This window comes from Bradyrhizobium sp. cir1 (assembly GCF_014198245.1).
In the GTDB taxonomy this organism is placed as follows: Bacteria; Pseudomonadota; Alphaproteobacteria; order Rhizobiales; family Xanthobacteraceae; genus Bradyrhizobium.
Genome location: NZ_JACIHE010000005.1, coordinates 113,140 through 168,173 on the forward strand (window position 1 = coordinate 113,140; position 55,034 = coordinate 168,173).

The 55,034-nt window shown below is 63.4% G+C and carries 54 protein-coding genes and 1 tRNA gene (2 of these 55 only partly in view); 20 read left to right on the plus strand and 35 right to left on the minus strand.

Going from position 1 to position 55,034, the window contains the following annotated elements:
- Window positions 1-3,761, minus strand: the 5' portion of a protein-coding gene (gltB, locus tag GGD63_RS13250) for a glutamate synthase large subunit (protein ID WP_183242565.1). The gene continues 976 nt to the left of window position 1, outside the view; only the first 3,761 of its 4,737 coding nucleotides appear in the window; it begins with the start codon at window positions 3,759-3,761; its stop codon lies off the left edge, out of view.
- 491 nt (window positions 3,762-4,252) lie between these two features.
- Here gltB and GGD63_RS13255 point away from each other — a divergent pair, with 491 nt between their 5' ends.
- Window positions 4,253-5,029 (plus strand): hypothetical protein, encoded by a 777-nt coding sequence (locus GGD63_RS13255; protein ID WP_183242567.1) that lies wholly within the window; start codon window positions 4,253-4,255, stop codon window positions 5,027-5,029.
- 171 nt (window positions 5,030-5,200) lie between these two features.
- Here the strand turns inward: GGD63_RS13255 and GGD63_RS13260 are convergent, their stop codons facing one another.
- Both GGD63_RS13260 and GGD63_RS13265 read right to left on the minus strand, forming a co-directional pair.
- Complete coding sequence (locus GGD63_RS13260) at window positions 5,201-5,971, minus strand: alpha/beta fold hydrolase (RefSeq protein ID WP_183242569.1); 771 nt, start codon at window positions 5,969-5,971, stop codon at window positions 5,201-5,203.
- Between the two features lie 220 nt (window positions 5,972-6,191).
- Window positions 6,192-6,659, minus strand: coding sequence for an Hsp20 family protein (locus tag GGD63_RS13265; protein WP_183242571.1), 468 nt, complete (start codon window positions 6,657-6,659; stop codon window positions 6,192-6,194).
- Window positions 6,660-6,877: 218 nt separating this feature from the next.
- Here GGD63_RS13265 and GGD63_RS13270 point away from each other — a divergent pair, with 218 nt between their 5' ends.
- Window positions 6,878-7,825: an alpha/beta fold hydrolase gene (locus GGD63_RS13270; protein WP_183242573.1), complete on the plus strand. Its 948-nt coding sequence runs from the start codon at window positions 6,878-6,880 to the stop codon at window positions 7,823-7,825.
- Window positions 7,826-7,993: 168 nt separating this feature from the next.
- Here GGD63_RS13270 and GGD63_RS13275 read toward each other — a convergent pair whose 3' ends face one another.
- On the minus strand, window positions 7,994-10,801 hold the full coding sequence (locus tag GGD63_RS13275) for a di-heme-cytochrome C peroxidase (protein ID WP_183242575.1): 2,808 nt from the start codon (window positions 10,799-10,801) through the stop codon (window positions 7,994-7,996).
- 172 nt (window positions 10,802-10,973) lie between these two features.
- Window positions 10,974-12,770, minus strand: coding sequence for an adenylate/guanylate cyclase domain-containing protein (locus tag GGD63_RS13280; protein ID WP_183242577.1), 1,797 nt, complete (start codon window positions 12,768-12,770; stop codon window positions 10,974-10,976).
- Between the two features lie 222 nt (window positions 12,771-12,992).
- On the opposite strand from GGD63_RS13280, the gene GGD63_RS13285 reads away from it, so the two are divergent.
- Complete coding sequence (locus GGD63_RS13285) at window positions 12,993-13,625, plus strand: LysE family translocator (RefSeq protein WP_183242579.1); 633 nt, start codon at window positions 12,993-12,995, stop codon at window positions 13,623-13,625.
- A 153-nt stretch (window positions 13,626-13,778) separates the two neighbouring features.
- Here GGD63_RS13285 and GGD63_RS13290 read toward each other — a convergent pair whose 3' ends face one another.
- On the minus strand, window positions 13,779-14,531 hold the full coding sequence (locus GGD63_RS13290; protein WP_183242581.1) for a sulfite exporter TauE/SafE family protein: 753 nt from the start codon (window positions 14,529-14,531) through the stop codon (window positions 13,779-13,781).
- A gap of 152 nt (window positions 14,532-14,683) precedes the next feature.
- Here GGD63_RS13290 and GGD63_RS13295 point away from each other — a divergent pair, with 152 nt between their 5' ends.
- Window positions 14,684-15,574, plus strand: a complete 891-nt coding sequence (locus GGD63_RS13295) for a LysR substrate-binding domain-containing protein (protein ID WP_183242583.1) — start codon at window positions 14,684-14,686, stop codon at window positions 15,572-15,574.
- 565 nt (window positions 15,575-16,139) lie between these two features.
- On the opposite strand, the gene GGD63_RS13300 is transcribed toward GGD63_RS13295, so the two are convergent.
- From GGD63_RS13300 to GGD63_RS13315, 4 genes are all read right to left on the minus strand, one after another.
- Entirely contained in the window at window positions 16,140-16,376 is a 237-nt protein-coding gene (locus tag GGD63_RS13300; RefSeq protein ID WP_183242585.1) for a DUF3551 domain-containing protein, read from the minus strand.
- 136 nt (window positions 16,377-16,512) lie between these two features.
- A complete protein-coding gene (locus GGD63_RS13305) occupies window positions 16,513-17,502 on the minus strand; it encodes a tripartite tricarboxylate transporter substrate binding protein (protein WP_183242587.1) in 990 nt (329 codons plus the stop codon).
- Between the two features lie 21 nt (window positions 17,503-17,523).
- Window positions 17,524-18,306: a histidinol-phosphatase gene (gene hisN, locus GGD63_RS13310; protein ID WP_183242589.1), complete on the minus strand. Its 783-nt coding sequence runs from the start codon at window positions 18,304-18,306 to the stop codon at window positions 17,524-17,526.
- Between the two features lie 528 nt (window positions 18,307-18,834).
- Window positions 18,835-19,725, minus strand: coding sequence for an N-formylglutamate amidohydrolase (locus GGD63_RS13315; RefSeq protein ID WP_183242591.1), 891 nt, complete (start codon window positions 19,723-19,725; stop codon window positions 18,835-18,837).
- A gap of 352 nt (window positions 19,726-20,077) precedes the next feature.
- Between GGD63_RS13315 and cpdR the strand changes: the two genes are divergently transcribed.
- From cpdR to GGD63_RS13330, 3 genes are all read left to right on the plus strand, one after another.
- Complete coding sequence (cpdR, locus tag GGD63_RS13320; protein WP_007597092.1) at window positions 20,078-20,437, plus strand: cell cycle two-component system response regulator CpdR; 360 nt, start codon at window positions 20,078-20,080, stop codon at window positions 20,435-20,437.
- Window positions 20,438-20,509: 72 nt separating this feature from the next.
- A tRNA-Val gene (locus tag GGD63_RS13325) sits at window positions 20,510-20,584 on the plus strand.
- A 441-nt stretch (window positions 20,585-21,025) separates the two neighbouring features.
- Entirely contained in the window at window positions 21,026-21,448 is a 423-nt protein-coding gene (locus GGD63_RS13330) for a c-type cytochrome (protein ID WP_246785465.1), read from the plus strand.
- A 43-nt stretch (window positions 21,449-21,491) separates the two neighbouring features.
- On the opposite strand, the gene GGD63_RS13335 is transcribed toward GGD63_RS13330, so the two are convergent.
- The 3 genes from GGD63_RS13335 to GGD63_RS13345 all read right to left on the minus strand — a co-directional run bounded on the left by GGD63_RS13335 (window position 21,492) and on the right by GGD63_RS13345 (window position 25,010).
- Window positions 21,492-22,562 carry an SbmA/BacA-like family transporter gene (locus GGD63_RS13335; protein WP_246785466.1) on the minus strand — a complete coding sequence of 357 codons (1,071 nt, stop codon included), beginning with the start codon at window positions 22,560-22,562 and terminating at the stop codon, window positions 21,492-21,494.
- Window positions 22,563-22,596: 34 nt separating this feature from the next.
- The gene (locus GGD63_RS13340) at window positions 22,597-23,562 is read right to left on the minus strand and encodes a 1-phosphofructokinase family hexose kinase (RefSeq protein ID WP_183242597.1); all 966 of its coding nucleotides are present in this window, start codon (window positions 23,560-23,562) and stop codon (window positions 22,597-22,599) included.
- Between the two features lie 113 nt (window positions 23,563-23,675).
- A complete protein-coding gene (locus GGD63_RS13345) occupies window positions 23,676-25,010 on the minus strand; it encodes a GH1 family beta-glucosidase (protein WP_183242599.1) in 1,335 nt (444 codons plus the stop codon).
- Window positions 25,011-25,211: 201 nt separating this feature from the next.
- Here GGD63_RS13345 and GGD63_RS13350 point away from each other — a divergent pair, with 201 nt between their 5' ends.
- The gene (locus tag GGD63_RS13350; protein ID WP_312013202.1) at window positions 25,212-26,528 is read left to right on the plus strand and encodes an agarase; all 1,317 of its coding nucleotides are present in this window, start codon (window positions 25,212-25,214) and stop codon (window positions 26,526-26,528) included.
- 21 nt (window positions 26,529-26,549) lie between these two features.
- Here GGD63_RS13350 and ppsA read toward each other — a convergent pair whose 3' ends face one another.
- The 3 genes from ppsA to GGD63_RS13365 all read right to left on the minus strand — a co-directional run bounded on the left by ppsA (window position 26,550) and on the right by GGD63_RS13365 (window position 30,223).
- Window positions 26,550-28,961 carry a phosphoenolpyruvate synthase gene (gene ppsA, locus GGD63_RS13355; protein ID WP_183242604.1) on the minus strand — a complete coding sequence of 804 codons (2,412 nt, stop codon included), beginning with the start codon at window positions 28,959-28,961 and terminating at the stop codon, window positions 26,550-26,552.
- A 222-nt stretch (window positions 28,962-29,183) separates the two neighbouring features.
- The gene (locus GGD63_RS13360; RefSeq protein WP_183242606.1) at window positions 29,184-29,471 is read right to left on the minus strand and encodes a hypothetical protein; all 288 of its coding nucleotides are present in this window, start codon (window positions 29,469-29,471) and stop codon (window positions 29,184-29,186) included.
- A gap of 65 nt (window positions 29,472-29,536) precedes the next feature.
- Window positions 29,537-30,223, minus strand: a complete 687-nt coding sequence (locus GGD63_RS13365; RefSeq protein WP_183242608.1) for a CBS domain-containing protein — start codon at window positions 30,221-30,223, stop codon at window positions 29,537-29,539.
- A 111-nt stretch (window positions 30,224-30,334) separates the two neighbouring features.
- Here GGD63_RS13365 and GGD63_RS13370 point away from each other — a divergent pair, with 111 nt between their 5' ends.
- Together GGD63_RS13370 and GGD63_RS13375 are read left to right on the plus strand one after the other, a co-directional pair.
- Complete coding sequence (locus GGD63_RS13370) at window positions 30,335-31,267, plus strand: universal stress protein (protein WP_246785467.1); 933 nt, start codon at window positions 30,335-30,337, stop codon at window positions 31,265-31,267.
- A 25-nt stretch (window positions 31,268-31,292) separates the two neighbouring features.
- Entirely contained in the window at window positions 31,293-31,475 is a 183-nt protein-coding gene (locus tag GGD63_RS13375) for a hypothetical protein (protein WP_183242611.1), read from the plus strand.
- A 259-nt stretch (window positions 31,476-31,734) separates the two neighbouring features.
- Here the strand turns inward: GGD63_RS13375 and GGD63_RS13380 are convergent, their stop codons facing one another.
- From GGD63_RS13380 to GGD63_RS13415, 8 genes are all read right to left on the minus strand, one after another.
- Window positions 31,735-32,454: a c-type cytochrome gene (locus GGD63_RS13380; RefSeq protein ID WP_183242613.1), complete on the minus strand. Its 720-nt coding sequence runs from the start codon at window positions 32,452-32,454 to the stop codon at window positions 31,735-31,737.
- A 39-nt stretch (window positions 32,455-32,493) separates the two neighbouring features.
- Complete coding sequence (locus tag GGD63_RS13385) at window positions 32,494-32,658, minus strand: hypothetical protein (protein WP_183242615.1); 165 nt, start codon at window positions 32,656-32,658, stop codon at window positions 32,494-32,496.
- 27 nt (window positions 32,659-32,685) lie between these two features.
- On the minus strand, window positions 32,686-32,886 hold the full coding sequence (locus GGD63_RS13390) for a hypothetical protein (RefSeq protein ID WP_183242617.1): 201 nt from the start codon (window positions 32,884-32,886) through the stop codon (window positions 32,686-32,688).
- A 175-nt stretch (window positions 32,887-33,061) separates the two neighbouring features.
- Window positions 33,062-33,241 carry a hypothetical protein gene (locus GGD63_RS13395; RefSeq protein ID WP_183242619.1) on the minus strand — a complete coding sequence of 60 codons (180 nt, stop codon included), beginning with the start codon at window positions 33,239-33,241 and terminating at the stop codon, window positions 33,062-33,064.
- 78 nt (window positions 33,242-33,319) lie between these two features.
- Window positions 33,320-33,835, minus strand: coding sequence for an Hsp20/alpha crystallin family protein (locus tag GGD63_RS13400; protein ID WP_183242621.1), 516 nt, complete (start codon window positions 33,833-33,835; stop codon window positions 33,320-33,322).
- A gap of 211 nt (window positions 33,836-34,046) precedes the next feature.
- Complete coding sequence (locus GGD63_RS13405) at window positions 34,047-34,265, minus strand: ChaB family protein (RefSeq protein WP_183242623.1); 219 nt, start codon at window positions 34,263-34,265, stop codon at window positions 34,047-34,049.
- 73 nt (window positions 34,266-34,338) lie between these two features.
- On the minus strand, window positions 34,339-35,961 hold the full coding sequence (groL, locus tag GGD63_RS13410; RefSeq protein WP_183243070.1) for a chaperonin GroEL: 1,623 nt from the start codon (window positions 35,959-35,961) through the stop codon (window positions 34,339-34,341).
- Between the two features lie 343 nt (window positions 35,962-36,304).
- Window positions 36,305-36,643: a hypothetical protein gene (locus tag GGD63_RS13415; RefSeq protein ID WP_183242625.1), complete on the minus strand. Its 339-nt coding sequence runs from the start codon at window positions 36,641-36,643 to the stop codon at window positions 36,305-36,307.
- Window positions 36,644-36,947: 304 nt separating this feature from the next.
- Between GGD63_RS13415 and GGD63_RS13420 the strand changes: the two genes are divergently transcribed.
- A complete protein-coding gene (locus GGD63_RS13420) occupies window positions 36,948-37,166 on the plus strand; it encodes a DUF6894 family protein (RefSeq protein ID WP_183242627.1) in 219 nt (72 codons plus the stop codon).
- A 211-nt stretch (window positions 37,167-37,377) separates the two neighbouring features.
- A complete protein-coding gene (locus tag GGD63_RS13425) occupies window positions 37,378-37,575 on the plus strand; it encodes a hypothetical protein (protein ID WP_183242629.1) in 198 nt (65 codons plus the stop codon).
- A gap of 165 nt (window positions 37,576-37,740) precedes the next feature.
- Here the strand turns inward: GGD63_RS13425 and GGD63_RS13430 are convergent, their stop codons facing one another.
- Together GGD63_RS13430 and GGD63_RS13435 are read right to left on the minus strand one after the other, a co-directional pair.
- On the minus strand, window positions 37,741-38,205 hold the full coding sequence (locus GGD63_RS13430) for a hypothetical protein (RefSeq protein WP_246785468.1): 465 nt from the start codon (window positions 38,203-38,205) through the stop codon (window positions 37,741-37,743).
- Window positions 38,206-38,376: 171 nt separating this feature from the next.
- Entirely contained in the window at window positions 38,377-39,261 is an 885-nt protein-coding gene (locus tag GGD63_RS13435; protein WP_183242633.1) for an MBL fold metallo-hydrolase, read from the minus strand.
- A 94-nt stretch (window positions 39,262-39,355) separates the two neighbouring features.
- Between GGD63_RS13435 and GGD63_RS13440 the strand changes: the two genes are divergently transcribed.
- The 5 genes from GGD63_RS13440 (at window position 39,356) to GGD63_RS13460 (ending at window position 41,972) form a co-directional block, all read left to right on the plus strand.
- Entirely contained in the window at window positions 39,356-39,688 is a 333-nt protein-coding gene (locus GGD63_RS13440) for a helix-turn-helix transcriptional regulator (protein ID WP_183242635.1), read from the plus strand.
- A gap of 19 nt (window positions 39,689-39,707) precedes the next feature.
- Window positions 39,708-40,256, plus strand: coding sequence for a rhodanese family protein (locus tag GGD63_RS13445; protein WP_183242637.1), 549 nt, complete (start codon window positions 39,708-39,710; stop codon window positions 40,254-40,256).
- A gap of 23 nt (window positions 40,257-40,279) precedes the next feature.
- A complete protein-coding gene (locus tag GGD63_RS13450; RefSeq protein ID WP_183242639.1) occupies window positions 40,280-41,059 on the plus strand; it encodes a sulfite exporter TauE/SafE family protein in 780 nt (259 codons plus the stop codon).
- A gap of 188 nt (window positions 41,060-41,247) precedes the next feature.
- Window positions 41,248-41,721, plus strand: a complete 474-nt coding sequence (locus GGD63_RS13455) for an L-2-amino-thiazoline-4-carboxylic acid hydrolase (RefSeq protein ID WP_183242641.1) — start codon at window positions 41,248-41,250, stop codon at window positions 41,719-41,721.
- An 8-nt stretch (window positions 41,722-41,729) separates the two neighbouring features.
- On the plus strand, window positions 41,730-41,972 hold the full coding sequence (locus tag GGD63_RS13460) for a hypothetical protein (RefSeq protein WP_183242643.1): 243 nt from the start codon (window positions 41,730-41,732) through the stop codon (window positions 41,970-41,972).
- Between the two features lie 227 nt (window positions 41,973-42,199).
- Here the strand turns inward: GGD63_RS13460 and GGD63_RS13465 are convergent, their stop codons facing one another.
- Together GGD63_RS13465 and GGD63_RS13470 are read right to left on the minus strand one after the other, a co-directional pair.
- Complete coding sequence (locus GGD63_RS13465; protein ID WP_183242645.1) at window positions 42,200-42,697, minus strand: NUDIX hydrolase; 498 nt, start codon at window positions 42,695-42,697, stop codon at window positions 42,200-42,202.
- A gap of 331 nt (window positions 42,698-43,028) precedes the next feature.
- Window positions 43,029-44,120 (minus strand): enolase C-terminal domain-like protein, encoded by a 1,092-nt coding sequence (locus tag GGD63_RS13470; protein ID WP_183242647.1) that lies wholly within the window; start codon window positions 44,118-44,120, stop codon window positions 43,029-43,031.
- 191 nt (window positions 44,121-44,311) lie between these two features.
- Between GGD63_RS13470 and GGD63_RS13475 the strand changes: the two genes are divergently transcribed.
- Window positions 44,312-45,874: an adenylate/guanylate cyclase domain-containing protein gene (locus tag GGD63_RS13475; protein WP_183242649.1), complete on the plus strand. Its 1,563-nt coding sequence runs from the start codon at window positions 44,312-44,314 to the stop codon at window positions 45,872-45,874.
- Window positions 45,875-46,144: 270 nt separating this feature from the next.
- On the opposite strand, the gene GGD63_RS13480 is transcribed toward GGD63_RS13475, so the two are convergent.
- From GGD63_RS13480 to GGD63_RS13495, 4 genes are all read right to left on the minus strand, one after another.
- The gene (locus tag GGD63_RS13480) at window positions 46,145-47,371 is read right to left on the minus strand and encodes an ABC transporter substrate-binding protein (RefSeq protein WP_183243072.1); all 1,227 of its coding nucleotides are present in this window, start codon (window positions 47,369-47,371) and stop codon (window positions 46,145-46,147) included.
- Window positions 47,372-47,787: 416 nt separating this feature from the next.
- A complete protein-coding gene (locus GGD63_RS13485; protein ID WP_183243073.1) occupies window positions 47,788-48,717 on the minus strand; it encodes an alpha/beta hydrolase in 930 nt (309 codons plus the stop codon).
- 129 nt (window positions 48,718-48,846) lie between these two features.
- Entirely contained in the window at window positions 48,847-49,341 is a 495-nt protein-coding gene (locus tag GGD63_RS13490) for a hypothetical protein (RefSeq protein WP_183242651.1), read from the minus strand.
- A gap of 18 nt (window positions 49,342-49,359) precedes the next feature.
- The gene (locus GGD63_RS13495; RefSeq protein ID WP_183242653.1) at window positions 49,360-49,770 is read right to left on the minus strand and encodes a DUF3606 domain-containing protein; all 411 of its coding nucleotides are present in this window, start codon (window positions 49,768-49,770) and stop codon (window positions 49,360-49,362) included.
- 268 nt (window positions 49,771-50,038) lie between these two features.
- On the opposite strand from GGD63_RS13495, the gene GGD63_RS13500 reads away from it, so the two are divergent.
- Window positions 50,039-50,179: a hypothetical protein gene (locus tag GGD63_RS13500; RefSeq protein WP_164936531.1), complete on the plus strand. Its 141-nt coding sequence runs from the start codon at window positions 50,039-50,041 to the stop codon at window positions 50,177-50,179.
- Here the strand turns inward: GGD63_RS13500 and GGD63_RS13505 are convergent.
- From GGD63_RS13505 to GGD63_RS13515, 3 genes are read right to left on the minus strand one after another with little or no spacing between them, the layout of a single operon-like run.
- Complete coding sequence (locus tag GGD63_RS13505) at window positions 50,176-51,762, minus strand: ATP-binding protein (protein ID WP_183242655.1); 1,587 nt, start codon at window positions 51,760-51,762, stop codon at window positions 50,176-50,178. The two genes, GGD63_RS13500 and GGD63_RS13505, sit on opposite strands and share 4 nt — an antisense overlap.
- Window positions 51,759-52,463 carry a response regulator transcription factor gene (locus GGD63_RS13510; protein WP_183242658.1) on the minus strand — a complete coding sequence of 235 codons (705 nt, stop codon included), beginning with the start codon at window positions 52,461-52,463 and terminating at the stop codon, window positions 51,759-51,761. The genes GGD63_RS13505 and GGD63_RS13510 overlap by 4 nt, the downstream gene beginning before the upstream one ends.
- 12 nt (window positions 52,464-52,475) lie before the next feature.
- The gene (locus GGD63_RS13515) at window positions 52,476-53,978 is read right to left on the minus strand and encodes a DUF4173 domain-containing protein (protein WP_183242660.1); all 1,503 of its coding nucleotides are present in this window, start codon (window positions 53,976-53,978) and stop codon (window positions 52,476-52,478) included.
- 188 nt (window positions 53,979-54,166) lie between these two features.
- Here GGD63_RS13515 and GGD63_RS13520 point away from each other — a divergent pair, with 188 nt between their 5' ends.
- Window positions 54,167-55,034, plus strand: the 5' portion of a protein-coding gene (locus GGD63_RS13520) for a glycoside hydrolase family 3 protein (protein WP_183242662.1). 476 nt of this gene lie beyond the right edge of the window; only the first 868 of its 1,344 coding nucleotides appear in the window; its start codon is at window positions 54,167-54,169; its stop codon lies beyond the right edge, outside the window.

Consider the following 55,034-nt stretch of genomic DNA (forward strand, 5'->3'; position numbering starts at 1 on the left):
TTGACGAACAGCTTCGAGAAGTCGAGCCCCTTGGCCTTCCAGTGCGCGACCAGACGGGTCTGGTCGAGCAGCTGCACCTGGCCGACCATCTCGTTGAAGGTCCGGAAGCCGAGCGAAGCCATGATCTCGCGGACTTCCTCCGCGACGAAGAAGAAGTAGTTGATGACGTGCTCGGGCTGGCCGGTGAAGCGCTTGCGCAGGACGGGGTCCTGGGTGGCGACGCCGACCGGGCAGGTGTTGAGATGGCACTTGCGCATCATGATGCAGCCGGCCGCAATCAAGGGCGCGGTGGCGAAGCCGAACTCGTCGGCGCCCAAGAGCGCGCCGATCACGACGTCACGTCCGGTGCGGAAGCCGCCGTCGACCTGGACCACGATGCGGCTGCGCAGCCGCTCGCGCACCAGCGTCTGGTGGGTTTCGGCAAGGCCGATCTCCCACGGCGAGCCGGCATGCTTGATCGAGGTCAGGGGCGATGCGCCGGTGCCGCCCTCGAAGCCTGCGATGGTGACATGGTCCGCGCGCGCCTTGGCAACGCCCGCGGCCACCGTGCCGACGCCGATCTCGGAGACGAGCTTGACCGAGACGTCACCCGTCGGGTTGACGTTCTTGAGGTCGTAGATGAGCTGCGCCAGATCCTCGATCGAGTAGATGTCGTGGTGCGGCGGCGGCGAGATCAGGCCGACGCCGGGCGTCGAGTGACGGACCTTGGCGATGGTCGCGTCGACCTTATGGCCGGGCAGCTGGCCGCCTTCGCCGGGCTTGGCACCCTGCGCCATCTTGATCTGCATCATGTCGGAGTTGACGAGATACTCCGTGGTGACGCCGAAGCGGCCGGAGGCGACCTGCTTGATCGCCGAACGCATGGAATCGCCGTTCGGCATCGGCTTGAAGCGATCGGCTTCCTCGCCGCCTTCGCCGGTATTCGACTTGCCGCCGATCCGGTTCATGGCGATCGCGAGCGTGGTGTGCGCCTCGCGCGAGATCGAGCCGAAGCTCATTGCACCCGTGGCGAAGCGCTTGACGATCTCCTTGGCCGGCTCGACCTGGTCGAGCGGGATCGGCTTGCGCTTCTCTTCCTCGGCGTTCTTGATCCTGAACAGGCCGCGCAGCGTCAAAAGACGCTCCGACTGCTCGTTGAGGATCTTGGCGAAGGCTCGGTAGCGCTCCTGCGAATTGCCGCGCGCGGCGTGCTGCAGCAGCGACACAGACTCGGCGGTCCAGGCATGGTCCTCGCCGCGGCTGCGATAGGCATATTCGCCGCCGACATCGAGCGCGCCCTTGTAGACCAGCGCCTCGCCGAACGCGTCGGCATGGCGGCGCACGGCCTCTTCCGCGATCTCGGCAAGACCAACGCCCTCGACGCGGGTATGCGTGCCGGCAAAGAACTTCGACACGAAGTCCGCCTTGAGACCGACGGCGTCGAAGATCTGCGCGCCGCAATAGGACTGGTAGGTCGAGATGCCCATCTTGGACATCACCTTGAGCAGGCCCTTGCCGATCGACTTGATGTAGCGCTTGACGATCTCGTAGTCGTCGAGCGAGCCGGGCAGGCGGTCCTTCATCGCGATGATGGTCTCGAACGCGAGATAAGGATTGATCGCCTCGGCGCCGTAGCCGGCAAGGCACGCGAAGTGATGCACTTCGCGCGGCTCGCCGGATTCGACGACGAGACCGACCGAGGTGCGCAGTCCGACGCGGATCAGATGATGATGCACGGCGGCGCAGGCCAGCAGTGCCGGGATCGGCACCCGGTCGGTGCCGACCATGCGGTCGGACAGGATGATGATGTTGACGCCCTCGCGCACCGCGCTTTCAGCACGCGCGCAGAGCTCGTCGAGCACCTGGTCCATGCCGGCCGCGCCGAGACCGGCGTGGAAGGTGGTGTCCAGCGTGCGCGACTTGAAGTGCGAGTCGGCCACCTCCGAGATCGAGCGGATCTTTTCCAGATCCGCGTCGGTCAGGATCGGCTGGCGCACTTCGAGGCGCTTGGTCGTGGCCATGCCCTGCAGGTCGAACAGGTTCGGTCTCGGTCCGATGATGGAGACGAGACTCATCACCAGCTCTTCGCGGATCGGGTCGATCGGCGGGTTGGTGACCTGCGCGAAGTTCTGCTTGAAGTAGGTGAACAGCGGCTTGGCCTTGTCCGACAGCGCCGAGATCGGCGTGTCGTTGCCCATCGAGCCCGCGGCTTCCTCGCCGGTGGCCGCCATCGGGGTCATCAGGATGCTGATGTCTTCCTGGCTGTAGCCGAACGCCTGCTGGCGATCGAGCAGCGACAGGTTGGAGCGCACGCCGGTGGTCGAAGCCTTCGGCAGCTCTTCCAGCACGATCTGGGTCCGCTCCAGCCACTCCTTGTAGGGATGGCTCCTGGCGAGCTCGGCCTTGATCTCGTCATCCGGGATCAGGCGGCCCTGATCGAGGTCGACCAGCAGCATCTTGCCGGGCTGCAGGCGCCACTTGGTGATGATCTGGTCCTCGGGGATCGTCAGCACGCCCATCTCGGACGCCATGACGATGCGGTCGTCCTTGGTGACGAGATAGCGCGCCGGCCGCAATCCGTTGCGGTCGAGCGTGGCGCCGATCTGGCGGCCGTCGGTGAAGGCGATCGCGGCGGGGCCGTCCCACGGCTCCATCAGCGCGGCATGATATTCGTAGAAGGCGCGGCGCTTCTCATCCATCAAGGGATTGCCGGCCCACGCCTCCGGAATCATCATCATGACGGCGTGCGGCAGCGAGTAGCCGCCCTGCACCAGGAATTCGAGCGCGTTGTCGAAGCAGGCCGTGTCCGACTGGCCTTCGTAAGAGATGGGCCAGAGCCGGTTGATGTCCTTGCCATAGAGCTCGGAGCTCACCGAAGCCTGGCGCGCCGCCATCCAATTGGTGTTGCCACGCAGCGTGTTGATCTCGCCGTTATGCGCGATCATGCGGTAGGGATGCGCCAGCGACCAGGCCGGGAAGGTGTTGGTCGAGAAGCGCTGATGCACCAGCGCCAGCGCGCTCTCGAAATCCTTCTCGTGCAGGTCGGGATAGTACTTGCCGAGCTGGTCGGCGAGGAACATGCCCTTGTAGATCACGGTGCGGCAGGACATCGAGCACGGATAATAGCCGGCGAGGCCGCGGTCGCGGCGCTGGTAGATCGCCTGCGAGATCGACTTGCGCAGGATGTAGAGCCGGCGCTCGAACTCGTCCTCGGTCTTGGCGATACCGTTGCGGCCGATGAACACCTGCATGCAGGCGGGCTCGGTCGGCTTCACGGTGACGCCGAGCGAGGAATTGTCGGTCGGCACGTCGCGCCAGCCGAGCAGGGTCAGGCCTTCTTCCTTGATCTGGTCGGCGATGATGCTCTTGATGACGTTACGCCAGGCCGTGTCGCGCGGCATGAACAGCGCGCCGATGGCGTATTCGCCCGGCGCGGGCAGCGTGAAGCCGAGCTCCTTGGCCTTGCGGCTGAAGAAGGGGTGCGGGATCTGCACCAGAATGCCGGCGCCGTCACCGGCGCGCGGGTCGGCGCCGACGGCGCCGCGATGCTCGAGGTTGCAGAGGATGCTCAGCGCGTCCGCGACGATCTCGTGCGACTTCTTGCCCTTGATGTTGGCGATGAAGCCGACGCCGCAAGAGTCCTTCTCCAGGCTCGGATCGTACAGACCTTCGGCCGGCGGGCGCGAATTGTGCTCCTGAATCGGATCGGTCGTTTTCGAGGCGACCGTCGCCGACAGCTCTTCTGCCACGATGTTTGCGCGCTCGAATTGCGACCCGTTCATTGTTCCAATCCTCTCCATGCGGCAAGCTGTCTCACCGCCATCTTCGGCGCACCTTGGGCGTTCCGCGGCACCCGCCTCTGGGTCACCGCTCGTCCGCTGCGAGCCGCATTTTCTTAAATTCAGGCCTCGGCGTTCTTCGTCCCCGAGAACGGCTTGGCCTGTTGCCTTCTTGGTGCTCGAGAGCACCGACTTTCGTTGCAATCCCTATGCCGGAACCGCAAGCAAAATTGAGACAGCTTTCCTGTCCTAACCATCACCTTGCCAAATTTTTGTCTAGCACACAAGCGCGCGGAAGTCCCGATTCCCGATATGTCAATCAATCGCTTTCCGAAAGTTGCGCAGCCCCGGTTTTGAAGCAAACGCGCCCTGATCCGGCCCTGTGGACGCCGAAATCCCCGATGAAGCTTCGGATCGCCCCTTCGGAAGGTGCGCCGCGCCGCAAGAAGCGAAAGAGCGCGATCCGTTTGGGGCCTGACAGGAGCGTCTCGACCATGAAGTTTTTCACAGGATGTGTGGCCGCCGCCGCGCTGGCGCTGGCCGCAAGCACGGCTCAAGCGCAAGTTCCCGCGAACGGTATTGTGGGAGGGGCTGTGATCGCGGTGTCCGATTTCGAGGGGCCCTATGCGCCGCCGGAAGCCGCGCCGCCCCCGCCGCGCTACGGTTATGGCTATGGCTACGAGGAGCGGGGCCCGGCGCTGCTGCCGTCGACCGAAGTCTATGCGGTGTTGCGCGACAACGGCTTCTCGCCGCTCGGCATCCCGCGGCTGCGCGGCAGTGTCTACACCATCGCGGTGATTGATCGCCGCGGCGACGACGGCCGGCTCGTGATCGACGCCCGCGACGGCCGGATCATCCGCTTCATGCCCGCGGCCGATGCCTACGGCATGGCGCCGCCCTATGAGCAGCCTGCGGTCGCGCCCTACGGCCCGCAAAGCGCGCTGCCGCCGCCGACCATGATCCGCAGCGGCCCGCCACGCCCGCCGGCCTCGATCCCGCATGTCGCCAGGCGAACCGTGCCGCTGCCCAAGGCGACTCCACAGCGCGGCGAGGCGCCGGTTGCGGCGGCAAAACCGGTCGAGACGGCGCCGCAGGCCCAGGCACCGCAGGCTCAACCTGCACAGGCGCAAGCTCCGCAGCAGACCGCCGCCGTGCAGGCAAAGCCCGCCGAGGCCACGCCGCAAGCCACCGCGCCAACCGTCGGCCAGGCCAAGCCCGCCCCGACGATCCAGCCGACGCAGGAAATGCCGGCCGCGCAGGGGCTGGATTAGTACACAGGCTACGCCGTTTGTTTGACGCGACGGCGTTCATCACACCTTCAGTGTCGTCCCGGCCCCCCGTGCGCAATTGCGCACTAGGCCGGGACGACGATGGGGAGAGAGTTGAGCAAAATAGAAAGCGCCCGAAAATTTCGGGCGCTTTTGCGTTGTCTCGGTGATTCCTCAGCTCCGCGGATACCCCGCCGCATCCAGGATCAAGTTCGCCACCTCCTTCGGGTGCGACACCAGCGAGAGGTGGCCGGCATCGAGCTCGACCGTGGTGGCGTTCATGCGCTTGGCGAGGAAGCGTTCGAGATCGGGGTTGATGGTGTAGTCGTTCTTGGACACCGCGTACCAGCTCGGCTTGCCATGCCACGCTGCTTCCGTGGTGCGGCCGGCGAAGATCGAGGCTGCCGTCGGCCACTGCACGGCATAGAGTTCCCTGGCCTGCTCCGGCTTCACGCCGTTGGCGAAATATTTCAGGAAGGAGTCTTCCGACAGCCTGGTGTAGCCGTCGCGCTCGACGATGCCGGCGCGCGCTGGTCCCGTCGGAAACTGTTTTGACAGCGCGACGAAATCCTCGTTCGCGTCGGGCGCGCGTGCGGCGACATAGACGAGGCCGGTGACCTTCGGGTCGGTGCCGACCTGGCTGATCACGGTGCCGCCCCAGGAATGCGCGACCAGCACGGTCGGCCCGTCCTGTTCGGCCAGCGCGCGCTTGGTCGCCTCGACGGAGTCGGCAAGCGACGACAGCGGATTCTGCACGGCGGTGACGTGCAGGCCGGCTGCCTGGAGGATCGGGATCACCTCCGACCAGCTCGATCCGTCGGCCCAGGCGCCGTGCACCAGCACGATGTTCTTCGCCTTCACCGTCTGCGGTGTCTGCGCGTGAGCAAAGCTGAGAGGGGCCGCCAGCAGGCTTGCGGCGACGAAAAGGCTGCGCCAAAGGGTCATGATCGTTCTCCGTCTTGTTTTGGGGTCGATGCCCAAAGGACGGAGCATGAGGGGGCGGCGTTACGCGGCCTCACCGCTCTGTGATGCGGTGCAGCAGGGCTCCAAACAAACGGTGTCGTCCCGGCCTAGTGCGCAATTGCGCACTAGGCCGGGACGACAGCATAACAAAAACGCCCCGGGGGCACCGGGGCGTCTTCGCAACCTGGAAGTCGTGTGCTGCTTAGGCGGCTTGCGCGGCCGAGCCTTCGATCACCTTCGCGGCTTGCGCGCTGGTGTTGATCGCGATCTGGCGCGGCTTCTTGGCTTCGGGAATCTCGCGGACGAGGTCGACGTGAAGCAGGCCGTTCTCGAGCGAGGCGTCCTTTACCTGTACGAAGTCGGCAAGCTGGAAGGCGCGCTCGAAGGCACGCGCGGCGATGCCGCGGTAGAGCACTTCGGATTTCGAGTTCTCGTTGGCGACTTTCTCGCCCTTGATCGTCAGCGTGTTTTCCTTCGCGACGATGGAGAGCTCATCCTTGGCAAAGCCCGAGACCGCGACGGTGATGCGGTAGGCGTTCTCGCCGGTGCGCTCGATGTTGTAGGGGGGATAGCCGGGGCTGCCGTCAGAGCTGGCCTGGTCGAGCAGGTTGAAAAGACGGTCGAAGCCGACGGTGGAACGATAGAAGGGGGTGAGATCGTAGGTACGCATGGTCAAGTCCTCCATTGAGCGACTATTGGGCAACCCGCCCGCCATCGGGCCGGGCTTTAGTCTGTGTGCAGCCTGATGTTCCGGTTCCGAAACACTGGTAGCGGCCTGCACGAAGGTGATATGGGTGGGGTGAGACGGCGTTCAAGAGGGCGGGATAGGCGCCTTTTCGGCGCTCCCGCCCCTTGATTTGCAGCACTTCGCGCCCAGCCCTCCCAACCATGACGCTGCTCTCGATCCCGTCCAACCCCGTTCCCGAAAACGTCGTCAGCGGCACCATCAAGACCCCCGATGGCGCCGAGCTGCGCTACGCGCGTTGGGCGCCGCCGGCGAACCGCAAGGGCACGGTCTGCGTCTTCACCGGGCGCAGCGAGCAGATCGAGAAATATTTCGAGACCGTGCGCGACCTGCGCGATCGCGGCTTTGCGGTGGCGATGATCGACTGGCGCGGGCAGGGCCATTCCTCGCGGCGGCTGCGCGATCCGCGCAAGGGCTATGTGCGCGACTTCTCCGATTTCGAGATCGACGTCGAGACCTTCGTGCAGCAGGTGGTGCTGCCGGATTGTCCGCCACCCTTCTTCGCGCTCGCCCACTCCATGGGCGGCACGGTGATGCTGCGGGTCGCGCATGCCGGCAAGCGCTGGTTCGACCGCATGGTGCTGTCGGCGCCGATGATCGACCTGCCCGGCCGCGCCACCTCCTGGCCGGCGCGGACACTCCTGAGGACGATGCGCCTGATGGGAATGGGCGGCCGCTATGTGCCCGGGGGCAGCGACCGCATCACCGGGCTCGACCCCTTCATCAACAATCCCCTCACCAGCGATCCCGTCCGCTTTGCGCGCAACGCCGCGATCCTGGAGGAAGATCCGACGCTCGGGCTGGCGTCACCGACGGTCGCGTGGGCCGACACCGCCTTCCGCGCGATGCACACCTTCAAGGGCATGAACTACCCCTCCGAGATCCGTCAGCCGATCCTGATGCTGGCGGCCTCCAACGACACCGTGGTCTCGACCGCGGCAATCGAGGAGTTCGCCTACCATTTGCGTGCCGGCTCGCATCTCGTGATCGCAGGCTCCAAGCACGAGATCCTGCAGGAGCAGGACCGCTACCGCTCCCAGTTCTGGGCCGCCTTCGACGCCTTCGTGCCGGGCACGCCGCTGTTTAAGTGAACTGCATCCGCAAGGGCGGGGCGCTCCCTCGCCCCGTTCTTACGGGGAGAGGGGTGGGGTGAGGGGCCTCTCTCCGCAGATGAGATTTCCGGGAGACCTGTACCCCCTCACCCGGATCGCAAGAGCGATCCGACCTCTCCCCGCAAGCGGGGCGAGGTAAGAAAATCGCTACAGCGTCTTCAGATACTCGATCAGGTCGTAGCGCTCCTGCTCCTTGAGCACGCGGCCGATGGTGCCGTCCTTGCCGGGGCCCGGCGTGCCGTCGAACGAGTGGCCGGCATTGCTGTTGCCGTACATGTCGGTGCCATCAGACGCGCGCGTCGAGAAGCGCGACTGCCCGGTCTTGCAGCTCTCGCCGTCGGCGACCGCGAAGCCGACCTGCTTCGGATCGTAGTCGCGGCCGCCCCCCATGCAGAACGATTTCGGGCGCTCGGCCGCGGGGCTCAGCATCCAGTAGAGCGAGGGCACCGATCCGTTGTGCAGGTAAGGCGCGGTGGCCCAGACGCCATTGAGCGGCCGCGCGCGATACCAGGGACCCGGCTCGTTCTTCTCGGCCGGCTGCGGACCGGGATTCGGGCAGTTCTTGCGCTTGCCCCACCAGGCCTGCTGAACCTTCGGGTCGATCTTGGCATCGTCCATCGCCTTGCGGGCGACGATGTCGACGAGCACCATCAGGCCGAGCGAATATGGCATGTCGGTCGAAGAAACATCCGGCAGATTGCAATTCCACCAGGCATTGAGGTTCTGCGTGGGATCGAGCTTGAGAAAGCCCGGCACCTGAACCGTGCGCGTCGCCAGCACGCTGGCCTGAGCGGGATCGGTGCCCATGCCTTTGGCGCTCTTCTGGACTTCGTTCAGGAATTTGTCATCGCCGATGGTTTCCCACCGTGACGAGGACCAGATGCTCTGTTGCGGAAATTCGGTGTCGAACTTGGAATCGTTGACCGGACCGAGATGGCATTCGACGCAGATCTCCGCATACAGCTTGCGGCCGCGTTTGACGCGCTCGTCATCGATCTTCCAGGCGGCGTCGCCGAAGATGTCCGACGGCCATTTCGGCGATGTCAGTCCGGAGAGCTGCTTTTTCGGATAGGGCGCCGACCCCTTCAGCAGATCCTCGATCCAGTTCAGATTCTTGACGTCCATCGACGAGCGGAACAGCCTGTCCTTGGGCGTATTGTCGGACAGGTTGAGCAGCGCGGTCACGCCCAGCGCTTCGCCGGCGTTGCGGATCAGCGGCTGTTCGATGGACGCGTCGTATTGCGCGTATTTGAGCCAGGGCACGGTCCAGATCGGCGGGAAGCTGACCGGCGCGTCCTTGGCATGCAGATTCTTCTCGAAGCCGCTGAGGCCGCTGAGCGTCATGTCCTGGGAGAAGACCTGGTTGCCGATGCGGTTGAGCGCATCGAGGCGGCCATAACCTTCCTCGGTGTCCTGCTGCGGCTCCTCCCGCTTCGTCTTCTCGTTGAACCTCGTCTTGCCGTTGATGGTCTTCGCGTAGGTCTTCTCCCAGTCGACCAGGAACGTGCCGATCGCACTCAGCTTCTGCTTCAGCGCATCGCGGTCCGCATCGCTGGCGGAAGGGCCGAGCACGCGGTCGGCGAAACGCGTGAAGCGACCCGGCACGTAGAGCGTGTAGGCGATCGACAGACCGGTCGTGACCTCGAGCTTCCTGAGGTCCGTCATCGCCGGGCCGCCGTCGAAACGGATGTCGATGCCCTTGTAGTGGATCTGGCCGGTGTGGCAGGCGGCGCAGGTCAGGCCGATCCGGTCCTCGCCGACCTGGCCGGTCGCGGGATCGGGTACGCCGGTCATGCGCGCAAAGCCGACGGGCAGGCCATCGACGTTCTCAGTCTGGGCACCCCAGTTGACCGGCGGATTCCAGAGTCGCGCCGGCACCGGCTTCGTCTTGTCGTAGACGTTGGCATAGCCGAACCGGCGCAGCGTGGCGTCGTCGGTGTTGATCGTCTGCGGGCTCGGGATGAAGCCAAAGCGCTGCAGATGGTCGCTGTCATGCAGCATCCCGGGCTTTGCGAAGAAATGGAGCCGCGGCTGCTCGAGCGCCATGAACCAGCTATAGGGCACCGGGAAGGTCGCGGTGCCCTGGCTGGCGTGATGAAACCAGTGCCGGTCCTCCAGCGCCCAGTTCTGCTCGAGCCAGTACGCGGCCCGGGGTTCGACTTGCGCGGGTAATGGCGGCGCCACCAGGTCCCCGAGGATGCCGGGCAGCATCGGCTGGAATTGATCGGGAAAGCGCAGCGCCACGACGCCGAAGACGAGCAGCGCGGTGACGAGCCCGCCGGCAGCGCGCAAGATCAGCGAGGGCGGAGTGACCGGCTGGCTCACGACCCGGTGGGTGATCCTGTCAGGGAATTTGCGCTCGTCGAACAATGTCCTCACCTCGGCCACGCTGAGATAGCGGTCGTCACCCTGACCCTTGCCCATGATCTTGAGCAGGATCGGCCATTCGAACTTCATCAGGATCGGGTAGTACCAGCGCGATTGCTTGCCCGCGCGCTTGAGGTTGTCGTCCATGAAGGTCTGGATTTGCGAGGCGTTGAGCCCGACCTCGCTGCCGCCTTCGGGATCGGCATAGGTGTCGCCGAAACTGGCGAGCCGCGCGATCTCGTCCTCGTTGACGCGCCCGTCGACGCCGAGGATGCGCGAGCCGGCACCGAGCTTGTCGAGCGGGCCGCCGCGCAGCCTATTGAGCTGCGCGCCCCAGAAGATGCTTTGCAGGATGTGACAGGCGCCGTTGGCGATCAGCGCGACGCCGCGGACCTGGATGCGGGCCGAGGTCTTCTTCAGCCCCGTCTCGCCGCTTGCGTTCGCGATGGTCTGTGACAGCGTCCGGAGCGGCACGGTCCCGCCATCGACAAAACCTTCGCCGACGAGGCCGCGCAGGAATGGACAGGGATTGTTCGGCGAGACCTGGATCGAGGGGTCGAAGGGCGGCTTCGAAGCGCGGTCATGCATGGCCCAAATCCTGAAAACAGCGAATCGCAAAAAAAGGACGCGCCATCAAGCGCGGAAAGTCCTAACAAACCGACAGCAGATATACTACTTCAGCGTGTGATGAAGTGTGGCTGATTTCACTGTCCTGTCAACAACGGCGGGCGCGGGCAGCTTGCCGCGAAGGGGCTGCCGTTCAGGACTCGGCGGCCCGTTTGACGCCGCTCTGAACCAGCGTCAGCTTTCCGAGCGGCACGCCCGCCTTCAGCAGCCCCTCGCGGTAATGGGCGATGTCCTCGGGCCGCTTCCAGTGGAAATTGCGCAGGTGCCTGTCGACGTTCAGCGCTGGATAGTTTGCCATCAGCACGCGGGCGGCTTCGCTCGCCTCGTCGCTTCGCCCCAGTTGCGCCAGCGCCGCGGCGCGGATCGCCAGCGCCTGCATGTGGTTCGGGTTGATGTAGAGCTGCTCGCGGGCCCACGACAGGGTCGCGTCATATTGTCGTAGGAGATAATGGCTGAAGGCGTTCAGCGCGGCCCATTGGTAGCGCGGGTCGCTGTTGTCGCGCTGCGAGGCCATCGAGAATAGCTCGATCGCCTCGCGGTGCTCGCCGATGATGAAATGGCAGATGCCGAGCACGCCGCGCGCGCCGTTGTCGTAGGGGTTGAGGGCGACCGCACGCTTGGCGGCGTCCATCGCGGCCTCGTAATGGCCTTCCATGCCGTGAGCCCAGGACAGGATCGAGAACGCGAAGGAGGACCGCGGGTCGAGTCGGACGCTGGTCTCGGCGAGATGCATCGCCTCGGCCCACATCTCCCGCGTGCCCTTGACCCAGCCGAACTGGATGCTCTGGATCTGGATCGTGGCGAGATAGGCATGCGCGATCGACAGCTTGGGATCGAGCTGGATGGCCTCGCGGAACAGGTCAACGGCGACGGCCAGATCTTCCTTGGTCTGCCGGTAGTAATGGGACAGTCCCTTGAGGAAGCGGTCCCAGGCGGTGACATCGGTCGAGAGCCGCGCCGGCGCCGAGGCTTCCGCTCGGACGATCTCGGTGGCGATGGCGGCGGACAGATTGGTGGTGATCTCGTCCTGCATCGCGAACAGGTCGCCGATGTCGCGGTCGTAACGCCCGGTCCAGAGCTGCTCGCCGGTCTCCGGCGCAATAAGCTCGGCCGTGACGCGGATCTTGGCGCCGGCGCGCCGCACCGATCCCTGGATCAGATAGGTGGCGTCGATCTCGCGCGCGATCAGGCGCGTGCTCAAATTCTTGCCCTTGAAGGCGAAGGTCGAGTTGCGGCTCAGCACGCGATAGAAGGATTGCAGCGACAGCGCGTGGATCAGATCCTCGGTGAGGCCGTCGGAGAAATATTCGTCCTGGGCGTCGCTGAGATTGGCGAAGGGCAGCACGCCGACGATCGCCGTGCGATACTGCTGCGAGAGGGCGGTTGCCTCCCGGAGTTCGGGCGCGAGCGCCGGCGCTCCCTCGGGCGTCCAGGTAAAGACCCCGATCGCGTCCTTGATGTTCTTGAAGCGGTGGTTGCCGGCATCGGTCAGCGGCACGGTGAGATGCTTGCTCGCTTCCCGATAGGCCTTGGCCGAGATGGCGAAGCCGCCGGGGCTCGCCACGGATTCGAGGCGGACGGCGATGTTGACATCGTCACCGAAGACCTCGTCCTCGTCGGCGATGACGTCGCCCATATGGATGCCGAGCCGGAACTGCATGGCGCGATCGGCCGGCAGATGGTGGTTGCGCTCCGCCATCAGCGTCTGCATCGCGATCGCCGCCTCGGCGGCGCCGACGATCGATGCGAACTCCAGCAGGAAGCCGTCGCCGGTGTTCTTCACGACGCGGCCGCCGTGATTGAGGATGATGGGGTGAATCGCGGCGCGATGGGCCTTGAAGGCGGCATGGGTGCCGGCTTCGTCGCTACCCATCATACGCGAATAGCCGGCGACATCGGCGCAGACGATGGCAGCCAGACGTCTTTCCATATCCTCGGAGCTCCAAGGGAGGGGGGACCGGCCACGGCGTGGCAGTCGCCTCGAATCCCGCATTTCAAGAACCCTTCCTTTATAAAGCAGATGCGGCCGAGGGATAGTATGATCCGCATTGCAAATTCGACGTAAATCCTACGCAATCCCGGCGGTGGACGGGGGGATGCGAACCGACTAAGCCCGCCCCGGAGGGCCGTGGGGGCTGGCGGGGGATCTCAAATGCTGGGCATTCACGAAATCTGGCTGTTCATCCTGTCGGGCGTGCTGCTCAACATCACGCCGGGGCCGGATTCGGTCTATGTGATCGGCCGCAGCATGCAGATGGGCTGGCGGGGCGGGGCCGCCGCCGCTTTCGGCATCAGTTGCGGTTGTTTTTTCCATGTCGCGGGCGCGGCGATCGGGCTTTCGGCCCTGCTGATGGCCTCGTCGACCGCCTTCTCGGTCCTGAAGCTGGTCGGGGCGGCCTATCTGGTCGTCACCGGCCTACAGATGCTGTGGTCACGCCCCGTACTGACGGCGGTCCGGGACCAGGGCGAGCGCAGCTCGCTGCGCCGGGTCTTCCTCCAGGGCGTCTTCACCAATGCGCTCAATCCCAAGGTCGCGCTGTTCTTCCTGGCCTTCCTGCCGCAATTCGTCGCAGCCGATGCGCCGCATAAACCGCTCGCCTTCCTGATGCTCGGCCTGATTTTCATCTCTACGGGGACGCTGTGGTGCCTGGTGCTCGCCGCGTTCGCGGCCAGGGCCGCCAACCGGCTGCGGCAGTCCGAGGGCGCGATCGCCTGGATCAACCGCGCGCTCGGCGGCCTCTTCATCTATCTCGGCGTCCGCGTCGCCATGCTGGAGACGCGGTAGCTCATTCGAACGAATGACATGAGGCTGCGTAGGGTGGGTTAGCCTCGCGGCTGCGCGAAGCGCAGTCGCAAGGCGTAACCCACCTCTTCTGTCTCTGCGGATACGAACAGTGGTGGGTTACGCTGCGCTAACCCACCCTACTACGGTCTTCTCTCAGGCGAACTCCTTCGCAAGCGCGCTGCCGGCCAGATAGAGGCCGAGCAGGATCATCGCGATCAGGAACCAGCGGCGAAATGCTTCCGCCGGCATCCGCGCCCGCACCAATTGGCCGATGAACATGCCGGCAAAGGCCATGGCAAGGCCTACCGCGCCCGGCACGGCATTGGCGGGCGTCAGCAATCCGCCGGCGGTGAGGTTGAAGGCGAGCGCCAGCGTCGCGGTGGTGAAGAACACGCCGAGCGCCTGCACCAGTTCGTCCTTCTCCATGCCGATCGCCTGCATGAACGGCATCGAGGGGATCACCTGCACGCCTGTCGAGGCCGAGATCACGCCGGTGACGATGCCGACCACGGCGCCGACCCACTTTTCGTTCTCAGGCGCGACGCGGAACTGGAATTTGTTCAGGCCGATCACCGCGTAAATGACGAGCAGGGCGCCGAGCACGATGGTGCCGTAACGCGCATGGGGGCCGCTCAGTGCGCCGGCATTGAGCCAGCAGCCGATCACGGTGCCGATCATCAGCGGCCACAGCCGCCGCAGGATGTCGCGCAAATGAGGGCCGACGAAGGTCTGCCAGATATTGGTGACGATGGCCGGCACGATCACGATGGCGATGGCGCGGCTCGGTGCCATGTTCACCGCGAGCAGGCCCATGGACACGGTCGGAAGTCCGAGTCCGATCACGCCCTTGACGAATCCGGCCATCAGGAACACGGCGGCAATGATGATGAGAAGCGGGTCGATCATGTCAGGCACATTGACCGATGCAGCGATCAGGCACAATCTGGAGGTTACGGAGTCAGCCTTCGCCAGTTACGAAGGCTAGAGCACGATCCGGAAAAGTGTGGAGCGGTTTTCCGAAAGATCGTGCTCTATCAACAAGGTTGGAGAGACCTGCCATGCGTTTCGACCTCGTCGATCTCCAGCTCTTCATCGCGGTCGCCGACCAGCGCAGCATCACCCGCGGCGCCGAGCGCTCGAACCTGGCGCTGGCCTCGGCCAGCGCGCGCATCAAGGGCTTCGAGGACGCGCTCGGCGTTGCGCTGCTCAAGCGCGGGCGCCGTGGCGTCGAGTTGACCGCGGCCGGCGAGAGTCTGCTCGATCATGCCAGGCTCGTGATCCACCAGATCGACGCCATGCGCGGCGATCTCGCCGGCTTTGCCAGCGGCGTGCGCGCCAGCGTGCATTTCCTCGTCAACACCTCTGGCCTGTCGGAGCACCTGCCGAAGGCACTGGCCGGATTCCTGCACGAGCATCGCGATATCGCCGTCGACATCGAGGAGCGCGAGAGCACCGACATCGCGGCCGCGATCACCGCGGGGGCAGCGGATCTCGGCTTCGCCGCCGAGCACGCGCTGCCCGACCATATCGAGCGCTTCGTGTTCAGCGAGGATCACCTGACATTGGTGACGTCGCGGCGCGGCCCGTTCGCCGGCCGCCGCCAGATCGATTTTCAGGAGGCGGGTTCCTGCGACTTCGTCGGGCTGACCAGCGCCACCGCGCTCCAGATGCACATTTCGAAGCACGCCGCCCGGCTCGGCATGCGCCCGCATTACCGCGCGCGCCTGCGCGACTTCGACGCGATCTGCCAGATGGTCGCCGCCGACGTTGGCATCGCGCTGGTGCCGATATCCGCCGCCCGCCGCTGCGCCAGGCTGATGCCGCTCGCCATGGTCCGCCTGCGCGATACCTGGGCCAATCGTCGTCTCGTGATTTGCGCCCGCAGCTTCAAGACGCTGCCGCGGCCGGCGAAGATGCTGGTGGAGCATCTCAGGGCAGAGGCGGTGTGAGATGCCGCCGCGAGCTCTGCTCCCTCCCTTTTTTTGCGGAGGAGGCAAGAGGGCCGATGAAAAAGTCGTCTCGAAGTGCCCTTGCGATCGATGGACAATGTCCTGAGAGACCACACCTAGAGCATGATCCGGAAAAGTGTGCCGCGGTTTTTCCGAAAAGATCATGCTCAAACAATAACCTAAAGCGCGATGGCGATTCATCCTGATCCCATCGCGCTTTAGGCCGAGACCGCCGGAGAACACGACAGCCGTGAGGGATTGCTCCGGGCCCAAGGCAGGGCTATCGCAGATGGCTCCTTGGTGACGACCAGAGCAAGCGCCTCGTCCTTCGAGACGACCGCTCGGCGGTCTCCTCAGGATGAGGCTAAGCAGCATTTGCCCCGTTGAAATTGCCGCCGCGCACTCCGCCCTCATCCTGAGGGCCCGCCATCGGCGGGCGTCTCGAAGGATCGGCTGCGGGCGAGCTATCCGCCACGCTTTTTCATATGCGATAGCCTTGGGGCCCAAGGCGCGGCTCAGTGCAGGGGGCAGCTAGCTCAGGCACAGCTTCGAGGAGCCGGCCTGATCACCGGTATCCTCTGTAACGGCGTGCATAGGCATAACGAGGATTGATGCCGCAATAGGCATTCGTCCCCGACGCGCTCGCCATGCACTGGCCATAGCTCGCGAACTGGCAGTTGCCGGGATAGCCCCAAATGCGGCCCTGAAGGCAATAGCGGTCCTGGGCCAGGGCGGCTGTCGAGGAGCCGAAGCTCGTCACGATCGCAACGGCGGCGGCAGCTATGAGCAAATGATGTTTCATCCGACTCTCCAATCTCGACATTGAACGCCTGCTTCGAAGCGGCGTTCCAAAATGCCCGCACGCTTGCCATATGAGCGTTCGGCGAGGTCGAACGCTGATGGCGTGTGAACGGCCGACCTTTTGATCTTGGACTGCTTTACTTCGCCGTCTCCACCCCCGCGTCCTTGATCACCTTCGCCCACTTCTTCGTCTCGTCGGCGATGAACTGACGAAAATGCTCCGGCTCGTCGCCGACCAGCGTCGCGCCTTGCTGGCTAAGCTTCTCCTTCACCGCCGGATCCGCCATGGCGTTGGTCGCCAGTGCATGCAGCGCCGTGACGATCTCCTTCGGCGTGCCCTTCGGTGCAACCATGCCGTACCAGTTCTCGATGCGCAGATCGGCAAAGCCCGCTTCCGCCGTGGTCGGCACCTCGGGCGCGGTCGGGGCGCGCTCGACTGAACCGACCGCGATCGGCTTCAACGCGCCGGCCTTGACCTGCGGCAGCAGCACGGGAAGATCGAGGAAGGTCATCTGCACCTGCTGGCCGAGGAGATCGTTCACAGCAGGCGCGGCGCCGCGATAGGGCACGTGCACGATGTCGATCTTGGCCGTCAGCTTGAACAATTCGCCGGCGAGGTGCGGCAGGCTGCCGGGTCCGGAGGAGGCGAAGTTGAGCTTTCCCGGCTGCGCTTTGGCCAGCGCGATCAGCTCGCCGATGTCCTTGGCGGGCACATTGGTGGCGACCACCAGCATTTCCGGCACGGTCGCAACCAGCGTCACCGGCGTGAGGTCGATCTGGGCATCGTAGGCGACCCGCTCCATGCTTGGGCTGATCGCGAGCGCGCCGGCCGAGGAGATCGCGATGGTGTAGCCGTCAGGCGGGGCCTTTGAGACCGCATCGGTGCCGAGCACGCCGCCCTGGCCGCCGCGATTGTCGATCAGCACCGGCTGCCCCGATAGTTCCGACATGCGCTGGCCGATCACCCGCGCAATGATGTCGTTGGGCCCGCCGGCCGGGAAGGGGACGATCAGCTTGATCGGCTTTGCGGGAAAATTCTGCGCCGACGCCAATGACGGCAGCAGCAGGAACAATCCCAAAAACGATCCAAAGAACAATTCAACGAGCAGCCTGCGTGAGACGGTCATGCAAGCCCTCCGCTCGCGTTGTTATTGGTTGAGCAGCCTCAAGGCTTCTTCGTGAACTCTTGCGTCGCCCGCGGCAATAATGCGGCCGCCGCCCTGCGCCGGCTTGCCTTCCCAGGTGGTGACGACGCCGCCAGCGCCGGTCACGATCGGGATCAGCGCCGCGATGTCGTAAGGCTTCAGCTCGGTCTCGACCACAAGGTCGACATGGCCTGCCGCCAGCATGCAATAAGAGTAGCAGTCGCCGCCATAGCGCGACAGCCGCGCGCCTTGCTCGATGCGGCCGAAGATGGCGCGGTCGCGCTCATTCATCAGCAGTGGCGAGGTGGTGTAGGTCGTCGCCTCCGCAAGCGAGGCGCAGCGGCGGACCTGGAGCCGGCGCTCGCCGGAGGGGCCCTTGTAATTGGCCGAGCCGCTGTCGCCGGAAAAGCGCTCGCCGATGAAGGGCTGGTGCATCATGCCGTACACCGGCGTGCCCTTGTGCAGCAGCGCGATCAGCGTGCCCCAGATCGGGAAGCCGCCGATGAAGGATTTGGTGCCGTCGATGGGGTCGAGCACCCAGACATAGTCGGCGTCCTCGCGCTCGTTGCCGAATTCCTCGCCGACGATGCCGTGCTGGGGGAAGCTCGCCTTGATCAGCCGCCGCATCACCGCCTCGGCGGCGCGATCGGCCTCCGTCACGGGGTCGAAATCCTTGGTCTTGCTCTTGTCGTCGATCGACAGCGAGGTGCGGAAGAACGGCAGGATGGTTTCGCCGGAGGCGGTGGCGAGCCGTCCGATGAAAGCGGAGAAGTCGATCACCGTCACGGTGAGTTCCTCAAAGCGAAAGTCAGTGTGAAGCTCGCTCCTGCCTAGCTCAAATCGCCTCCCGCGTGCAGCGCTGTCTTGATTTGCACCCTGGTATTTTGGATGCCGGAGGTGGCTGCCCCAGGTCAGTCATATGCTGGCCAAATATCGATCACTGAGTTGAAAACTTAGTTCCGAACATGCCTTGTTCGTATGCAAATGACTATCAACCCATTGAATTTCCTTATCAAAGGAACTGAATCCAGGTTTCTCTTAAAGCAATTGAGCCATGTGCGTATTGCATGGGAATCCGCTCAAAAGCCCTTGCACTTTGTGCGGCGCGGCCGCATATTGTTGCGGTGCGGTAGCGCTCTGCGTTACCGCTGCCCTCCTTGGGCGTTTCCTCCCTAGACTTGGGCCGCTTCTTCATCAGAAGCGGCCCTTTTTCTGTGGGCCTCTGTTTTCATTTCAAGGCGCACAACGGTGCAAAGCGCAAGCGCGCTCGCGCCCGATGCGCGCGCCGGGAGCGCGCGAAGAAAAAGCTGTCGTCTATTCCGCCGCGGCCTGGAACGGGCCGAGATCTCCGAATGGGATCGTGGTGGCCAGCATGTCGGCGAGCACCCCGAAGTCGGAGGCGACTTGCGCAAAGCGCGGGCTGCGCTCGCGCCGCCGCTCGTCCATGTAGATCGCGCGGTTGAGCTCGAGCTGCACCGCGTGCAGGCCGCTTGCGGGGTTGCCGTAATGCTCGGTGATGAAGCCGCCGGCGTAGGGCTTGTTGCGGCCGATCGAATAGCCGAGCCCGCCCATGGTCTCCTCGACCCTGTCGGGCAGAAGCGGCGTGCAGCTGGTGCCGTAGCGGTCGCCGATCACGACGTCGGGCCGGCGCGGCTCGTCCCTGCTCACGCCGACCGAGGGCATCGAATGGCAATCGACCAGCACCACGGTGCCGAACATCTGGTGCACCTTGTTGATGAGCCGGCGCAGTGCGCGATGATAGGGCTTGTAGAGCGTCTCGATCCGCCCCAGCGCATCGTCGACCAGGATGCGCTCGCGATAGATCTCCTGGCCGTCCCCGACCACGCGCGGAATGGTGCCGAGGCCGCCGGCGACCCGCATCGAGCGGGTGTTGGCAAAGCTCGGCAGGCGCCCGCTGAACATGCGGGGGTCGAGCTCATAGGGCTCGCGGTTCACGTCGACATAGGAGCGCGGAAAGTTGACCCGCACGGTCGGAAAGCCGCGCGCGCTCAAATGGCCGATCAGCTCGTCCATGAACGAGTCTTCCGAGCGCCGCAGCGTCGGCAGGTCGATCCTGGATGCGGCGAGAAATTCGTCCGGATAGGTCGAGCCGGAATGGGGCGAGTTGAAGATGACAGGCGCGCGCCATTCGGCGGGCTCCACGATCTCGAAGGCTGGCGACAGCTCGCCGTCAAACCGGGTCATCTTCTCAGGCTTCGTCCCATACTGAGGCTTCGCCCCCTTTGGCGCCGCACGATCCGGCATGGCCCCGGATCGAATGATTCGGCCGGTCGAGCGGCTCTTATGTGTCGTCATTGTCCGGAATCGCAACCATTCTGCCAAGCGAAAAGATGTGATGGACGCTGGAACATGTCTTAACCCTGCGGGCATCGGGGCGGGGACCGGTTCGTCCGGCTCGATTGATTCGGAGCCCGTTCGGGTTCACAAGGAGCCGGCAGCGCGTGCTGCCGAGGGTAAAGATTTTCACCCCAAATTTACCCTCTGTCGGGCTAACTGACCTCTGCTGATATCCTCTGGGGATTCGACGTTTCCTGCCATGCCAAAGATCCTGCTCGCCGAAGACGACAACGACATGCGCCGTTTCCTGGTCAAGGCGCTGGAAAACGCCGGTTTTCAGGTCTCGTCCCATGACAACGGCATGGCTGCCTATCAGCGGCTGCGGGAAGAGCCGTTCGAGATGCTGCTGACCGACATCGTGATGCCGGAGATGGACGGCATCGAGCTTGCCCGCCGGGCCTCGGAACTCGACCCCGACATCAAGATCATGTTCATCACCGGCTTCGCCGCGGTCGCCCTGAACTCGGATTCGGACGCCCCCAAGAACGCCAAGGTGCTGTCCAAGCCCGTTCACTTGCGCGAATTGGTCAGCGAAGTGAACAAGATGCTGGCGGCCTAAATCGGCCCCGTTCCGTCCTTGCGCCGGGTCCCCTGAGCCGTTATAGGGACCCCACCGATGAAATGACCTCTAGGGCACGTAGCTCAGCGGGAGAGCACTACCTTGACATGGTAGGGGTCACAGGTTCGATCCCTGTCGTGCCCACCATCTTCTTCAACGACTTAGGCGCCCCGCGCCTGCGGCCTGAAGGGGTGGTTTCCACGAAATTTCCACGAGGGCCCATTTCGGTGCGGGCTGCCCCGTCCAGATCAGGCTGGCTGCCCAAATGCGGGCGCTCGGTTTCCAGTTCTCTGGAGAGGGATGCCGAAGCATAGCCTCGCTTCCCCCACGTTACTCCGAAGGTAACGCAGAAGGCTGCGTGCTCTATCCCGATCATCGCTTCGGCCTGAGCCATCACTGGTGCGCACAATGCGGCTGGAGATGCGGCAGCGCATCTTAGGGACGCTCTTCATTTGATCTCCAGCGAAGCCCTTCTTTGCTCGTTCCTGAAGATCGTTGACCTACGTCAAGCTGAACCAAAATCGAGACTGCTAATGTGGCTTATCCGAAAACGGCGGTGCGGCTATGATTTGGTGCCTGAAATGGTTGATGATTGCCGGCCTTGCCGCTGGATTTGCGGGTGCGGCTCAGGCCGAAGACGTCGACATCGGTAAGTCGGAATTTCAGTCTTCGTGCGCGAGCTGTCATGGTGTTGATGGAAAGGGCAAAGGGCCCGTCAGCGGGCAGCTTAAGGTATCGCCCTCAGATTTGACGGTGCTGGCCAAGAACAACAACGGCGTCTTTCCAACGAACGCTGTGTATGAAACCATCTATGGATCGAAGGCCCTTCCCGCTCATGGCACTCGTGAAATGCCAATTTGGGGGGAGCGGTTCAATCCCATTGTCAACTTGCCTCACTATGTTGATCCCTACTATTGGAACAAGGCTGGACCGGAGCAAAGCCCGGAAGTTGTCGTACGAACACGCATCCTGGCTGTTATCGATTATCTGAATCGTATTCAGCACGAGTAGCAACCAACGAACAGCTTTGTTGACGAGAAGCCGCCGCGCCAAGTCAGGAGCGTATCGAGCTTGGCTTGTCATCCCGGGGGTAATCGATCTTGTCCAGCGCGAGAAGCAGCGACGCGACGCGGTTCGCCGACGCAGCCCATTCCGCCAGACGTGGATAGTTGTCCGTGAACCAGCTGCAGGCGCTCTGGACTACGACGAACGCCGCTGCCGCCTGAACGACCTCGCCGAGGAGCATCGTGCCGGCAACGTATTTCGGCGTGCAGAGCAGTAACCCGATCACCGGTGTCAGCAGCGAATTGGTGTGGGTAATGACTGTCAGGCGCATGAGCTGCCAGCAATAATCCAGCCACGCGGCAATCACGGCCTTGAGGGCGGGGCGAATGGTGCGGATTCCATCCTCGCCTTCCGGTCCGGGCGCCACGCCCTCTCCACGTTCGCGCACATGGGTCCCGATGGCCCTCAACTGGGCTTCAGCCCGCTTGTTCTCCTCCAGCACGTGCGTCAGCCGGCGGCCGATCAGCATCGTTGTGGCCGCCACGACGATCGAATAGATGACGACCGCGACCACCAGATACCCTGGGATGGTCACAGCGAGGCTCGCTGCTTCTATCGTGAGGTTGCCTCCAACCACCCAGAGGATGCCGATAAAGGTGGCTGCAGTCAGCACGGAGGCGACAAGCCCGAGAATGAGGTCGACCGGGAGGTCCGTTGCCAGCCTGCCGTCCTCGGCGATCCGATATTCGGGCGCCTGATAGTCTCCCGCCACGAAGTTCAGTCGCACGAAGCGATTCCGCTCCAGCCAGTAGCGGTAGAGCTCGTCGCTGAGCCACGCCCTCCATGTCCTCTGCAGCGTCATCCGCCCCCATACCGAGAAGACGGCGAGGGACAGGCTGGCCGCGGCGAGCGGGATGAATCGCATCGCCTGGTTCAGGAGCTCCTTGCCGTCCTTGCGCTCGACGGCGTTGAAGAAATCGCGGTTCCAGAAGTTCAGCGAATACTGCGTCAGCAATTGCAGAAGCACCGTCGCAATGAGCAGCACGGTGAGGAGCCATGCCCAGCCTGCCGACTTGCCAGCCCAGAAGCCGCGAGCGCCTCTCCAGAAGCGGAGCAGCAACTTCCGTTCGCCAGGCGATCGGTATCCGACGCTGCTAGGCATGGTAGCCGGCAATAGCTGTTATGGTCACACCCGCTGCGAGGCGATGAACGTCAGCTCCTAGGCAAAGCTCCGTTCCGGGATTGAGCAGCGCCGCCGAGCCGCCGGCAACACCATAGCGCAGGGCAGTATCGAGGGTGTCGCCACTGGCCAGGCTCGACACCATTGCCCCAAGGAAGCTGTCGCCGGCCCCCGAGACGCTGACGGGCTCGATGGGAAGGCCATTCGCACGCAAGGCGATGTCGCGCGTCAGGAGCAAGGCCCCGCCGGGGCCCATGGAGAGCGCAATGATCTCGATGCGATAGCGGTCGAGCAGGCGCCGACCGGCCTCCAAAAGCGAAGGCTCGTCGGCGCAGCTGATCCCGGCGAGCTCCTGAAACTCCCGAAGATTGGGCTTGATGAGATAGACACCCGCGTCCAGCGCGGATTTGAGCGAAGCACCGGATGTATCCACGATGACCTTGGCGGTCCCTTTCGACGCTCGAGCGACCTTGCCGTAGAAATCAGCCGGTGCCCCGGGGGGCAGGCTGCCACTTGCGATGACGAACGCTGCCTGCGGACTGACGCGCGAAATTGCGTCGAGGCACTGCTGCCACTCAAACTCCTTGAGGAAGGCGCCCGGGAACACCAGTCGAAACTGCTCCCGGCTTGTCTCGTCGAAAACGGTGATGTCTTCGCGGGTGTCGTGCGATGTCGGGATCACGATGCTGCGCACGAACTCGCGTTCAACCAGCGCAGCCAGGGTCTGCCCGGTTGCGCCGCCGGCGGGATAGATTGCGGTCGCTTCAAGGCCGAGCCGATTTAGGACTCGGGCCACATTGATTCCGCCTCCGCCGGGATCGCGCCGAGCCTCGGCGCAGCGCATTTTCGTGTAGGGCACCATCTTCTTGACCGAGGTCGAGATATCGACAGCCGGATTGATGGTCAGGGTCACGATTTCGAGTTGCGGTATCTCAGCCAAGGCCTTCGACCTCCATCAGGTTGCGAAGGCCGACGAACGCGACGTCGTCATCCAGAATGAGACAGGCTGGTATCGGTTCAAGGAATTTCGGAGCCTCCCCGAAGTTGCTTTCATCATGGCTGCATCGCCCTGATCAGCCCGGCATACCAGCCGAAAGACGATTTCGGGGTTCGCTGCAGCGACGCATAGTCAATGTATGTCAGGCCGAACCTGATGCTGTATCCGGAGTCCCATTCGAAGTTGTCGAGCAGCGACCAGACGAAATAGCCACGAACATCGACGCCGCCGGAAGCGGCTTCGTTCATCGCGTCGATATAGGCCTTCAAGAACTCAATCCGGCCCGGGTCGAACACCGCACCAGTCTGGTCGGGCTGGCCGTAGTCGCCGTAGCCATTCTCGAGTACGTAGATAGGGAGGCCATACCGTGCGTGTACATCCCGCAGCGTCTGACTGAAAGCGTCGGGATCGATCGGCCATCCAATCGGGGTCAAGGGAACGGTGGGCGGCTTGTCGCCAAAATCGTAGCCCAGCATCGAATCCGCACGCGCCTTCACGTAGACCGGGCTGTAGTGGTTCAGTCCAAACCAGTCGAGCGGGCGGCAAATCCGCGTCAGGTCACCTGCCTGCATATGCGGTTCGATCGCCGCGCGCATCGATAGCGGATACTCGCCGCGGCATTGCGGATCCGGGAAGGCCGCATTCCAGTACACATCGAGGCGTGCTGCGGCCGCGGCATCGGCTTCGCTTGTACTGGAAGGCCGGCATGGCTGCCGATTATGGATACAGCCAATTGACGCGTTGATCACGTTAGCACGGAGCACATCCACCGCCGCCCCGTGTGCGAGATTGATGTTGTGGATCATGCGGTGGAGCATGTCCTCGCTGCTGCGATCCCGCTTGCCGAGCGAACGGCTGAACAGGCTGAACATCGACGGCTCGTTGAATGTCGCAAAGCGCTTGATCCGGTCGCCAAAGCGCGCCGCGATCAGAGCCGCATAGTCGGCGAACCACACGGCCGACTCCCGATTGAGCCAGCCGCCGCGCTCCTCCAGGGCCTGGGGCAGGTCCCAATGATACAGGCACAGCCACGGTTCGATACCGGCGGCCAAGAGCTCGTTGATCAGCCGGTCATAGAATGAAAGGCCGGCCTCGTTGGCGGATCCGCGTCCCAGCGGCAGAACGCGTGGCCAGGCAACCGAGAACCGGTACGCCCGCACGCCCAGTGTCTTCATGAGGCCGACATCTTCGCGGTAGCGATGATAGTGATCACATGCGACGTCGCCGGTATCGTGGTTCTTGATTGCACCGGTCCGACAATAGACGTCCCAAATGCTTGGTCGGCGCCCGTCCTCCTGCGTTGCCCCTTCGATCTGGAAGCTGGAGGTGGAAACGCCCCAGATAAAATCGGGGCGCAGGCTGGCGGTGTTCGGCAGTTGCGTTGTCGGCATGGACGACCTGCTTGGTCCTGCCCGATCAGCGACCGGGCTGCGCGGTCAGATCTCAGGCGCGTTGTCTTCCTGCGATATTGGTAGTCATGCTGGTTCCAGGTGGTATTGAGATAAGTCAAGAAGCCAGAGCCGGGCCGTGCGAGGATTAAATCCTGGACTATTGCTGGGGGTCCGCGCTTGCGAAGAACGAAATGGGGAGGGGTGGTCGACGAAGGCCTCAGCGGAAGCGGTTTCTTCCGCGTTGCCGAGTTCGACGGTGTGTTCTGGCTCGTCGATCCTGATGGCGGCCGATTTCTCTCGAAGGGGGTCAATACGGTCCGCTTCGATCAGGATCGCATCGGCGGGACGGAGCGTGTGCCTTACGCCGAGGCTTGCCGCGCCAAGTACGGCAGCCTGGGGATCTGGCGCGCCGCTGCGTCCGACCGGCTGGCAAGCTGGCAATTCAACACGGTCGGCTGCTGGTCAGACGAACTCGTCGCCAGTTCGGGATCACATTTGCTGGCAAGTGCGCCGACCGCTGAGCTCGGTGCGTCCTTCCGCTTGCACCGGCGCGATCAGATCTTTCCGGATGTCTTCGATCCCGAATTCTGGGAGCATATCCGTGCAAGCGCCGATCAACGTTGCAGGCATCGGCGCAATGATCCCGGCTTGCTCGGCACCTTCATCGACAACGAACTCTACTGGTCACCCGACTGGCGCGGGACCGACGAGCTGCTGACGCTATTTTTGAACTTGCCGTCTCATCGTCCGGGCAGGGTTGCCGCCATCTCGGGCCTGCAGGCGCACTATCGAGAATTTGCTCAATTCAATGCGGTATGGCGCACGCAGGCGCGATCTTGGGAGGAGCTCGGCAGGATCGAACATGTCGTGGCGCCGTTTGTCAGACTCCGGCCCTGCGCCTTGAACGATGCGCTCGAGACCAAGGCCAACCTGGCAGATCCCGCCCGCGAGGCCTTCTCGGCAGATTGCGATGCCTTCGTGGCCGTCGTGGCCGACAAGTATTTCGAACTGGGCGTCTCGGCAATCAAGGCGGCCGATCCCAACCATCTCGTGATCGGGTCCCGGTTCGGCTATCAGCCATTGGTAGGCGTAATCGCCGCGGCCGGTCGCCATCTCGATGTGATCTCCTTCAATTGCTACGAGTTCGACCCCGGTCCGGCCATCGATGCTTATGCCACAACCGGAAAGCCAAGCCTGATTTCCGAATTCTCCTTCCGCGGTGACGACTCAGGCTTGCCAAATACCAGCGGGGCGGGGCCACGGCTGGCCACTCAGCTCGACCGTGCCCGGGCTTTCGAGGGGTATGTCGCGGCAGCTCTCAGCAAGCCGAATGTAGTCGGCTACCATTGGTTCGAGCATGCCGATCAGCCAGCGCAGGGGCGTTTTGACGGCGAAAACTCGAACTTTGGCACGGTGACCATCGACGACCAGGTCTATGACGAGCTGACGAAGGCGATGACCAGGGTCAACGCCGCGGCTGAGCGTATCCATGCCGCAGCCGTTCCAGCTGCAATCTGATCGTTAAAGGAACGGAAGGCGTCACGCCGCGGATTTCTGCTGATTGGTCTCGGCGTCGGACACCACGGCCATGGTGCGGAACACGCTCGAGGGATTGACGCTGATCGAATCGATGCCGAGCCCGGTCAAGTATCGTGCGATCTCCGGATAGTTCGCAGGCGCTTCGCCGCAGATGCCGATATGGCGACCGTTGCGCTTGGCGCCGACCACCGCCTGCCGGAACATCTCCAGCATTCCCGGGTCGCGTTCGTCGAAGTCGAAGGCCACGATATCGGAATCCCGGTCGACCCCCAGGGTGAGCTGGGTGAGATCGTTGGAGCCGATCGAAAAGCCGTCGAACAGCTCTGCAAACGCATCGATCTGGATGACGTTGTTCGGGATCTCGCACATGACGTAGATCTCGAGATCGTCTTCACCGCGCTTTAGTCCATTGGCTGCCATCGTCGCGATCACGCGGCGACCTTCCGCGACGGTTCGGCAGAATGGGACCATGACACGCAGATTGGAGAGGCCCATCTCCTTCCGCACCAAGCGGAGGGCTGCGCACTCGAGAGCAAACCCTTCGGTGTAGGCGGGATGGCTGTAGCGGGAAGCGCCCCGGAATCCCAGCATCGGATTCTCCTCTTTGGGCTCGAAGCCTTCCCCGCCGATCAGTCTGGCATACTCATTGGTCTTGAAATCGGAAAGCCGCACGATCACCGGCTTCGGATAGAAAGCCGCCGCGATGGTGCCGACGCCTTCCGCCAATCGTTGAACAAAGAAGTCGGCGGGACTCTTGAAGTCCCGGACCAGGCGGGCGATCTCGGCCCGCGCCCTGGCTGACTTGATCTTGTCCTGCTGCAGCAATGCCATCGGGTGAACGCGGATATGTTCACTGATGATGAATTCCATCCGGGCGAGACCGACGCCGGCTTGTGGCTGCATCGCCGTGCGGAACGCCATTTCCGGCGTTCCGACATTCACCATTATGGCCGTGCGCGGCTGCCGAAGCTCGCTCACGGATGTCTTGGTCACGTCAAACGCAACCTTCCCCTGATAGACGCTTCCGACGTCGCCTTCGGCGCAAGAGATCGTGACTTCAGTTCCAGTCTTGATCCTTTCCGTCGCGAGCGTGGCCCCCACCACGGCGGGAATACCCAGCTCTCGGGCCACGATCGCCGCGTGGCAAGTGCGACCGCCCTTATCGGTGACGATGCCGGCGGCGATCTTCATGACCGGTTCCCAATCGGGACTTGTGGCCGGCGCCACCAGGATCTCGCCCGGTTTGAAAGCCGCGAGATCGCGCCCGGACACGACGCGGCGCGCACGTCCTGAAGCGATCTTCTCTCCCACCGCTCGACCGTGGACGATGACCGAACCTCGTTCCTTCAAATTGTACGTCTCGTAGACGTCTGCGGAACGCCGCGACGCGACCGTCTCGGGTCGGGCCTGAATGATATAGAGCTGTCCGTCGGCGCCGTCCTTGGCCCATTCGATATCCATCGGCGTCGGGACGCCGGCGTGTTTCGAATAGTGAGCTTCGATCCGGACCGCGATCTCGGCAAGGCTCAGCACCTCGGGGTCCGAGATGCAGTATTTCTGGCGTTCGGCTTCCGGGACCTTGCGGGTGAGCGTTGCATGATCGCCGCCCCGTTTGCCGTAGATCATGCGTATCTGCTTGGCGCCTAGCCGGCGCCGCAGCACCCGGCGATATCCCTGGCTCAGCGTCGGCTTGTGGACGTAGAACTCGTCCGGATCGACCTGACCTTGCACGATGGTCTCGCCGAGACCGTAGCACCCAGTGACGAAGACGACATCACGAAAGCCGGATTCGGTATCGAGCGTGAAGACGACGCCGCTGGCCGCCAGATCGGATCGCACCATTTTCATCACGGCAACAGAAAGCGCGACCTTGAAGTGATCGAAGCCGTTATCGATGCGATAGGAGATCGCGCGGTCAGTGAAAATGGACGCAAAGCAGCGCCGGCAGGCCTCGAACAAATCCTTCGGGCCGCGCACATTGAGAAAGCTTTCGTGCTGGCCTGCGAAGCTCGCTGTCGGCAGATCCTCAGCGGTCGCAGAGCTGCGCACGGCGACGGCAACCCCGGTCCCAGATTCGCGTTCGAGTTGCCGATACGCTCCCACGACCTGCTCGCGAAGGAGGGGCGTGTCCATCGCCTTGTATACGGTCGCGCGTGCCTTGGCCGCCTTGCTGGCGAGCTGCCTGATGTTGCTCTTGTCGATCCCGTCGAGGAGCTGATGCAACTCGTCCGCAACGTTGTCGCGCGACAACGCTTCGCGATAAGCGTCGGCCGTGATCGCGAAGCCGTTGGGGACGGCGATTCCTTGCGAGGCGAGGACAGAATACAGTTCGCCGAGCGAGGCGGTCTTGCCGCCGACCAAATTGACGTCGGCCAAACCGATTTCAAGAAACGATCTGATATGTCCGGTCATGCAAACAGCAGATCACGGGATGGCGTTTCTCGCTTGAGCCAAGTCAATTTTCCATCCATTGGCGTGGCTGACGGGAGACGTTGTCGCGCGCCCAGCGTTCCAGGGGTATGTCGATCTCCAGATTGATCGGCGTCAATGTACCACAATGCGAGCCGGCAATAATTATAGCGGTGGGGCACGAAGCCTCGCGTCCGGTTGGAAGGGGCTTCGGAGTCCTCAAGATCATTGCACCTTCGGTTTCATGGTGCCTTGGACCAACAGGGGGAGATCATGCGCCGCAATTTTACGCTGCCCGAACTCGAGGCCAAGCTGGACGATTTGCAGGGCGGCGGCCTTGTTAAAATCAGCCGCCAGGACTATGAGCGCTTGTTCGGATTGAATGACGCGGCGCTTGGGCGGCTGCGAAATTTTGCGTGTAGTCACCGATGCGTCGCGAGCTTCGCCGATGAAATTGTTCTGTTCCGAAGACACGTTGTCCCGGCTGAAGCGACGCGTGAAAGTCCCAGCCATTAAAGGCCACTCGGCGTCCATAACCGTGCGGCATCGTCCGTTGCGCCGGCGTACCTGTATGCGAGTCAATACACGAAGACTGGAGTTTCCAGCAGGTGGTCATTCACCGTCACCACGCCGGGTATCGCCTCGGCGGCAACGCGGATGGCCGTGCGTTCGGCGAGCGATGGCGCGAAACCCCAGATATCGATTACGCCATTCTGCACGGTCGCGTTCACATTGAACGTGTGAGCCCAGGGCTGCTTCCTGAGCTCCTCGAAAAACCTCGCCCTGATAGCTGAATCAGGGACCGAAAGTTCAAGCTGCGGTTTGGCGCTCGCAATCGCCTGGAGCAAGTTGGCCCGGCTGACGATCCCGACCAGCTGGCCGTCCTTGTTGACGATAGGAACGCGTTTGATTTGGCGATCTTCGAGGAGCGCCGCGATTTCGTGCAACGGCGTCTCGGGGGCGGCGGTGGCGACGTCCCGCGTCATGATGTCCTGCACTTTGATGGAGTGCGACTTGACGTAGTCGGCCGCGAGCTGGGCGTCGCCGGTCAACAGGCGCAGCCACCAGGAGGGGGAGCGTTCGGTCCCGGCCTCCGCCCTGTGCAGCAGATCCCCTTCGCTTACGATTCCGAGCACCTTGTTCTCGGTATCGACGACCGGAACGGCACTGATCCGTCGTTCCAGCAGGGTCCGAGCGACCTCGCGGACCGTTGCGTTCGGTCCAACTGTAACCACCGGGGATACCATCACGTCTCGCGCCTGCATGGCAGCCTCCATATCGCTTCTCGATTGAAGGCAATCCTGCCCCGATCGGCAGTTGGCGGATTTGATCGGGATCAAGCAGGGCAGGCTTCCGGACGATGGGAGCTGGATGCATTGCCGTTAGCCGTCACATTGGCGGGCAAGGCCGGCTGCTTGATTTCGGTCAAGCGTCTCGCTGACCTTAAGCCGATAAAGGGCCATCGCACAGTTTGCCGGAGCATCATCATGTCTGTCGCAAGTGTCATGGTCTACGTCGATTCCGAGCAGCAGGAGGCAGGGCAAGTTGCCGTTGCGGGGGGTATCGCGAGGACGTTCGGAGCGGCCATCCTGGGTGTCTCCGCGGTGGCCGTGGAGCCTCCCTTCGTGGCCGAAGGCGTTATCATCGAGCAGACCACCGAGGACGACATCAAGCGGATAAAGGCAACGCTTTCGGCGAAAGAGGCTTGGTTCAGGAGAGTGGCCGGCTTGCCGAGCGGAACGGTCGAATGGCGCTGGGCTCTCGATTATCCGACCGACTTTCTGGTCGAACAAGCCCGTGCGGCAGACCTTGTGATCGTCAAGCGGAGGCCGCTGACGGCCAGCCACTCCCACTTCCTCGATCCGGCCGGGGCCATGCTCCGGATGGGGCGCCCGACGCTCTCGGTGCCCGAGCGCGTGACGGAGTTGTCCGGTGACCGCATCGTGGTCGGTTGGAAGGACACAAGGGAGGCTCGCCTTGCCGTTCGCGACGCGATGCCGTTTCTGACCAGGGCCTCGCAGGTCACGATTGCGGAGATCTGCGCGTCGAGCGAACAGGATGCGGCTCGTAAGCGCGTTCGCGACGTAGCCGGCTATCTCCAGCGGCACGGGGTGCAGTGCCAGCACGAGATACGTGTCCATACGGCAGAGCCGGACGGGGGTTATCTCGTTCGGTTGGCTGCCGAGGTTGGTGCCGATCTCATCGTGACTGGCGGCTATGGACATAGCCGGTTGGGAGAGTGGATTTTCGGCGGCATGACGCAAACGTTGCTGGAACAGGCTCCAGTCTGCCTGCTGATGTCGCACTGAGGTGAACGCGACAGGAGAGTGCGCGATGGACAAGGATCGTCGGCCGCCGCAGGAGAGCGCTGCTGAGCGCAAGGCGGACATGCGCGCACTTGATCGCAACGAGCGGGCCGCCGAGACCGGGTGGGCCGATCGCGCGATGAAGGACGCCCTTGAGGACGACGAGGTGCGTGAGGCACTGAACCTGCATAGCCGTGGTGAGCGCCCCTAAAGCATGATCCGGAAAAGTGCGAAGCGGTTTTCCGGAAAGATCATGCGTAAACAACAACCTAAAGCGCGGTGACGATTCATCCGAATCTCATCGCGCTTTAGACCTCAGCCGGTCGGCCTCCGCGCGCCGGACCCGGAGTCCAGCCAGAAAGCTTGGCGACGTCTGGATCGTTCGCGGGAGCCTCGCCGCAAGTCCGAAAAGATCATGCGCAAACAACAATCTAAAGCGCGATGACGATTCCTCCAAATCTCATCGCGCTTTAGGGTGGCGCTCCGGCTTTCAACGTTTCGAAGTACGCGACGATCGCTTCGATCTGGTAGTCCGCAAGTCGCGGGTTGGGCATGGCTTGGGCGGGTCCGAGCCTGCGATGGCTCGACGCCAGGAATTGCCTGATGTCATCGGCCGAGAACGAGGGGCGATTGGTGATCTCCAGGAAGCTCGGCGCCGGCGGGCGGGACGCCGGCGAGTCCTTGGCGGCACGCTCGACGACATGGCATGTTCCGCAGGACCCATGGGCCAGCGCCCGGCCTTCGGCGAGCTGGTCGACGAATAATTGGTTGGCGACAGGCGGGCGGACCGGGATCTGGATTGTGATCGAGGCGAAGCCACCGGTCCGATGGCAGCCGTTGCATTCGTTCGTCAGTGCCGAATAGGCTTGCGTGAACGCAGGCACATCCTTTTGCTGTATCGCCTGGTCCACGGCTTGCAGTCGATCCTTTGCAAGTGCGATCCGTGATGGATCGGATAGGAGCGCGCCCGCCGCTTCGAGATTTCTGTCGATCTGTTGGACTTCGTAGCTCGCCAGGCTCCAATTGCTGAGCTTGCCGGCAAACCACAGCTTGGCGTGCTGGAGTTGGAGCCGAGTCATGAGATCGGAGAGTGCGCTGGAGGCACCGACTGGCTTTGTTTCGGCCGGCGCTCCCGCGCTCGATGCCGCTGTCACAAAAATCGCGGCGATGAACATCGTCAGCAAGCGCATGCCCAATGTCCCAAATCCGATGCCGGTCAGTAGACAAGACTAGTCTTCGGGCCAACGGCCCTTGAGATCGGAATTGGAGGCGCGACCGAGTGTCGAACGGACCGGCTGCTTGGCAGGCCTGCCGATCGACGAGAAATAAAGCGCGAGTTCGAGGACGCCATACATCGCGAAAAGCATCAACGCCTTGATTGCTTCGTTGGTCATCTGGATATCCTCCAGCATCCGGTTCGACTAACGTTGTGCCAGCTTGATCAGACCTTGGATCGGGTGAGGGTGGTAAACAGCCAGGCTCTTTGTTTTCTGCACGTTGATGTCGGGATGAGTCAGGTGGAAGGTGAGGGCAGTCGTGACGATCGCGATCCCGGCAAGCAGTCCGGCGACGACTATCTTCAGGTGCGTTGCCTTGTCCACGGTGTAGATCGAGTGATTCATTGCAGGCCCCTTCCCGGCGCGTGCTGGTGAATCATTTCTAAGGCATAGACTTTCCGATCGAAATTTGGGGCCATCACCTAAGGAGATATCCGTAGCGCGCGGAGGAGGTGGCACCCCGCGATACCGTTCGGCGGCCATCAGGGGGAGAAGGCGGGACCCTTGACCCGGTCGGCAGCTACCGAGGCGCCTGTCGGTCTCGCCCGGTATATGCGGCAATCAGCGCGACCAGCGCTGTCACAAGCAACATGGTCACCATCGCCTGAATCAAGCCGAAGTTCAGCGCATCACGCGCCACGAACAACGCTGTGATCGGCGCTGCAATGGCAAAGAGAATGCGAACAATCCATCCAAGCATGATCCGATCCGCGCGTGCCGCCGTTCCGATCGAGGCGAAGGCTGCAAGACGATCGCAGCCTCGTCTCCGCGGAGCATCTCAGGTAGCCCTGACGTCGATTTTCTTGGCCGGCTTCTGGGCTTCTTCGGTCTTCGGCAACACGACCTTGAGCACGCCGTTCTTGAACGTTGCCTCGATCTTGTCGGTATTGACGCCGTCCGGCAGCGCGAAGTAGCGCTCGAAGGAGCCGTAGCGGCGCTCGGAAACGTAATAATCCTTCTTCTTCTCTTCGGTCTCTTCCTTCTTCTCGCCTCGGATGGTGAGGCCGCCGTCGGTAAGCTTGACGTCGATGTTCTTCTCGTCGAGGCCGGGAAGCTCAGCCGTGATCTCGTAGGCCTTGTCGCTCTCGGCGACATCGACGGCCGGCGCGGAGAAGCTCTTGTTCAGGTCACGCTCGATCCGTGCCAGCGAGCGGAACGGCCGGTTCCAAAAGCCGTTGCCGAAATCGTCAAAGATCTGGTCGATTTCGTGCCTCAGCGCCTGGAACGGCCGCCAAGCTTCGCCAGCAGGCGCAGTGGACGGCTTCGTGACAGGTAATTTGGTCTCGGTTGCCATGATGATATCTCCCTTGAGATCTGACCATCCCGGTCGCCAGAAAGAATAATCCCTGGTCATCGAGCGTTGGTTGATTTTGCTCAAATCCGAGAGCGGGGCGGCGGGACGAAATGCATCAGTCTAGGCTCGCCGATCAGCATTCCCGCGAGTGGGCAAAGTGCGAAATCGCACAAACGTTCCCAATTGCGGGGGGGAGCCGGGAGCGGCATGTCTATGCGTCCGGCCATTTTGGCACCCATTGGTCGCCAAGCTTCACATAGGAACGCTTCACAGCGGCCCACGCTGTTCGATGCGCGATTTCCTCCTGCCGAAGCTCTCCCGCATGCGAGGCAAACGAGTGGTTGAACGCCTCCCGGTAGATGTCGAGGGCATGGGGCGGCAGGTGGTGCCGTACGCTCGTTGGAAGATCGCCGTTCGATCGATAAGGCATCCCGACATCCCACAGCTGTCACCCCGATCCTGGTATGGTTGGAGTGACGAGCCAAATCAGAAAGCTGCTGCGGCTACATCGCCAAATCGTGCTCGGGCAGCCGCTCGCGTTTCGGCTCCGGAATTTCCGTCATCGTCGCTTCCGTCAGAAGCAGGACGCTCGCCACGGAGACGGCATTTTCAAGTGCGGTTCGCACGACTTTCACGGGGTCGACGATGCCAGCCTCGACCAGATCGACATAGACCTTGCGGGCCGCATCGAAGCCGAAATTACCTTCGCTGCCGAGCATTCGCGCAACCACAACTCCGCCATCGGTAGCGGAATTCTCGGCGATCTGACGTGCCGGCGCTTCGAGTGCGCGCTTCAGGATCTGCACTCCGGTTCGTTCGTCGCCCTCGCAAGCCGCTTCCTCCTTGGTCACGGCCGCCACCGTTCGAAGCAGCGCAAGTCCGCCGCCGGGAACAATGCCTTCCGCAACCGCCGCTTTGGTCGAGCTGATGGCGTCGTCGAGGGCTTCCTTTCTCGACTTCATCTCGGCTTCTGTCGGCGCCCCGACCCGGATCACGGCGACGCCGCCCGACAGCTTGGCCAGGCGTTCCTCGAGCTTCTCCCGATCGTAGTTGCTGGTGGTCTTTTCGATTTCGACCCGAATCTGCGCCAGGCGCGCGTCGATGCGCGAACGGTCGCCGCCGCTGCCGATCAAGGTGGTGTTCTCCTTGTCGGCAACCACACGCGCGGCGCGGCCGAGCTGCTGTAGCGTGGCACTTTCCAGTTTCAGGCCGATCTCTTCCGAGATCACCTGCGCGCCGGTCAAAATCGCAATGTCCTCCAGCATGGCCTTGCGCCGATCGCCGAACCCGGGCGCCTTGACCGCGCAGGACTTGAGCACGCCGCGCAGCTGGTTGACGATAACAGTCGCCAAAGCTTCGCCCTCGATGTCTTCCGCAATGATCAGGAGCGAGCGGCCGCTTTTGGCGACCTGCTCGAGGAGGGGCACGAGGTCGCGCAATGCACCGATCTTGTGATCGCACAGCAGAACGTACGGATCCTGCAGCACCGCCTCCATCCGGTCGGCATCCGTGACGAAATAGGGGGAGAGGAAGCCGCGATCGAACTTCATTCCTTCGACGACGTCCAGGAACGTCTCTGTCGTCTTCGATTCCTCGACCGAGATGACGCCATCACCGCCGACCTTCTCGATCGCGTCGGCGACCAGTTCACCGATGGAGGTATCGTTGTGGGCCGAAATCGTGGCGACCTGAGCCTTCTCAGCCCTGGTCTTTACCGGCTTTGCCATGGCGCGGAGCGCCGCAATGGCCGCCTGTGTTCCTCGATCCAGACCACGCTTCAGGTCGATTGCGCTCGCGCCGGCAACAACGTTGCGAACTCCATCCGACAATATGGCGTGCGCAAGGATAGTAGACGTGCTGGTGCCGTCTCCGACGACGTCGCCCGTCTTCTCGGCGGCCTGACGAAGCACCTGGGCACCAAGATTCTCCTCGGCATCCCTAAGATCGAACTCCTTCGCGATGGTGACACCGTCGTTGCAGACGATCGGCGCTCCCCAGGCTTTCTGGATCAGAACGGATTTCGACTTCGGGCCGAGCGTAACGCGCACCGCGTCCGCGAGGAGCGAAGCGCCGCGCAGGACTTTCTCGCGAGCCGCCGAATGGAACAGAACTTGTTTGTGTGCCATTGGAATGCCTCGGGTGTGACGCCAATGCCGGTATTCGCCAGTCTGTACGACTGCGGTCCGCGTCAATTGATCTTGGTCAACGTGCAGCCGAGGCGGGGTGATTTGCGCGGGCGCGTTTGGTGAGGTCGTTGACCAGAACCAGGCCGGGGCAGCCCCGTCTCCCATTACCAGTAGAAGGCTTACCATCGGGATGGCGCTCGTCTTCGCGGGCGGCAGACGTCCGAGCAGTTGCGCCACTAGCAGGCAAGCGCAGCGCCGAAACCGAGCCTGTCGCCGCGTGACCGCGGCACGGACAACTGTTACGGTTCGCTCTGCAGGTGCTCCCTTGAGCCCAGCTGAGAAGTTAAAGGCCGTGCGAGTTGATTCTCCTGCGCAGGAGATGACATGCATCTTCCAACTGAGTTTGAAGGTTCTCGATGTTCACCAGCAGCTCGTCTGCTTGTCGCCGCTCGCGGGTCCCGAACGCAAAACCGTCGCGCAGGTTTGTGACCCGATTGACCTGCTTGCGTCCGGCCGCGACTCTGTGTTCGGCGAACTCGAGTTGCTCCAGATCGTGGCTAAGCTTGTCCTCTTCTTTGATCAGCATCTTGGTGATCGTGTTTCGGCTATCAGGCGTGAGATCATTGCTGCTTAGCCGGCGGATGTAGTGGTCGATGTTCGCCCAAGCGATGTATTGATCCATGGCGCACTCTCCCGCACGTCACTCGCTACTTGGTACCCGTTCCATGTTACCACTGCGAAGCTGGGCAGCGAAGATGGAGCCTCCGTCTCGTGAGGTATCATGGTAAGGCGAATGGTGGCGGCAATCTAGAGGTCCCGCTTGATCCGGATCATGCCGCAAATTGCGCGAAACGAATAGCGTGTAGCTTCGCCACGTTACGTCCACCGAGTGACCGCCGAGGTCCATCACCCTGGCCTCGGCGGCTCAATTTTGTCCGGGGCGATGAGGCTATCGATGTAAATGGACGTACCGCGGGAATGAGCCGATGCCCACTTACTACTTCGATCTGAAGGACGGCGTGCCCGTCCGCGACAAATCGGGACTGGATCTTGTCAGTGATGGCGCTGCCATCGCGCACAGCAAGACGCTGGCCGAAGAGGTGCGCAGAGAGAAGCCGAAAGGCCATCCGGAACTCCGGATCGTCGTCATTGACGAGAGCGGCCGGGAAGTTCACCGCGAACAGATCTATGCAACTGCGACCTGAACGCCGGTAAAGGAATGTGGCGCAGGCTACCTGTCCGCAGGGGATCACAGCCTCTGATGCGGACAGCAAATCTCACCGCGAAATTCGGCCCCACATTGATTTGGCGCAAAGTCGCAAGCCAGTCGGCTTTTAGCGTAGCCTAAGGCGGCGGGAGAGGCTTTTGTCCCTCGCGGCCGGTCTTGAACAGAAGGTGCCTCGCGGGGGGAGCATCATGAAGCGGCAGCACATCAAGCAGACCGTCTCGTTTCAGGTCCGCCTTTCAGCATGGGCGAAACAGCTTCGTGAGCAGGCCAGCAAATTGAAGCCAGGCGACGAGCGCGACGACCTGCTCGCAAAGGTTTGTCAGGCCGACGTCGCAGCTCGCCTGGATGAGTGGGTCAACTCCCGGGGTCTTCGACCACCGAAGTAGGATTGTCCTGCTTCCGGCTGGATGTGGGCCGAACGTCCTGTCGTCTTCGCGCACAGCGTCAACCCGAATCGGCCCTCTTGAGCTGACCGGCTTGAGATGAGTGCCATGGCCCCTATTCCTGGCCTGCCTCGTTCCGGGGGTCTGCGTACCGGCTGCCTTAAAGCACTATGGTTTTCGGCTGTTTGCCGGCGGCGCGAATATCTGATTGACCGGGGAGTGCTCGCCGGCAGGAACGCCGATGACAATGAATCCGCGGTCCATTGAGGTGTGACAGGTGTTGCAGCCATTGGTCAGCACGCGCATGGAAACAGCGAACTTGCGATCATCTTTGGCGGCGATCGCGTCGGCTACCGAGAGAAGTGGGTCCGTCATCGTGGTTACGTTGCTGACGGGGATTGCCGGGTAGAAAATGGCTGCTTCGGCCAAGCTGTTCGTCAACTGGCGCAGCTCATACGCGGCCAGGTCCCAGTTCTTCGCCTTGCCTGCATACCAAAGCTTCAGATGTTGAACCTGCGCAGTGTTCATGACCTCGGTTAGGCGAGGTGCATACTTTCCGGCATTCGGCGAGGGCTGAAAGTCAGATTGAGCAATCGCAGACGTCACCAGGCTCGCAGGGATCGCCAGAACCATCAACCAATTCCGTAGCGTCATTCGATCAATCCAATTGATGATGGATTACGCTATCAGGGTGTGAAGGCGGCATCTTGCGCTGAATCAATCATGGACACGACACTATGGCGCATGTGGCCCGGATGCTCCGCCAACCGGTGCCGCGGTATAACGCGCGATCAGGTGTCGCGCTTACACGCAGATCTGCGCACCTCCCTTCAGCTTCACCGGAATCTTCAGGTAGCGTACCCCATTGGCTTCGGCCGCCGGGAATTTGCCGGCACGGATGTTGACCTGGATGGAGGGCAACAGCAGCCTCGGCGCCGATAGCTTGGCGTCGCGCGCCTGGCGCACGGTCACGAATTCGTCTTCCGAAACGCCGTCCTTGACGTGGATGTTGTTCTCGCGCTGCTCACGGACCGTGGTCTCCCAGGCGAAACTGTCACGGCCCGGAGCCTTGTAGTCGTGACACATGAACAGCCGTGTCTGCTGCGGCAAAGCCAGCAGCCGCCTGATCGAGCGATAAAGCTTATGAGCGTCGCCGCCGGGGAAGTCGGCGCGCGCCGTGCCGTAGTCCGGCATGAACAGGGTGTCCCCAACGAACACGGCATCTTCGACCTTATAGGAGATGTCCGCCGGCGTATGCCCCGGGGTGTAGAGAACTTCGACATTGAGTTCCCCGAGATTGAAGCGCTCGCCGTCCCGGAACAGGTGATCGAAGTCGCTGCCGTCGGTCTTCAGGGCGGCCGCGTTGAAGATCGGGCGGAAGATGCGCTGCACGTCCTTGATGTGCTCGCCGATGCCGATCTTTGCGCCGGTCTTCGCCTTGATGAAGGGTGCGCCCGAGAGATGGTCGGCATGCGCATGAGTCTCCAGCACCCATTCGACAGTGTTGCCCGCCTCCTCAGCGGCTGCGAGCATCGCCTCGACGGAACGCGTGTCCACTTCGCCTGAACTGTGGTCGTAGTCGAACACCGGGTCGATGATCGCGGCCTTTCTCGTCGTCGGATCGGCGATGAGGTAGCTCACCGTATTGGTTGGCTCGTCGAAGAACGCTCGGATGATCGGTTGTGACATTTCGGGGGCCTCCTGATGTCGTCGTTCCTGGTCTTGACGAATATATTAGCAGTTGCTAAATAAGCAATGCCTAAAGTAATGGGGAGCAAGGCCGATGGCCTCTTCGACGTTCGATCCGGAAACTTTTGAGAAGCAGGCCGTCGAGGTTGCCTCCATCCTACGGGCGCTCGCCAATGAGCGCCGGTTGATGATCCTGTGCAGGCTCGTTGAATGCGGCGAGGACAACGTGAGCTCCCTCGCCGAAGTCGTGGGGCTATCGCAATCGGCCCTGTCGCAACACCTCGCTAAAATGCGCGAGGAGGGTCTCGTCACTTTCCGCAGGGAAAGCCAGACGCTTTGGTATCGTATCGCCGATCCGCGCATCGAGCAGCTCTTTGCCACGCTGCACAAACTGTTTTGCGCGCCTGTCAAAGCCAAGGGCAGATAATCCAGAGAAGGAATTGAGAATGTCGCTATCTCTTATCAATCCAACTGACGCCCGCCGTCTTCTCGGCAATGGTGCTGTCCTCATCGACATCCGCGAGGCCGACGAGCACGCGCGCGAGAAGATACTCGGTGCGCGAAACCTGCCATTGTCGAAGCTCGGCGAAGCCGATCTCGCCGCAGATCCGGGCACGCCGATCATCTTTCACTGCAAGAGCGGCGCCCGCACTCAAGCCAACGGATCGCGGCTCGCGGCGAAGCTTGATGGAACCTGCGATGCTTTCATCATCGGCGGTGGGCTCGACGCCTGGCGAAAGGCAGGTCTGCCGGTCGCGACCGACCGGCGCCAACCGCTCGAGCTTCAACGTCAGGTGCAGATCGGCGCCGGAAGTCTTGCGTTCTTCGGAACGCTGCTCGGCCTCCTGATCTCGCCCTGGTTCTTCGTCGTGCCGGCTTTCGTCGGTGCCGGACTGATGACCGCCAGAGTCACCGGCTTTTGTGGCATGGCCCGCATCCTGATGCGGGCACCCTGGAACCGCGGCCACTACGGTGCGCCGGCGCAAGCCGCGTAACGCGTGAATTGAGGAGTTTTCCCATGCTGGCGCTGACCCAGGGCGCGCTCGGTATTGCCTCCGGCTCGTTGGTCGGCTTTTCGCTGGGACTGGTCGGAGGCGGCGGCTCTATTCTGGCCGTCCCGCTCCTGATCTATCTGGTCGGGGTACCGGATCCGCATGTCGCGATCGGGACTAGCGCCATCGCCGTCGCAGCGAACGCTGCCGTTAACCTGGCGAACCATATTCGCGCCGGTAACGTGAAGTGGCGCTGGGCCTCGGTGTTCGCGCTCGCAGGCATGGCTGGTGCCTTTCTCGGCTCTACTCTCGGCAAGATCATCGATGGTCAGAAGCTGCTCGCCTTGTTCGCCATCGTCATGTTGGTGGTTGGCATCCTGATGCTGAAGGGGCGCTCCGGCGAGGGCGAGCCGTCGGTCAGGCTCAACCGGGAAAATCTTCCGAAGCTTCTGGCTTTGGGGCTCGTCACGGGGGCGTTGTCCGGCTTCTTCGGGATCGGTGGCGGCTTCCTGATCGTGCCCGCTCTGATCGCCGCCACCGGCATGCCGATCTTGTACGCGGTGGGTTCATCGCTCTTGGCAGTCGCCGCCTTCGGGCTGACCACCGCGGCGAACTACGCCGTGTCCGGCTTTGTGGATTGGTCTCTCGCCACGTTGTTTGTTGTCGGCGGCGTCCTTGGCGGGCTTCTCGGCGCCCACTCCGCGACCTCGCTTGCTCGCCGCAAGGGCGCGTTGAACACTGTATTTGCGGCGCTCATATTCGCGGTGGCGGTCTATATGCTGGTCCGCAATCTCGACCTGATGTGACGAGACTCATTGCTCGACTGTCTGTTCCTCGGGCCGCCTCGCTTTAGCCCGGATGGAACTCCACGCAATCCGGGTGTATCCTCGCGCGCGCTGTCCCGGATTACGCGGAGCCAGTCATCGGGCGGCGCTTTGCGCCGACCCGTTGGCGCCATCCCGGCTACCATCTCCTCCCAGACGCGAGCCCGCCCATGACCATATCCGTCATCGAACAGGCAAAAATCCAGGCGCAGGTGCTGGTGCCGCTGGTCAAGGCATTGCAGGCCGAACTCGGCGAGGCGCGCGCCAACGCGCTGGTGCGCAAGGCGCTCCGCGATCTCTATCGCCGCTTCGGCGAGGAATTCTGGAAAGCGAAGAACGAGAGCGATCTCGGCAAGGCCGTCTCGTCGGCCTTCAGGACCTATGCCCGCGACGATGCGCTCGCCTATGACGTGATCGAACAGACGGCGGACGCCTTCGCGTTCGACGTGACGCGCTGCGCCTATGCCGAGTTCTACAAGGCGCTCGGCGAGCCCGAGCTCGGCTTTCTCCTGATCTGCACTGCCGACTTTGCGACCGCGGAAGGGTTCGGTCCCGACATCAGGCTCACGCGCACGCAAACCATCATGCAAGGCGCCGACCATTGCGACTTCCGCTACCGGCGCGATGGAGGCGGATCACAGTGAGGGGAACGATGCGGGCGAGCTGTCTTGCCGTGGCGATGCTGACGCTGATGGCGTCACGCGCCGACGCCGCGATGATCGACTGGCAGGCCGAGCTCCAGCGCTGCCGCACGCTGCGCCAGAACGTGGCGCCGCTGCTGCAGGCCGGCGAAGGGATATCCGCCGTCGGCCGGTCCAACAGATCCGTCCGCCGCTGCATCTGGGCCCAGCGCATGGCGATGCGGAAGAAGATCCCGGGCGCGGAGGTGTGGTAGCACTCCGTCATTGCGAGCGCAGCGAAGTAACCCAGACGGTCACCGCGGAAAGATTCTGGATTGCTTCGCTGCGCTCGCAATGACGACGTGGAAGCGGTGCGCGCCATTCTATGACCGTCACCCCGCGCAACGGCGAAGCCGTTGTCGCTGGAGGCGCTCGCCTCTTCGGCGAGGCTCCCGGCACGATGCATTTGCATCGCGCCACTTGCGCCTGCAGCGACAACCGCTTAGCGGTTGCGCGGGGATGACGGAGTTGAAACCTTCGTCGTGTCCCTGCTCCCAAGCAGCAAGTCCTTCAGCCCGGTCGGGTAGAGGCGCGGTCCGCCATCCAGATCGAGATCGGCAAGGTCGAACCAGCGGGCGACGATCTCTTCTCCGTTGTCCTCACGGAAATCGATATGGTCCCGGCCGACGAAAGCGCCGTCCGGAAACGCGACCTCGGCGATGAACATCACCTCGTGCCCGGTCGCTCCCTCGTGCACAAAGATGTTCTCCAGCATCAGCGGCTCGCCCGTGATGGTGACGTCGATGCCGAGCTCCTCGTTGAATTCCCGCGCCAGCGCCGCCCGCCAGCTCTCGCCGAATTCGATCTCGCCGCCGAGCGGACGCACGCCCTTGAGCCGCCCCGCATCGTCGCGCACCTCGGCCGCGAGCAGCCGTCCGCCGCGCCAGTGCAGGCCGATCGCGACGACGCGGATGTGGGGATGGGGGCGCCATGTGGTCATGGGGGATCGTTAGTCCGCTTGCCGTCTCGGTGCAACGCGCGTGTTGCTTTTTGCCCCGTCATTGCGAGCACAGCGAAGCAATCCAGAATCTCTCCGCTGTAGCAGTCTGGATTGCTTCGTCGCAAGGGCTCCTCGCAATGACGGTGGTGACAGTTGCGCACATCCTCTCCCCAACGTCGTCCTGGCGAAAGCCAGGACCCATTACCCCAGGGAGTAGTTTGGCGAAGGCTGGTGCCATCGCCGGTACCCGCACCGCCTCTCACCGATAGATCACGCGGTATGGCTCCTGGCTTTCGCCAGGACACATCGGTACTTGCGACGGCTGGTGTGATCACTCCACCAGATATTTCCTCACCGCCGCCTCGTCCCACGCGATCCCGTTGCCCGGCTCCTCGCTCGGCAGCGCAAAGCCGTCCTTGATCTTCAGCCGGCTCGCCAGCACCGCGTCGGCCCAGTCGACATATTCCAGCCAGTGCGCGGTCGGCGTCACGCAGAGCAAATGCGCGCTGACTTCCGAGAACAGGTGCGTCGACATCTCGATGCCGGCGGCATGCGCCAGCGCGGCGGCGCGAAGCCAGCCGGTGACGCCGCCGATGCGCTGTACGTCGGGCATGACGTAATCGCAGGCCTCCGCCGACAATGCGGACTGCATCGCAAACGCGCTGTCGAAATTCTCGCCGATCTGGACCGGCGTCCGCAGCGCATCCGCGATGCGGACGTTCCCGGCGTAATCGTCGTGGCGGATCGGCTCCTCGATCCAGCTCAGGCCCTCGTCGTCGAGCATCTCGCCGCGGCGGATCGCCTCGGTGACCGTGAGTGCCTGGTTGTAGTCGCACATCAGCGTGACGTCGTCGCCGACGGCCTTGCGCACCGCCCGCACCACGGCGAGATCCTCGCGCGCATCGCTCCGGCCGACGCGGATTTTTGCGGCGTGGAAACCCTCGGCCAGCAGCTTGTGCGCTTCTTCCACCGCCGCGCCCGCCGGCATGATGCCGAGGCCCTTCGAATTGTAAGCCCTGACCGGTTTCGGCGCGCCGCCGAGCAGGCGCGCCAGCGGCAGGCCTTTGCTACGGGCGAGCGCATCCCACGCCGCCATGTCGACGCCGGATTGCGCCAGCCGCTGCAGGCCGGCGAGGCCCAGCAGGGTGAAGCGCTGGGTCAGCTTGCGCTCGATCTCGAACGGCAGCAGTTCGTCGCCGGCGACGAGCTCCGACATCTCGGTGACCATCGCCGTCAGCGGCTTCAAGGCCGACGGCGTGATCGAGAACAGGTAGGCATGTCCCACGACGCCCTGGTCGGTCTCGCAATCGATCAGCACCAGCGGCGCCCTGGCGACCGCCCCGGTCGAGGTCTGTAGCGGCAGGTTCATCGGCACGATCACGGGCCGCGCATGGAAGCGCTTGATGCGGATGGTCTCGGTCATGGGCACTGGTTCCGGATGATCAACACAGGTTGATGCCGATCTTAAACATTCGTCGTGAAACGAAAAGGCACCTGAAGCGACCACCATAAAATGGGGTTGCGCGGGGGCGCGTTTGTTGGCTCTGTGCCGCCGCAGGCTGTGCCACAAATCCACGTGATCTGCGACAAGATCGTACACAACGGAGCCACAGCGTGAAACAACAGATCTCCGAAGAACAGCGCAAGAGCGGCGTCCTGACTGGTGCCGCGATCGCCTTCCTGCTGCTCGCCCTGCCGCTCGCGGTGTGGCTGGACCTGACCGAGCTCTCCAAGACCGCGCTGCGCCGGCAGGCCGCCGATCTCAATTCGGTGATCACGAGCGTGCGCAGCTACTACGCGACCAATGTGGTCGGGCGGGTGCTCGCCAATCCCGATGGCTCGACCCGGGTCGTGCACAATTACGAATCCGTTCCCGGTGCGATCCCGATCCCGGCGACGCTGTCGCTCGAGCTCGGCCGGGTGATCGGCGCGCAGCAGGAGAACATCACCTACCGCTTTGTCTCGGACTTCCCGTTCCAGAACCGCGCCCCGCACCAGCTCGACAAGTTCGAGAAGGACGCGCTCGATGCGCTGCGCAGGGATCCCGAGCAGAAGATCGTCGAGACCGATACCTCGCTGTTCTCCGACAAGGTCCGCCTGGTTGCGCCCGTTACCATGGGGCCGGCCTGCGTCAGCTGCCACAACAGCCATCCCGAAAGCCCGAAGAAGGACTGGAAGGTCGGCGATGTCCGCGGCATCCAGGAGGTGATCATCGCCCAGCCGATCGCCGCCAACATCTTCTCGTTCAAGTTCCTCCTCGCCTATTTCCTGATCGCCGCCGGCAGCGGGCTGTCGTTCCTCTCGCTGCAGCGCCGCCAGGCGCGCCGCATCAAGAACATGAACAAGGAGCTGGAATCCGCCAACGACTTCCTGGCTTCGCTGTCGATGAAGATCTCGCGCTACATCCCGCCGCAGGTCTACAAGAGCATTTTCTCCGGCCAGAAGGACGTCACCATCCACACCGAGCGCAAGAAGCTCACCATCTTCTTCTCCGACATCCAGAATTTTACGGCGACCGCGGAGCGGCTCCAGCCCGAGCAACTGACGCAACTCCTCAATGAATATTTCACCGAGATGTCGGCGATCGCCCTCGAATATGGCGGCACCATCGACAAGTTCATCGGCGATGCCATGCTGATCTTCTTCGGCGACCCCGAGACCAGGGGCGACCGCGCCGATGCTGAGGCCTGTCTGCAGATGGCCTGGCGCATGCAGCAGCGCCTTGCCGAGCTCAACGCGAAGTGGCGCGCCTCCGGCATCGAGCAGCCGTTCCGCTCGCGCATGGGCATCAATTCCGGCTATTGCAATGTCGGCAATTTCGGCAGCGCCGACCGCATGGACTACACCATCATCGGTGCCGAAGCGAACCTCGCCGCGCGCCTGCAATCCATCGCCGAGCCCGGCGGCATCGTGCTGAGCTACGAGACCTTCGCCCTCGTCAGCGACATCGTCCGCGCCCACGCGCTGCCCGCGATCACCATGAAGGGCATCAGCCGCGAGGTCATCCCCTATTCGGTCGACGCACTGAACGATGCCGCGGCGGAGAAGAGCGGCATCATCACCGAGCGCGCGCCGGGGCTGGAGCTTTATCTCGACCCGGCCGTGGTGAAATCAGGCGACGCCGCGCGGGTACGCTCGCTGCTGGAGAACGCGCTGGCCTCGCTGAAGCCGGCGTGAGGGCTCTCTCTTACTCTCCCCTGGAGGGGCAGGGCTACGGCGTATGAGAGCTTTTTCCCGCGGCCATCCTTCGAGACGCCCGCTTTAGGCGGGCTCCTCAGGATGAGGACGGAGTGCGCGGCAGCAGTTTCAATGGGCACTGACGCTGATTAGCCTCATCCTGAGGAGGCGCGTAAGCGCCGTCTCGAAGGACGAGGCGTGCGCGCAGGCCACCGCAACAAATCATATGCGATTCCGCTGGCCCTCCAGGGGAGGGTAAGAGTCCAACTCTCACCGCGCCGCCCCTTCCGTGAACGCCGTCTCGATCACCTCACCAAACGGCTGCCAGGAACGGCCGTCGAATTGCACCAGCCGCATCTGCTTGATCGGTAGATAGCGGTCGGGCGAGGTGTTCATCCTGATGTTGGGCAAGGCGACCGAAGGCTGATAGTCCCTGAGCGAGGCCGCTTGGCGCATGATGTTCTCGCGCGAGACGTCGTCGCCGCATTGCTTCAGCACTTGCGTCAGCGCCTCGGCCGCGGCGTAGCCGTAGACCGCCGCGCTGCTGTTGGTGCTTTCGACCTGATGGTACCTGTCCATGAAGGCGAACCAGTCCTTCATGGCGGGATCGTCTTTCCAGGCGGGATCGCTTGGATCCTTCAGGAAGGCCGCCGAGATCACGCCGGCCGAGTTCTCCAGGCCGGCCGGCGCCATCGCATTGGCGATCGTGGCCGAGGCATCGTTCACGATGAAGACCGGGCGCCATTTGAGCGACGCCGCCAGCTTGATCACCTTGGACGCGGTCGACGGCACGCCAAGAAAGACGAAGATGTCGGCGCCGGCGCGCTTGAGGATCGAGACGTGGCCTTCGAGATGCTCGTCATTGATGTCGAAGGCGATGTCGACGAGGACATGACGGTTCAGGTCACCGAGGCCTTCCTGGATGCCTTTGTAGAGCTGGCGCCCGAACTGGTCGTTCTGCCAGAGCACGACGATCTTCTTCCGGGGATAATAGGCCTGGATGTAGTTGGCGTAGATGCGCCCTTCCGAACGGAACGACGGCTGCCAGCCCATGGTCCAGGGAAACGCGCTTGGCTGGCTCAGCTCCTCGTCGCCGGAGGCGAGGAACAGCTGCGGGATCTTCTTCTCGTTCAGGTACCAGCGTGTGGCGAGATTGCCGGGCGTGCCGAACGAGCCGAACATCACATGCACGTCGTCCTTCTCGACCAGGCTGCGCGTCAGCTCCAGCGCGGTCGCCGGATCGGAATTGTCGTCGCGGGTGATGAAGCGGATCTTGCGGCCGTTGATGCCGCCGCGCGCGTTGACCATGTCGAAATAGGCAGCCTCCGCCTGGCCGATCGCGCCGAACTCCGACAGCGGTCCCGAATACGGCATGACATTGCCGATACGGATTTCCTTGTCGTTTGCCGGTTGTTCCGAATGCTGTTGCTGCGACATCGCGCCGAGCGACGCGGCGGCAATCACGGAAACGAACAGCATCCTGCCGATGACGGGCATGTTCGAACCCTTGTCGTTGGCCCCCAACGAGGTCGGCTCAATCCGCACCAAGGCCGCTTAATCTAGGTCAAGCGTTTGGCAATCGTGTGGCTGCGCGGCGCGCTTCGATCAAAGCGGCAGGCGTGCTGACGCGCCGTTTTGCATCTCGGTCTGAGACCAATAGTTTCACATCAGTTCCGGCATCCTGAGGTGCGAAGCTCGCGATGCAGCGCATCGCGGGCGGAGCCTCGAAGGATGGACGGCCGCCTCCCGCGCGGAGAGAGCTGGGCCGTCGCCCTTCGAGGGCCGCCGAAGAGGCGGCCACCTCAGGGTGACGGAGATAGTCTGATTCTCTCGATCGGGGTTCGTGGCCTACATGTGCGCAGCGCAGTGCGAGTCCGGCCATGACGTTGCCAGAGCTCTAGTGCCCCGCAACGCTACGGCAACCCCCGCGCCTCGAGCTGATGCACCAGCAGCAACGTCGGCTCCGCAAGGCTGTCGCCCGAGCCGTCCAGCCCAAACGCGGCGGCGATGCCGTCGCGGCTGCGGAGCATTGCGCTGCGCGGGCAGTGGCCGGCGCCGCAGAGCGTTTTCTTCAGGGTCTCGCCCTGCGCCACGAGGCCGGCGGAATCGTCGGCGGCCCAGGCCAGCACGATCGGCACGTCGACATTGAGGATGCCGGGAAAGACCGATCGCTTGTCGTATTGGGTGGCATCAGTGCCGAGATAGGCCTTCTCGCTGTCGCTGGCGTCCTTGCCGACGCGATAGATGCCGGACACCAGCACGACGCCAGCGACGTCGGCGCGATCGGTCTGCAACTCCGGATGCGCCAGCAGGGTGGCGAGGTGGAAGGCACCGGCGCCATAGCCAACCGCGACGATCTCGCGGGCATCGCCGTTGAACAGGTCGATATTGCCGTGGATCCAGGACAGCGCCGCCGCCACGTCGGTTGCCCCGGCGGGCCAGGTCGCCGGCGGCGCCAGGCGGTAGTTGACCCGGACCCCGATCATGTCGTTGCGCGCCGCAAAGCACATCGCCTGGTCCTGGATCTGGCGCGCCAGCTCCGGCGCGGCGCGGTCGCCGGTGAAGGTGTCGCCGGCCACGAACAGCAGCACCGGCCGCGGCGTGTCCGCCTTGGTCGCGCTGGTGGCGACATCGAGCACGTTGGCTTCGGCCTCGCCGTAGCGCAGGCCGCGCGAGAAGGTGACCTGCTCGCACAGCCGCGCGGTGCCGCCCGCCGTTGTGTCGGAATCGGTGAGGCCCGTCAGGACAACTTCGGACGGCGCCGTCAGCCGCGGCGGCAGCGGGCCGTGCGCGGAGGCGGCGGTCACGGTCAAAAACAGGACAAATGCGAGGTAATTCTTCATCATGGTGCCGGCCTTGCACGCCCGATATTGGCGCGCTCCCTGGGCCTGTCTTTTCAATTCGCCTTATTAGTTGGCTGGTGTTGAGGCGATTTCACGGCACCTAGGTAGGGCTCCTGCGCCCGGCCGCAATCAATTCCCCGGCAGGAACGTGCAATCCGCCCCGCTGCCGTCCTTCCGCCTGATCGCGTTGGGATCGATCGTGCAGCTCAGCTTGGAGAGGCTCTCGAAGTTCGATCCCGCCGCGCCGTCGGGCGGCACGCCCGCCAGGGCTTCGGTGGCGAAAATCTCGTTGGCGGTGGAGCCGTTCACGGTCTTCACCTTCTTGCCGAAGGTCACCTCGCAGTTGCGAATGGTGATATCGACATTGCCGGTGCGGCAGACGATCCGGTCGGCGGTCACCACGATGGCCTTCTTGTAGGGAATGTCGGCATTGGCGGCGAACAGCATCGCCACCGCCTTCCTTTCGGCGCCGGTCAGGTCCGGTGACAGCGGCGCGATCACCCCGGCGAGCGCCAGCGCGGTCGCGCCCGAGACCTTTGCGGGCGTGGCGGCGGAGGCACCAGGGAGGTGGGATGCCCCGGCAAGGACGAGGGTGCAGGCGAGGATCGCTGGACCGGCTCTCATCCCTTTCCCCCCGGGCTCTCAGGCGGCCTTCTTCCGCTTGACGGTCTTCTTCGCGGTCTTCTTGACGGCCTTCTTGGCTTTTTTCGCCGCCTTCTGGGCCGCAAGATAGGCCTCGACCTTCTTGGAGGAATGTCCGGCTGCGGCCACGGCGGCCTTCAGCTTCGCCGGCGTGATCTTGAATTTCTTCGACCAGTAGCGGACCTCATAGGCCTCGCCCAGCGCGATCCGGCTCTTGTCGGCGGCGCGGTGCTTCTGGAGCTTGATGTACGCCTCGACCTTCTTGGCGGAGTGGCCGACCTTCTTGACGGCGTATTTCAGCTTGGCGGGGGTTACCTTGAACTTCTTCGACCAGTAGGCGACTTCGTATTTTTCGGTGAGCGCGATCAGGGCGCGATCGGCGCCGCCCCGCTTTGCCTTGTTGTCGGCCATGCTTCCCTCCTGCCGTGGATGGCATCCAGTCTAGCATGCAACCAGAATTGGAAGGCAAGACGCGAGCCTTGCTCCGATTGCGCGGAGCGGCCGTTTTGCACCGGTGAGTCAAACATTTGCGCAGCGCGGCCCCGGCTCATGCCGGAGGAGGCTCTCTACTGTGCATGGGGTTGTTTTGGCGTTTTTGTTTCCTCGCACGTCCGTGACGGAACCTTTTGCCGGCTGGTGCGACTTATCCATGACACGGGGAAACACGTGCGAGGCTGTCATGGCACACAAGCATACCGCCGATCCGGCAGAGATCATGCGGGCGACCGGTCATCCTGAGCTGGAATATGCCGCCGGCTGGACCATTGCTGGTCTCGTCACCATCGGCGCCATCGTCGCCGCCTGGGTGTTCGCGATCTAGGCGACCGGAAACTGAAGCTCGAAGGCCGCGCCGTCGTCGGTCGGCTTGAGCCTGATCGAGCCGCCATGGCTCGCCATCACCGCACGTGCGATCGCCAGCCCCATCCCGGTCCCGCCCTGGTCGCGGCGGGTGGTGAAGAATGCATCAAAGATCCTGTCGCGGTTCGGCGCCGAAATCGGCTCGCCGTCATTGCTGACCGTCACAAGCAGGGTCGTCCGCTCGTCGACCGCCTCCAGCCTGATTGTCCCGGCCTTGTGCCGCACCGCGTTATCAGCGAGGTGTGACAGCACGATCAGCGCCTTCTCCGAGGACATGCCGATCGCCCGGTCGAGGCTGCCGCTGGCTTCGATCGAGCTTGCCGGAAACCGGCTTCTGAGATCGGCGATCACGGGCGCAAGCTCGGTGCGCTCGTTCTGCGGCAGGCTCTCGGCGCGGGCCAGCTCGCGCAGCCGCTGCGCCATCGCCTCCAGCCGCTGGGTGTCGGACAGGATGTTCGCGATGAACGTGTTCTGCTCGGCCGGCGTCAGGCCCTCGGATTTGCCTTGCACCGAGTCCTGCAGCAGCTCGGCCGCGCCCTTGATCGAGGTCAGGGGCGATTTCAGCTCGTGGGTGAGGTGGGCCGAGAACGTCGCGATATAGTCGGAGCGTCGCGCCAGCTGCTCGGCCATGCCGAGGAAGCTGTGCGACAGCTGCGCGAACTCGCGCGTGCCGTAATGCCGGAGCGGCCTGAACGCCTCGCGGTCGCCGCGGCCAATTCTGGCGGCGCGGTCGATCAATTCGCGCATCGGCAGCGTGATGGTGCGCGAGAACACGAGGCCGATCGCGATCGTGCCGAGGATGACGGCAAGACCGGCCAGCACGAACTTAGCCCGCTCCTGGTAGAGATGGTCAAAGATGTTGCTCGGCGTCCGCGTCGTGTAGATCACCCCGGCGACGCGGTTGTTGACGATGACGGGCATCGCCGAGAACACGTGCACGCCGAGGCCGCGGCTGAAGGAATAGATCGGCGGCGGTGGCTTGTCCGGTACGCGGTTGCGCAAGGTCGCCCTGTACTGCCCGTGCAGCGCGTCGGCGACCTCCTCGATATGGGCGAGCGACTGCCCGACCTCCTGACGCCCGGCAATCACCACCCCTTGCGGATCGAGGATGCGAAACCCGGCCAGCGTCACCTTCTGGGTCTCGCGGATGATCGGCGTCAGTTTTGCACCGATCTCGACATAGGCCTGCTGCGCCGGCCGGGGCGCGGGCAGCGCATCGGGCCGCCGCCGCAAGAGGTCGTTCGCGGTGAGGTCGAGCGCCGGCCGGATCGGGGTGACCTGGTCGCCGGGATCGGGCAGCACGCCGGGCGGCACCTCGGCGCCGAGCGTGAGGCCGCTGTCGAGCCGTGCCGTGAACTCCTGCGCGTAGATCGTCGCGAGCACGCGGCTCTGCGCGATCAGCTCGGCCTGGGTCTGGCGGATCAGCTGGTTGTCGTAGAGGCGGAAGAAGAACAGGCCGACCAGCGGCAGCACCGCGACGGTCGCCAGCACCGCGAAGATCACCAGCCCCAGCGACGGCCGCCATTTGTCGGGCGCCGCGCTCATGCCGCTTTCTCGCAGCGGCCGAGCTTGAAGCCGACGCCGTGGATGGTCTCGATGACGTTGTCGCAGGCGAGTGCCGCGAGCTTGGCGCGGATGTTGCGGATGTGGCTGTCGATGGTGCGGTCGGAGACCTGGATGTTGAGCTGATAGGCTGCCCGCATCAGCTGCTCGCGGTTGAATACCGAAGTCGGCCGGGTCAGGAAGGCGCGCAGGATGCCGAACTCGATCGCGGTCAGCTTCAGCGGTGTGCCGGCGAACGACGCGACATGCTGCTCGGGATCGATCAGCAGGCCGCCTTGCACCAGCGCGGCGGGCCCTGCCTTGGCCTCGCCATTGCGCGGGCTGAGCCGGCGCAGGATGACGTTGACCCGCGCCACCAGCTCGCGCGGGCTGAACGGCTTGGTCACGTAATCGTCGCCGCCGATCTCGAGGCCGAGGATGCGGTCGATCTCCTCGTCGCGCGCCGACAGGAACAGGATCGGCACGTCGGAGCCTTTGCGGATCTCGCGGCAGACGTCGAGGCCGTCGAACTCGGGCATGCCGATGTCGAGCACGATGAGGTCGGGCCTGTCGGCGGCAAAGCGGCCGAGCGCCTCCTTGCCGTCGCGGGCCTCGATCACGTCCATGCCGGCCTTCTTCAGGGCGACGCGGATGACCTCGCGGATGTGGCCTTCGTCGTCGACGATGAGAATGCGATGCGCCAAGAGATTCTCCGCTCACCCCGCCGGCTGATTGCCGGGCTGGCCTTTGGCCTGAGCATCGAGCCGGCGCTGCAGCCGCCAGCTCCGGAAACTCCAGGCCCGCCAGGCCATGTCCAACCGCTGGGTTTCTACAAGCCGATCGCGGCGCTGCGCAAGGCAGTCGTTACCCGGGCGATGGGCGATGACCTTGTCGAGCGCGGGCAGCGCCTGTGGCCCGAGCGTGAGGAGATAGTTTGCATCGATCGCCACGCCCTTACCCGACATTTCGCTGCTGTGATTCAGATTGTAGTCGGCAATGAAGGCATCGAAGTTCACCAGCGAGGTACCATACAGCACGATCGTTAACGCGATCAGGTTGGTGCAGACGAGCCAGCGGTTGGACCGGCTGAGCGCGATGCGGGCGACGATCAGGATCAATCCCAGCGCCACCACTCCCATCCAGATGAAGGCCGCGATGCGCCAGTAGGTCAGCATGTAGATGCCGACATAGAGATCGAGCCGCAGGATGGAGGAGGCGACCAGCAGGACGTTCTGGCCGACCCAGAGATAGACCAGCGGCCGAATCACCTTTGATTTCTCGGACGGGCCGCCCGGACGCATCGCCACCAGCACGAAGGCGGCGGCGAGCAGGGCGGTTACGATCAGGGGATAGGCGCCGCGATGGGCGTAGGCCGCATAAGTCATGTTGTCGGGCAGTGCCACATGGCCCCAGAGATAGATGCCGTCGAGAATGGACTGCGCCGCGAACAGCAGATTGAACAGGATCAGCGAGCGCAGGATTGTCGAGGGACCGAGAAACTCCGCTGAGACCATGGGCGGCAGCGGCGGTGGCACAGGGCCCTCGGCCGCGGTGGTGGTGGCTATCGTCTTGCGCCGCCAGCGCACATGGATGAACGGCCAGACCACCGCCAGCATCAAGGCCCAGAACAGTACGCGCGGGATGCTGACATATTCGACGACGAGCTTTGGATTGAGCAAGGAGACCCACTGCTCGATCACCGGATTGGCCGCGGCGAACAGCGCGACGAAGATGGTGCTCAGCGCCGCGGGCATCAGCCAGAGCGCGATGCCGCGGGTGAACGCCGACATGTTGAACACCTGGGGCGCATCGAGGAAGAACCTGAAAGGCCCGAGCAGGACAAAATTGCGCAGCGCACGGGCGCGCTCGGTGAGCTCGGTCGTTTCCGGATTCGTCGCGATCAGGAGTGCAATGGCCAGCGCCATGGCGAGGATCAGGAACGACAGCGTGTTGAGCTCCTTGACGGCCGGCGCGAGGCCGGTGACGAAGATGGCCCCGCTGATCATCGCGCGCCGCAGATCCAGGGCCGCATGATTGAACAGCACCGACACACAAGCCATCGCAATCGCAAAGAGCGTCAACGACAGTCCGATCCGCTCGCCATAGAACAGCCAGTCGGCGAGCGCGGCCAGTGCCAGCGCAAGCCCGACCTTGGCCGGGATCGAGGAATGACTGATCGGCTTGATTTCCGCTCCGATCGTCGAAGCCAGGCTCGTCATGTGCAGATGACCTTTCGTGATGGGTGGCATCACGAAGTCTGAACGGCGCTTGTGCAGACGGCGGGATCATCGTCTGCATGGTTTCAGGAGTCTTTTGCAGATTTCGTGCAGGCGCGTTTTTGCCTCTCGCACAGCGCAGATCGACTTGATAGGTGCGAAGCACTCATCACCATCGCATGTGGTGCATCATGCAATTCCTTCGCCGTGTCGGTCTCATCCTGCTCTGGCTCGCCGCGCCCGTTGCTGCATTCGCGGCCGCGAACAAGAACGATCCTTATCTGGTCCCGCTGCGCGGCGCGGGAAACATTGTGCTTGTCGCTGCAAGCATCGCGATCGTCATCTTTCTGCTTCGCGGAGATCGCTGGCGCAGCATCGCGGGCAAGCTGCTCGTCATGCTCTGGTGCCTGCCGCCGCTCTTGATGTCGGCGGCGCATCTGAAGTTCGAGGCGCGCAAGCGCGATGTCTTCAGCGCGAGCGCTGCCGAGGCGCGGCAGCTCGGGCCTCACTTCATGGTCGGCTATTCCTCCTTTCCCGAGGTCGCGCGTCTTGCCGAGCAGGGGCTGATCGGCGGCGTCTATGTCACCCGGCACAACATCCGCGGCCGGACCATCGAGGCGCTGCGGGCCGAGATCGCCGCGCTCCAGGATATCAGGCGCGCAGCCGGCCTGCCGCCGCTGATCGTCGCTGCGGACCAGGAGGGCGGCATTGTCGGGCATCTCGCGCCGCCGCTGACAAAGGTGCCGGCGCTGGCAACGCTCACCGGGCTTGCTCCCGACGAGCAGCAGGCCAAGGCCGAAGAGTTCGGCCGTATCCACGGCCGCGAGCTCGCGGGGCTCGGCGTCAACCTCAATCTTGCGCCGGTGCTCGACCTCAAGCCGCCGCAGCGGCGCAACCGCCTCGATTTCCACACCCTGATTGGCCAGCGCGCTATAGCGACCGATCCCGTCGTGGTCAGCACGATCGCAAGCGCCTATGTCCGCGGGCTGGAAGAGACAGGCGGCGGCGCCACGCTCAAGCATTTTCCCGGCATCGGCCGCGTGCGCACCGATACGCATC

Excerpts from the sequence above, each read along its gene's own strand:
- GGD63_RS13255 (WP_183242567.1), top strand. The coding sequence starts at position 4,253 with ATGAAGTTTTTCACAGGATGTGTGGCCGCCGCCGCGCTGGCGCTGGCC.
- GGD63_RS13260 (WP_183242569.1), bottom strand. The coding sequence starts at position 5,971 with ATGACCCTTTGGCGCAGCCTTTTCGTCGCCGCAAGCCTGCTGGCGGCC.
- GGD63_RS13265 (WP_183242571.1), bottom strand. The coding sequence starts at position 6,659 with ATGCGTACCTACGATCTCACCCCCTTCTATCGTTCCACCGTCGGCTTC.
- GGD63_RS13270 (WP_183242573.1), top strand. The coding sequence starts at position 6,878 with ATGACGCTGCTCTCGATCCCGTCCAACCCCGTTCCCGAAAACGTCGTC.
- GGD63_RS13275 (WP_183242575.1), bottom strand. The coding sequence starts at position 10,801 with ATGCATGACCGCGCTTCGAAGCCGCCCTTCGACCCCTCGATCCAGGTC.
- GGD63_RS13280 (WP_183242577.1), bottom strand. The coding sequence starts at position 12,770 with ATGGAAAGACGTCTGGCTGCCATCGTCTGCGCCGATGTCGCCGGCTAT.
- GGD63_RS13285 (WP_183242579.1), top strand. The coding sequence starts at position 12,993 with ATGCTGGGCATTCACGAAATCTGGCTGTTCATCCTGTCGGGCGTGCTG.
- GGD63_RS13290 (WP_183242581.1), bottom strand. The coding sequence starts at position 14,531 with ATGATCGACCCGCTTCTCATCATCATTGCCGCCGTGTTCCTGATGGCC.
- GGD63_RS13295 (WP_183242583.1), top strand. The coding sequence starts at position 14,684 with ATGCGTTTCGACCTCGTCGATCTCCAGCTCTTCATCGCGGTCGCCGAC.
- GGD63_RS13300 (WP_183242585.1), bottom strand. The coding sequence starts at position 16,376 with ATGAAACATCATTTGCTCATAGCTGCCGCCGCCGTTGCGATCGTGACG.
- GGD63_RS13305 (WP_183242587.1), bottom strand. The coding sequence starts at position 17,502 with ATGACCGTCTCACGCAGGCTGCTCGTTGAATTGTTCTTTGGATCGTTT.
- GGD63_RS13315 (WP_183242591.1), bottom strand. The coding sequence starts at position 19,725 with ATGACCCGGTTTGACGGCGAGCTGTCGCCAGCCTTCGAGATCGTGGAG.
- cpdR (WP_007597092.1), top strand. The coding sequence starts at position 20,078 with ATGCCAAAGATCCTGCTCGCCGAAGACGACAACGACATGCGCCGTTTC.
- GGD63_RS13330 (WP_246785465.1), top strand. The coding sequence starts at position 21,026 with ATGATTGCCGGCCTTGCCGCTGGATTTGCGGGTGCGGCTCAGGCCGAA.
- GGD63_RS13345 (WP_183242599.1), bottom strand. The coding sequence starts at position 25,010 with ATGCCGACAACGCAACTGCCGAACACCGCCAGCCTGCGCCCCGATTTT.
- ppsA (WP_183242604.1), bottom strand. The coding sequence starts at position 28,961 with ATGACCGGACATATCAGATCGTTTCTTGAAATCGGTTTGGCCGACGTC.
- GGD63_RS13360 (WP_183242606.1), bottom strand. The coding sequence starts at position 29,471 with ATGGCTGGGACTTTCACGCGTCGCTTCAGCCGGGACAACGTGTCTTCG.
- GGD63_RS13365 (WP_183242608.1), bottom strand. The coding sequence starts at position 30,223 with ATGCAGGCGCGAGACGTGATGGTATCCCCGGTGGTTACAGTTGGACCG.
- GGD63_RS13375 (WP_183242611.1), top strand. The coding sequence starts at position 31,293 with ATGGACAAGGATCGTCGGCCGCCGCAGGAGAGCGCTGCTGAGCGCAAG.
- GGD63_RS13380 (WP_183242613.1), bottom strand. The coding sequence starts at position 32,454 with ATGCGCTTGCTGACGATGTTCATCGCCGCGATTTTTGTGACAGCGGCA.
- GGD63_RS13385 (WP_183242615.1), bottom strand. The coding sequence starts at position 32,658 with ATGACCAACGAAGCAATCAAGGCGTTGATGCTTTTCGCGATGTATGGC.
- GGD63_RS13390 (WP_183242617.1), bottom strand. The coding sequence starts at position 32,886 with ATGAATCACTCGATCTACACCGTGGACAAGGCAACGCACCTGAAGATA.
- GGD63_RS13395 (WP_183242619.1), bottom strand. The coding sequence starts at position 33,241 with ATGCTTGGATGGATTGTTCGCATTCTCTTTGCCATTGCAGCGCCGATC.
- GGD63_RS13400 (WP_183242621.1), bottom strand. The coding sequence starts at position 33,835 with ATGGCAACCGAGACCAAATTACCTGTCACGAAGCCGTCCACTGCGCCT.
- GGD63_RS13405 (WP_183242623.1), bottom strand. The coding sequence starts at position 34,265 with ATGCCTTATCGATCGAACGGCGATCTTCCAACGAGCGTACGGCACCAC.
- groL (WP_183243070.1), bottom strand. The coding sequence starts at position 35,961 with ATGGCACACAAACAAGTTCTGTTCCATTCGGCGGCTCGCGAGAAAGTC.
- GGD63_RS13415 (WP_183242625.1), bottom strand. The coding sequence starts at position 36,643 with ATGGATCAATACATCGCTTGGGCGAACATCGACCACTACATCCGCCGG.
- GGD63_RS13420 (WP_183242627.1), top strand. The coding sequence starts at position 36,948 with ATGCCCACTTACTACTTCGATCTGAAGGACGGCGTGCCCGTCCGCGAC.
- GGD63_RS13425 (WP_183242629.1), top strand. The coding sequence starts at position 37,378 with ATGAAGCGGCAGCACATCAAGCAGACCGTCTCGTTTCAGGTCCGCCTT.
- GGD63_RS13430 (WP_246785468.1), bottom strand. The coding sequence starts at position 38,205 with ATGGTTCTGGCGATCCCTGCGAGCCTGGTGACGTCTGCGATTGCTCAA.
- GGD63_RS13435 (WP_183242633.1), bottom strand. The coding sequence starts at position 39,261 with ATGTCACAACCGATCATCCGAGCGTTCTTCGACGAGCCAACCAATACG.
- GGD63_RS13440 (WP_183242635.1), top strand. The coding sequence starts at position 39,356 with ATGGCCTCTTCGACGTTCGATCCGGAAACTTTTGAGAAGCAGGCCGTC.
- GGD63_RS13445 (WP_183242637.1), top strand. The coding sequence starts at position 39,708 with ATGTCGCTATCTCTTATCAATCCAACTGACGCCCGCCGTCTTCTCGGC.
- GGD63_RS13450 (WP_183242639.1), top strand. The coding sequence starts at position 40,280 with ATGCTGGCGCTGACCCAGGGCGCGCTCGGTATTGCCTCCGGCTCGTTG.
- GGD63_RS13455 (WP_183242641.1), top strand. The coding sequence starts at position 41,248 with ATGACCATATCCGTCATCGAACAGGCAAAAATCCAGGCGCAGGTGCTG.
- GGD63_RS13460 (WP_183242643.1), top strand. The coding sequence starts at position 41,730 with ATGCGGGCGAGCTGTCTTGCCGTGGCGATGCTGACGCTGATGGCGTCA.
- GGD63_RS13465 (WP_183242645.1), bottom strand. The coding sequence starts at position 42,697 with ATGACCACATGGCGCCCCCATCCCCACATCCGCGTCGTCGCGATCGGC.
- GGD63_RS13470 (WP_183242647.1), bottom strand. The coding sequence starts at position 44,120 with ATGACCGAGACCATCCGCATCAAGCGCTTCCATGCGCGGCCCGTGATC.
- GGD63_RS13480 (WP_183243072.1), bottom strand. The coding sequence starts at position 47,371 with ATGCCCGTCATCGGCAGGATGCTGTTCGTTTCCGTGATTGCCGCCGCG.
- GGD63_RS13485 (WP_183243073.1), bottom strand. The coding sequence starts at position 48,717 with ATGAAGAATTACCTCGCATTTGTCCTGTTTTTGACCGTGACCGCCGCC.
- GGD63_RS13490 (WP_183242651.1), bottom strand. The coding sequence starts at position 49,341 with ATGAGAGCCGGTCCAGCGATCCTCGCCTGCACCCTCGTCCTTGCCGGG.
- GGD63_RS13495 (WP_183242653.1), bottom strand. The coding sequence starts at position 49,770 with ATGGCCGACAACAAGGCAAAGCGGGGCGGCGCCGATCGCGCCCTGATC.
- GGD63_RS13500 (WP_164936531.1), top strand. The coding sequence starts at position 50,039 with ATGGCACACAAGCATACCGCCGATCCGGCAGAGATCATGCGGGCGACC.
- GGD63_RS13505 (WP_183242655.1), bottom strand. The coding sequence starts at position 51,762 with ATGAGCGCGGCGCCCGACAAATGGCGGCCGTCGCTGGGGCTGGTGATC.
- GGD63_RS13515 (WP_183242660.1), bottom strand. The coding sequence starts at position 53,978 with ATGACGAGCCTGGCTTCGACGATCGGAGCGGAAATCAAGCCGATCAGT.